Origin of the sequence: uncultured Thiodictyon sp. (genome assembly GCF_903946935.1) — a bacterium.
GTDB lineage: Bacteria > Pseudomonadota > Gammaproteobacteria > Chromatiales > Chromatiaceae > Thiodictyon.
This window is the reverse complement of record NZ_CAJAXH010000255.1, coordinates 1-44,463: the sequence shown is the minus strand read 5'-3', so window position 1 is coordinate 44,463 and position 44,463 is coordinate 1. Positions and strand designations below refer to the sequence as shown.

The following is a 44,463-nucleotide window of genomic DNA, read 5'->3' as shown; positions in this document are numbered from 1 at the left end:
GTTGTTTCTCGGTGATATCCACGGGGGCGGCGGTGCAAAGGGGCATGGCGAACAAACTCAAGCAGCGGGAAGTTGACGTGTTCAGCATGATAACGAACACAGCCCGCAAGCGGTGCCAGAATTTTCACTCTGCAGCACTAGGGGCCGGGATCGAGCTTTAGCAGCTCGGTCTGCCAGCGCGACTTGTCGGCCGCCCCGCTGGTGCGGTAATCCGCCAGGTGGCGGGCGAACAGTGCCGCATAAGGGATCAGGTAGGCGTTGTCCTTGGCCTGCAATTCGGCCTCGACCACCTTGAGTTGGCTCTCGATCTCGGCCGCGTTGTAGTCGCGCCCGACCATCACGACCATGTCGCCATAATACGAAAGGCTATTGGCCATCGCCTGTTCGATCTCGGCGAGCATGCCGTTCCATTTGTCCATCTTCTCGGTGAGTGCGGCGCGCGCCTCGGCGACCAGCTTGGCGCCATTGCGAGCCCCCTTCGCCTGCTGGCTGAAGGTGTCGAAGTTGCTCTGGGCCAGGCCCATCAGACCCCGCAGCACCTCGGCGCGTTTACCGTCGGTGACCACCCGTTTGCCCATGAAGGCGCCCATCCGCAGCAGGGCGCGGACGGTGCGCTCGCGCGCCTCATTGACTCCCGCGTTGGCCTGCTCGACGTTGCGCTGGATGAGTTCCAGGCGGGTGCGCAGGGCCTCGTCCTGGGTCTTCTGCGCGAGCGCCTGCAGCTCGGCCAGGGCCTTGTCCGAGTCCGCCCGCACGTCACCCGTCCCATTGAGGCTCGGTAGCTCTGACCAGGATTCCTTGATCGCCTCCAAGCGCCCCGACGAGACGATGACCGGGGCCGTGACCACCAGGCGGAACCCCAGACTGTCCAGTGACTTGGCTCGTCCGGTGGTGGCATTGAAATAGTTGTACTCCTGCCGCACGGCGCTGCCCAGTTGGCCCGGCGGGGTCAGATAGTCCCCGCCGCGACTGACGAAGCCCCCGGGCTGACCATGGGAGCGGCCACGCCGGTCCAGATGGAAGGGGGCGAGTGTCATCTCGGCCGCATTGCCAAGCATGTCATAGAGCCCCAATGGGTTGGGCTTGAGCAGTCCGGTCGGGTGCAGTTCGCCGGACGCCGAACCGCTGCTCTCGTGCCAGGCATAACGGGCCAAGTCACCCTCCGGCATGGGAAACACGGGCGCGAGGAAGTCCGCCTCGTCCACTGCCAGGCCACCGCGGGCGGCGAACTCCCATTCCTCCTCCGTCGGCAGGCGCAGAAAGCCCGGCTCCTGATCCTCGTGCGGCAGGGCAGTGGGGGCTTGGGTGAGCAGCCACTCGGTATAGCGGCGGGAGAAGTCCACCGCGTCGAACCAGGTCACGCCGGTTACCGGCAGGCGCCCGCGCATCGATGGCGTCGGGCAGGCCTCTTTGGTGAGTGCGGTATATTGGTCGCGAGTGGTCTCGTATTTGGCGATGTAATAGCGGCGGGAGGCGCCACCCTGTTCACTGAAGGCCCCGGCCAGGTGACTCAGGCGCCGGCCCTCCTTATAGCCGCGCGCATCCTCGCTTTGCCCGAGTTCCACCGGGCGATCGTCCAGCAGGCCGGCACCCGGTATCTCCACCGGCCGAAAGGCCATGGCCCCCCCACAGGGGAGCGGCAGGATCAGGTCCCCGGTCGCCGGGGCCGGGTTGTAGAGCTTCTCGGGCCAGGTGATGGTCGGTGCCGGTGGGGCGGTGGGTGCCGGCGGCTCGGCGCGGGCCTGGAGCAGGGGCAGCCACGCAGTGGTGATGAGGCCAAGGACGACGATTGTCCGCAAATGAACGCAAATGAACGCAAATAAATGAATGGCGAACGGCGATCTTTTGATTTTCGCATGTTCATTCAGGCCATCCGTCGGCGGACGCCGTGCGGCGATGCCTGGCCAATCCAGACCAGGTGCCGCCGAATAGGTCGCATGACGGGTTGGTCGGTGCGACCGCCAAAGTCCTAATTTGCGTTTATTTGCGTTCATTTGCGGACAATCACTCCTTCAAATATCGCGTAAGCCTTCAGCGGGTGCAATGCGCGCGGCGCGCCACCCGGCCCAGGCGGCCGCCGCGGCGGCACCGAGCAGGGTCGCGGTGAGTGCGAGCAATAGATGGGATGGCAGCAGCCGACAGATCGACTCACCGGGACGCAGGCTGTCGGCAAACCAGGAATTGAGCGCCACGGCCACCGGCAGATAGGCCAGTAGCGCAGTCGCCGCACCCAGCAGGGCCACCAACACCGCCTGAGCGACTGGAAACAGGATCAGACTGCGGGTGGGGAAGCCGATCAAGCGGACCACCGCCAACTCCCGGCGCTTGCGCTCCACGTTGGCCAGCAGATTGGCCGCGAGCGAGGCGAGGAAGCCGAGGCTGCCGATCAAGGCGATCAGCCAGAACACGCGCGAGAGATTGCGGTCCAGTCCCTGCATGGCGGCGATCTCCACCGCCGCCGTGCGCACCTCCACGCCGTCCGCCGCCAGGTCTGCGGCCAGCCCGGCCACCGCGTAGATGCTCGCCGCATAGAGTCGGAAGCGGGCGAAGCGGCGTGGCCCGGTGCGCGGGGCGGCACCCTCCCAGCCCAGCGCCGGCACCGCCGAGCCATCCCGATAGTCCTCGGTGGCGACCAACAAGGCGAGCGGGACCAGTGCCGCCTCCTCCCCCAGCGCGCCCTCCGGCAGGACGCCGGTGACGACCACCTCCCACACCGCATTCTCGTCACGCCCCTCGCGCCGGCGGTCGATGCGCGCGACCAGGTGGTCGCCTGGCTGGGCCCCCAGCTTGCGGGCGGCGCTGGCGGACAGCACCAGTTCGGCGAGCCCGGTCGGCGCCTTCATGCCCTCGGCGAGCAGCGGGTCGCCCGCCCCGCTGGGGATCATGGAGAGCACCCGCAGGTCGTGCCCGGTGGCCGGGTTCAGCACCCGGCTCAGGCTCGCGGCGATGCGCCTGGTATTGGGGATGAGGAAGGCCACGTCCGCCCGGGCGCCGATCCGGTCGAACCAGGCCTGTTCATATTCCCGGCTGCCCACCGGCTGGACCTCCCGGTTGGTGGGGGACTGGACCAGCCGCTGGGCCAGGGTATCGACCAGCCCGAACTTGAGCCCGAACAGGATCAGCAACGGCGCCAACACCGCCATCAGTGCCAGCACGAAGCACAGCGAGATGCGTCGCTCATGGGCGAAGTCGCGATAGGCCAGGCGTAAGATTTCAGGGGTTGGGCGCATACGCATCTCGTACTGTGTCGTTACCGTGAAAGTCGCGCCGGGGGCGCGCTCCACTTCCCCCTCTCCCTCTGGGCGGCGGCGCTGCGGCCTGGTCCAATCGTACTCGCTCAAGCTCCTCAGGTCATGGTGGACCGCGTCTTAGTCAAGCGTCCGACGCGCCGGAGGTCCCTGCGGCGCGCAGGCGCCGGAATTCTGCAACGAACATCTCGAGCGTCCCGGCCGCGATGGCGGCGCGCAGACCCCGCATCAGGGTCTGGTAATAGTGCAGATTGTGGATGGTGTTGAGCCGGGCGCCCAGGATCTCGTGGCACTTGTCCAGATGATAGAGATAGGCCCGGCTGTAGTTGCGGCAGGTGGTGCAGTCGCACAGTGGGTCCAGGGGGCCCGGGTCGGTGCGATGTACGGCGTTGCGGATCTTGACCGTGCCCTGGTGGGTGAAGAGCCAGCCGTTGCGGGCATGCCGCGTGGGCATGACACAGTCGAACATGTCGATACCGCGGCACACCGCGGCGACGATGTCCTCCGGGGTGCCGACACCCATCAGATAGCGTGGCCGGTCGGTCGGGAGTTTATCGGAGAGGAAATCCAGCACCCGCAAGCGGTCCTCCTCCGGCTCGCCCACCGAGAGCCCGCCGATGGCATAGCCGTCGAAGCCGATCTGCGTGAGGCCGGCGAGCGAGCGCTCGCGCAACGATTCGTGCATGCCCCCCTGGACGATGCCGAAGAGCGCCGATGGGTTGTCGCCGTGGGCCGCGCGGGAGCGGATCGCCCAGCGTAGCGACAACTCCATGGAGGCGCGGGCGGTCTCCAGATCGGCGGGGTAGGGCGTACACTCGTCAAAGATCATGACGATGTCCGACCCCAATGCGCGCTGCACGGCCATCGACTCCTCCGGCCCCAGGAACACCGGGCTGCCGTCGATGGGCGATTTGAAGCGCACCCCGGCCTCGGCGATCTGGCGCAACTCCCCCAGACTGAAGACCTGGAAGCCGCCGGAGTCGGTGAGGATGGGGCCTTCCCAGTGCATGAAGCGGTGCAGGTCCCCATGGCGGCGGATCACCTCCACCCCGGGGCGCAGCATCAGATGGAAGGTGTTGCCGAGCACGATCTGTGCGCCCAGTGCAATAAGCTCCTCCGGCGTCATCGCCTTGACCGTGCCGTAGGTGCCGACCGGCATAAAGGCGGGGGTCTCCACCGTGCCGCGCGGGAAACGCAGACGGGCGCGCCGGGCCAGGCCCTGGGTGGCGATCAGATCAAATTCCATGGTGTACTCCGGGGCGGTGCGGGGCCACATTGTGCCAGTCGGCGGCGGCCCGCGGCCAGCCGTCGATTGAATTGCGTGTGCCGCACCGGCACCTGACAGAAAACAACACGGTGAGAGGACAGGAGCGATGGCGAGCGAGACGGCAACCCTGGGCGGCGGGTGTTTCTGGTGTGTGGAGGCGGCCTTTCTGGGCCTGAGAGGGGTCCAGGCGGTGGTCTCCGGCTACGCCGGCGGCCCCCAGCCGAACCCCAGTTACCGGCAGGTCTGTACCGGCAGCACCGGCCATGCCGAGGTGATCCAGGTCACCTTCGACAATACACTGATCGACTATCGGACGCTCTTAGAGGTCTTTTTCACCGTCCATGACCCCACCACACTCGACGCCCAAGGCGCCGACGTGGGGAGCCAATACCGCTCGGTCATCTTCTGGCACAGCGAGGCACAGCGCGCGATTGCCGAGGACCTGATCGCCCACCTGACGCGCGAGGGCGTCTGGCACAACCCCATCGTCACCGAGGTCGCCCCGGCCCCGACCTTCTACCCAGCCGAGGACTGTCACCAGGACTATTACCGCCGCAACCCCAACCAGGGCTATTGCCAGGCCGTGATCTCGCCCAAGCTGGCGAAGCTGCGCCAGAAGCATCGGGCATTACTGGTGACGTGATCGGCGCGCGCGGCCCGCGCTGATGACACCGCTGCGCGCCCCGCCCTCGTGACACCGCTGCGCGCCCCACTCTCGTGACACCGCTCCAGAGATTGTGAAAGTATTCGGAACGTGGTCGGCGTCTGGGGTACACTGTCCGTTTGGAACTGCTCGGGTTCAGCAACGCGGGCGGGACGCTGCGCTGCGGCCAGCCGGCGTTCGCCCCGAGGGCCCTGCTCAAGCTCTACATCGCCGGCGACGTGGATCGGGTGCATAGTTCGCGGCGTCTGGCGCGCGAGTGCCGCCGCAATCTGGAGCTCATCTGGCTGCTGGAGAGCCTGACCCCCAGCTACCGCACCATCGCGGAGTTCCGCAAGATCAACGGTGTGGCGTTGCAGGCGGCCTGCAAGGACTTCATCTGTCCAGCCGCGGCATGGCGGCCCCCAGGCCGCGACGGGCTGAGGCGACGACCCTTGCCCGCAGCGACGATCAGGCCCGCTCAGGCAGGCGAGCACCGGTATCCGGGTGAAAGAGGTGGAGCGCTGAGAGCTCAAACGTGAGTGAGAGCCGCTGACCCGCGGTCACTGCCGCCGCTGGATCGAGCCGGGCGATGGGTCGCGGCCGGTCGGCGGTCAACTGCGCCAGGGCGGGCGGCAGCGCCAGGGTCGACGGCCCCAGGTCGAGATGCACGAAGACCTCGGCGCCCAGCCATTCGACCAGGTCGACGGTGCAGTCGAACACCGCCGCGCGGTCGGAGCTGGGCAGTTCCAACTGCTCCGGTCTTAGACCGACGATCACCGGACCGTTCGCACCCCCAATCCGCGCCCGCTGCGCGCTATCCAGCGGCAGTTCGGCCATCGGCAGGACGAGCCGATCGGCGGTGAGGCGCCCCGGCAGGAAGTTCATCGCCGGCGCGCCAATGAATCCGGCCACAAACAGGTTGGCGGGTCGGTGATAGAGCTCACGCGGGGTGCCGATCTGCTCGATCGCCCCGCCGCGCATGATGGCCACCCGATCGCCCAGGGTCATCGCCTCGGTCTGGTCGTGGGTCACATAGAGGGTGGTGGTGCCGAGCCGCTGCTGTAGCCGGATCAGTTCGGCGCGCATCAGGGTCCGCAGTTGGGCGTCCAGATTGGACAGTGGCTCATCGAGCAGAAAGACCTTGGGGCGGCGCACGATCGCCCGCCCCATGGCGACCCGCTGACGCTGGCCGCCGGAGAGGTTCGCCGGTTTGCGCCCCAGCAGATCCGTGATGACCAGCAAGCGGGCGGTCTCCGCCACCCGCGCCGCGATCTCGGGCGCGGGCAGACCGGCCAGCTTCAAGGGGAAGGCCAGGTTCTCGCCCACGCTCAGGTGCGGATAGAGCGCATAGCTCTGGAACACCATCGCCATGTCGCGGTCCTTGGGGTCGACACCCCGCAGGGAGCGGCCATCCAGGCGAATCTCTCCGCCGGTGGGCTCCTCCAGGCCCACGATCAGGTTGAGCAGGGTCGATTTGCCGCAACCGGAGGGGCCGACGAGGATGAAGCGCTCGCCGTCGTGGACGGTGAAGGTCGCCTCCCGCACGGCGGTCGCGCCGTCGGCAAACTGTTTGCTTACCCGCTCGAGGGTTATCTCAGCCATCTTGGTCGCTCACCCCTTGACTGCACCGCCGGTCAGGCCGGCGACGATACGGCGCTGGAACAGCAGGATCAGCAGCACCACCGGAATGGTCACCACCACCGAGGCGGCGGCGATGGCGCCGATGGGTTGCTCGAAGCGGGAACTGCCGGTAAAGAAGGTGATCGCCACGGGGACGGTGCGCGAGGCGCCGGTGGAGGTCAGACAGGCGGCGAACAGAAAATCGTTCCAGGCAAAGATGAACACCAGGATGGCCGAGGCGAAGACCCCGGGCGCGGCCAGCGGCAGGAGCGCGAGGCGGAAGGCGCCCAGCCGCGTGGCCCCATCGACCCGGGCGGCCCGCTCCAACTCCCAGGGCAGTGCGCGGAAGAAGGCGGTGATGGTCCAGATGGCCAGCGGCAGGGTCAGGGTCATATAGGGGATGATGAGCCCGGCCCAGGTATCGAACAGCCCCAGCCCCCGCCACAGATCGAACAGCGGGCCGACGATGGCGATGGGCGGGAACATGGCGACCGCCAGGGCCGCGACCAGCACCAGCCGCCGCCCGGGGAAGCGCAGCCGCACGATGGCATAGGCCGCAAGGGTGGCGATCGCCACCGAGATCAGGGTCGCGATCAGCCCGATGCCGAGCGAATTGACCAGGGCCGCCGGGAACTGCGGGTCGTGGAAGACGGCCGCGTAATGCTCAAGGCTCAGGGTGCGGGGAAACAGGCGCCCGTCGGCCAGATCGCCGGCCGGCTTGAGCGACAGCGACAGCAGCCAGGCCACCGGCAGGAGCGCATAGCAGACCACCACCACCACGGTGAAGCGCCAAAAGAGCCACTCCGTGAGTGGCGGGCGTGCAATGCGCGGACGGCCACTCACGCCGGTCCGCCCCAGTCACGCCCCGTCAGGCCGGAGCGGAAGGCGCGCAGATACAGCAGCGCAATCCCCAGGGTCGCGAGGAAGATCAGCACCGCGACCGCCGCCCCCAGCCCCAGATTGAGCCGCACGATCAGTGCCTGATAGGCCAGGATGGAGACCGACTCGGTGTCCTGGGCGCCGCGCGTCAACACATAGACCGAGTCGAAGACCCGGAAGGCGTCGAGGGTGCGGAACAGCAGCGCCGCGAGGATGGCCGGGCGCATCAGCGGCAGCGTGATGTGCCACAGCCGCTGCCACGCCGAGGCGCCGTCCACCCGGGCGGCGCGCAGCAAGTCGGGGGGTACCAGGGTCAGGCCGGCCAGCAGCAGCAGCGCGACGAACGGCGTAGTCTTCCACACCTCGGCGGCGATGATGACGACGAAGGCCGACCAGCGCTCCGACAGCCAGGCGTGATCGAGCCCGAGCAGGCCACCGACGAAGCCGCTGGTCGGGTCGAAGGCGAAGCGCCAGGCCAGGGCCGCCACCACGGTGATGATGGCATAGGGCACCAGCGTGGCGGCGCGCACCGCGGCCCGGCCGAACAGGGTGCGGTGCATGACCAGCGCCAGGGCGAAGCCGAGCAGGAACTCGATGGTCACCGAGCCCACCGTGATCAGGACGGTATTGGCCAGCGCGCGCCACCAGACCTCAGAACTCAATACGCTCGCATAATTGGCCAGGCCGACGAAGGCGCGCTCCGCAGGAAAGCGCAGGTCATAGCGAAAGAGTGAGAGCCAGAGTGCATACAACACCGGATAGCCGGTGACCAGCAGCATGGCCAGGATGGCCGGGCTACACAGCAGCAGGCCGAGCCGGCGCTCGTCCAGGCGGGCGCCGCTCATAACAGCCCCTCCGAGCGCAGCGCGCGGCCGACGGCACGGCGCAGCCGCTCGACATCGCGTTCCGGGTCGATGTCGCGCAGCGGATGCAGGGTCCGGCCGATGGCGAGCGAGATGTCGCTATAGACCGGGCTTTGGGGCCGCTGGACCGCGTCTTCGAGGGTCGCCCGCAGGACCTCGGCAAAGGGGAAGGTGCGGCGCAGCTCGGGGTCGTCATAGAGCGCGGCCGTGGTCGGCGGCAACCCGCCCAGGCGCGCGGCGAGGCGTTGATTCTCCACGGAGACCAGGCAGGTGGCGGCGGCGAAGGCCAGTTGCGGGTGACGCGAATGGGCGGCCACCCCCAGGTTGAGGCCGCCGATGGCCACGCGACTCGGGCGTTGCGGGTCGACCCGCGGCCAGCGCGCCCAGCCCATGTGCTCGGCCACCGCGGGTGCGTTGGCCCGCGCGCTCGGCCAGACATAGCTGTAATTGACCATGAAGGCGGAATGGCCGCGCTCGAAGGCGAGCCGGGTGTGATCCTCCCGGCTGGTGTCGAGCGCGGGGTCGGCGGCCGGTGAGTTGGCGAGCCGTTTCATCAGTGCCAGGGCCTGGCGGGTGGGTTCCGGCGCCAACGAGGGCGCCCGCCCGCCGGCGTCGAGTACGCTCCCGCCGGCCGAGGCGAGCAGCGAGACGAAGAACACCGTCAGCCCCTCGTAGCGCTCGCCCTGGATCTCGATGCGGCCGCCGTCGCCAATGCCCTCGGCCCGTTGGATCAGTGTGTCCCAGGTCGCCGGCGGGTCCCCGACCCGGTCGGTGCGATACCAGAGCAACTGGATGTTGGTGGTGAAGGGGGCGGCCCAGAGCTGGCCGCGGTAGGTGGCGCTGGCCACCGGGCCTTTGATGCGCCCGTCAACCACCTGCCCGGCGAGCGCCGGCGGCCAGGCCAGGATCCAGCCGGCCTCGGCGAACTCGGCGGTCCAGATGACGTCCATCCCGATCAGGTCGAGGTCGGTATCGCCGGCGGCCAGGCGCCGGACCAGTTGCTCGCGCTGCTGGTCCGCGTCGGCCGGCAGGTCGGAAAGCGCAATGGTATAGCGGCCCTGGGAGGCGGCCGAGCAGCGCTGCGCGGCCTGCGCAAAGGCGCCCGAGGGTTCCTTGAAGACATACCAGCGCAGCGTCGGCGGGCCGGCGGTCTCGCTCGGCCCGCAGGCGGCGAGCAGCAACGACAGGCACAGGACGCAGCGCTTAGGCATGGCGAGGATCAGGTTTCCCAGAACTTCCACCAGGGTTTGTTGTTGGCCTCGAGGATCTGGGCCTCGGAGTCTTGCAGCCGGACACCTCCGGCTTGGTCTTGAAATGCTCTTCAATGATTTCGATGTCAGTGAAAGGCGCGATATTTTTCAGGATCTTGGCGGCGATGATCAGGAAATTGATGCCGAGCGTGATATTGGGCGAGTGCATGACCGTGGTGCGCTCGGCCAACTCGCGCAAGCGCGCCAACTGTTCGTCGGGATACTGCGAGACCGCGCTGATAACGATGATGCCCCGCGCGGCCGCCTCCTCGGCATAATAGCCCAGTCCGCTGACGGATGAAAAGTCAATGATGGCATCGACCGGGTGCTGGTCGAGCAGCTCGCTGGCGGTGAATTCGTCCTTGGTATAAATCAGGCCCGGCTCATCGGAATAAATGCCCAAGAACTCAGGCACCGAACGATGTTCGAGCAAATGCGAGCGTCTGATCACCCATTGTAAATTCGTTCTTTTTGAGTCGAGCAGGACGGTGGCGACCGCGCGCCCCGTTTTTCCAAACCCCATGATACCAACTTTCATTGTGTGTTCCCCATTGCTGTTTGCCGGCACGGCCAGTCTCTAACCCTAAGTTCGGCATTTCCTCACGCGAAGCCGCGAAGAGCGCGAAGAAGAACAAGAGCATAAAGGTTCCTTGTCGTTCACCTGGCGGGCGCCCAGGCCAATGACGGTCACGCATAGAAATACCTTCGCATTCTTCGCGGCTTCGCGTGAGATCTGCCCTTTCCAGGATCGAGGGCGCGTCAGGTCCGCGGCAGCCCCAGTACGCGCCTGGCGGTGGCGCTGGTACGCTCGGCCAGCCAGGCCGGGTCTTCGCCCCGCACCTGGGCCAGGGCGGCAAGTACATCCGGCAGATATTCCGGACTGTTGCGGCTGCCCTGGTGGGCGGCGACGGTGAGATCCGGCGCGTCGGTCTCCAGGACGATGGCGTCGCACGGCAGCGCCGCGGCCCGTGCGCGCAGTTTGGTCGATCGCGCAAAGGTCAGCATGCCGCCGACACCGAGCGCAAAGCCGAGGTCCAGATAGCGGCGCGCCTCCGCCTCCCCACCGCTGAAGGCGTGGGCGATGCCCCCGCGCACACCGCTGCGTTTGAGTGTCGCCAACACCTCTGCATGGGCCTTGCGCACATGCAGCAGCACCGGCAGATTGGCCGCGCGGGCGATCGCCAGTTGCGCCTCGAACAGCACCTGCTGGCGCGCCCGGTCCAGGTCACGGACAAAATAGTCGAGCCCGATTTCGCCGATCGCCAGCACCCGGTGGTCCGCAATGGCCCGTTCCAGGGCCGGCAGGTCCGCATCCCGGTGCTGGTCCAGATAGACCGGGTGCAACCCCAGGGCCGGATACAGATCGGCGGCCGTCTCACACAGTGCGAGCAACCCGGGCCAGCCCGTGCGCTGGATGGCCGGGATCACCAGCCCCACCACCCCGGCGGCGCGGGTGCGCCCCAGCACTGCCGCCCGGTCCGGGTCGAACTCGGGGCAGTCCAGGTGACAGTGGGTGTCGATCAGTTCCATGACCCGCCGAACACGCGGTCAGGGCGGCCGACGCTCACCACATCAGGTCGTCCGGCACCTGGAACTCGGCGTAAGGGTCGTCCGCGGCCGGCGGCGGTGTGGGCTTGTTGTGTACAAGCACCAGGCTCGCGTCCCACTCACGCAGGCGCACGGCGATCTCCACCGGGACCAGCTCGTAGAAGGCGTCCTGCCGCACCAGCGCCAGGCGTCCGTCGACCAGCCGGGCGTGCTGGTCGCGGTTCACATAGAGCCGCTTGAGCGCCGTACCATCGGTAAAGTTATAGGCCAGGTCGCCACCCTCGCGGACCACGCGGTGGGCGTGGATCAACTGGCGGATATCGTTCTCGCGGGCGCGCTGTTGCGCCTCCTCCTGCTGGCGGCGATTGAGTTCCCGGTCCTTGCGGGCCTTCTCGGCGTGCGCCTCCTCAGCCGCCCGGCGTGCCGGGTCGTTGGCCGCGGCGGCCCGCCCGCCGGGTTGTTTGACGCTCTTGCGCTTGTCGGTGCGCGTCTCCTTGATCCGGTGCTCGCTGACCAGACCGGCCTTCAATAATTGCTCTTGGAGCGAGTTACCCACGATGCCATCCACCTGTCATAGCGGGCCGGCGCGGCCCCGAGGGTGCAGAGCATCCGATAGCGGCGCCCGCGACGCAAGCCGTCGGGCGCGTCCGCCCGCAGCGCGTCCGCATGGGGGTCATGCGCCGGTCCTGGTAGAATCCCCGGCAGTCGGCGCGCTGCGCAGGCTCGGCCGGGTCCGCCCAGCGCCGCCGCCAAGGCCCCTGATCGCCTTGATCGCCGCGCCCCGCTTAATCCTTACTTGTTGAATCCAGGAGCTTTAACCATGTCAAATCGTCGCCTTCGTTGCGCGCTACTGGTGACCTTGGCCATGCCCTTCGCCGCCGCCCAGGCCACCGACATCGGGTCGGTGGACATGAATATGGTCATCGAAAAGAGCAAGATTGGGATCAAGGTTCAGGAGCAGCTGCGCAAAGACTTCGAGCCCAAGGCCAAGCCGCTGGGCGAGCAGGAGCAGTCCATCCGCCAGGCCCAGGCGGCGCTGGCGCGCGATGCCGCGCTGATGAGCAAGGATCAGTTGGACAAAAAGCAGGCCGAGCTCAAGAAACGCATCGACGCCTTCGAGAAGGCGGCCGCCCCCGTGCAGCAGGAGCTGATGAAGGCGCGGCAGGAGCGCAGCGAAGAGGTGCTGGCGCCGGCCCAGAAGGCGGTGGATGCCGTGGCCAAACAGAAGAAGCTCGGCATGATCGTCGAGCGCAACCAGAGCGGCCTACTGTTCGTGGACAAGACGCTGGACATCACCGATGACGTGATCAAACAGATGGATGCGAACACCAAATAGTCGCCGCTCGCGGACGGCCCCCGCCGCGATCGGTGTCAATGAAGGTATTTCCGCCTATTCGGTCGAGGGTTAAACTAGCGGGGCACGTTGGCGGCCGGCGGATATCAAGGCGCGCCGTGCGCCGGCCGGCCGGCTCGCTCGACCAGACCATCCACTCACCGCCGCGCTGCGCGGCCGTCACACACACGAAGAGGAACAGACCCCATGCTTGGCGAACCCCATAACCTCCTGCACGAATTTCCGGAGCTGGAAGGCAAGATCGAGGGCCTGCGCGCGTCCAACCCGGACTTTGCGCAGCTGATGAACGACTACGACGATCTGGACTCCCGCGTGCGTCAGCTCGAAGAGCTGGGCATCCCGGTCGCCGACGAGACCATTGAAGAACTGAAGAAAGAGCGCCTAGTCCTCAAAGATCGCCTCTACCGGATCCTACACGGCTGACCCGCCGCCGCAGCGGCCATCCCGGGGCCCGCGCGGACCCTAAACACGCGAACCGCCCCGGCGGCGTCTGGACATCCCGGCCCCGGGGTGGAACCATGGCCGCCAACCCGCCCGCGCGCCGCAGCGAGACCGCCATGGACTTCCGCATTCTTCCAGTCACCTCCTTCCAACAGAACTGCACCCTGTGGTGGTGTACCGCGACCCGCCGTGCCGTGGTCATCGACCCCGGCGGCGAGGCGCCGCGCATCCTGCGCCTGCTGGCGGAGCTCAAGCTCGAGCCCGAGCGCATCCTGCTCACCCACGGGCACCTGGACCATGTCGGCGCCACCGCCGACCTGGTCGAGCAACTGGGCATTCCGGTTTGGGGTCCGCACCGGGACGACGCCTTCCTGATCCAGGCCCTGGACCAGCAGTGCGCAATGTTCGGCGTGCCGCCGCTGCCTGCCTTCGAGCCCGATCGGTGGTTGGAGCATGGCGATACCATCGCGGTGGGCGAGGCGACCTTGCAAGTCCTGCACTGTCCCGGGCACACCCCGGGCCATGTCGTCTTTTTCCATGCCGCAGGACGGCTCGCACAGGTCGGTGACGTGCTCTTCCAGGGCTCCATCGGGCGCACCGACTTTCCGCGGGGCAACTACCGAGCGCTCATCGCATCCATTACCGAACGACTCTTTCCCCTGGGGGATGACGTGCGGTTCATTCCCGGCCACGGGCCCATGTCGAGTTTTGGGGCGGAGCGCCGGACCAATCCGTTCGTCGGGCAGGCCGCCCGCTCGCCCCTGTGAGAATCGCAGATGCTATTCGATCGTTTGCTGAACAAGACGCGCCAGGCCCTGGGGAAGAAAAAGGTCCCGGAAGACCTTCCGGAGCTGGCGCGCGAACACAACGCGCTCGCGGTCAGGCGCGATGCGGTGCGGCGCCTGGCGAGCCTCCCCCAACTGCGCGACCTCCTCGCGAGCGACAGTGACGCGGGGGTGTGCGAGCTCGCCGCCACCCGTTACCGCCACCTGCTGGCGGGGACCGAACAGGCGGGTCTGACCCTGGAGGAGCGACTCGCCGAGTTCGCCGGGGTGGCGGACCCGCAACTGGTCGAGTCCCTGGCCCGCGACGGGCAGGACGCGCCGCTGCGCCGTGCCGCCATCGAGCGGATCGCCAACCCCGCGGTGCTGGTGGACTGCGCCCTGCGTGACCCCACGGCGGCCAATCGGGGCGCGGCCGTGGCCCGGCTCGAGGACCGGGCCGGCCTGGAGCAGGTGGTCCGGCAGATCGGCAAGAAGGACAAGGCGGTCTACCGCGCGGCGCGCGAGAAGCTGCGGCAACAGGCGCAAGCGCAGGCGGAACCCTTGCGGATCGGCGCGCTGTGCGCGGACCTGTGTGAGCGGGCGGAGCGCCTGGGTCACCTCCAGCAGTGGAGCCAGGACCGCGCGCTGTTGGAGCACCTGGACCGCCAATGGGCCGAGGTGGCGCCGCAGGCGCAACCCGACTGGCAGGTGCGCTATGCCGCCGCCCGCGAGGGCTTCATCGCGGCCCATGAGGCCTATCGGGCCGCCAACGCGGCCCAACTCGCGGCCCAGGAGGCCCGCACCGCCCTGGCGGCCCAGCGCGAGGCGCTGATCGCCGAGGCCGCGGGGCTCGCCGCACTCGACCCCACCGCACAGCAGGAGGCTGGGGCGCGTCTGACGGACGCGTGGGCGGCCCTGGGCGAACCGTCGGACGGCGAACAGCGCGAGCAGGAGCGGCGCTTCAACCAGCACCTGCAGGCGGTCGCCGCCGCGGTCCAGGCCCTGGCCGAGCGCCAGCGACAGGCCGAGCGGCTGCGCCACGCCACTGCCAAGGCCGAGCAAGTACTCGCCGAGTCCAAACCGCTGGACCTGGCCCAGACCCGCGTCCTGATCGAGCAGGGGGGCGCCCTGGCGGCGGGGCTCACCGGGGACGCGGCGGCCGTCGCCTTCACCGATCTGGCCGCGCGTCTGGAGGCCCGCCTCACGCACCAGCGCCGCCACGCCGAGCAGCGCCTGGCCGAGCTGCCGGCACGCATCGACGCCCTGCAGGCACTGATCGAGGCCGGCGAGCTCAAGAAGGCCGACCCCATTCACCAGAGTCTCCAGGCCGCCCTGGACCTGATCCAGACCAGCGGCCTGCCCAAGGGCGCGACCGCCGAGCTCCAGGCCCGCCTGCGGGAACTGGGGCCGCGCGTGCGCGACCTGCAACACTGGCGCCGCTGGGGCGCGGACCAGCACCGCGAGGCACTGTGTGTGGCCATCGAGACCCTGCGCGAACAGGACCTGCCGTTGGCGGCGGTCGCCGAGCGCCTGCACGTCCTGCGCACCGACTGGCAGGAGGTTGACCGCGCCGGTTCACCCGCCAACAAGGCACTGTGGGAGCGCTTTCACCAGGGGACCGCGGCCGTCGCCGAGCGGGTGCGGCCGCTGCTGCAGGCCCAGGCGGCGGAGGCGGAGGCCAACCGCACCGCCCGCGAGCGGGTGTGTCGGCAGCTCGAGGACTTTCTGTCGCAGGTCGACTGGGAGCGGGTGGACTGGAAGCGGGTGGTGCGCGCGGGCACCGAGGTCCGGCAGGCCTGGTCGCTGATCGGCCACTGCGAGCCGCGCGAGCGCCGCCGGCTGGAGCGCCGGTATCGGCAGGCGAGCGACGCGCTGGAGCAGCGGTTGACCGCCGAGCGGGCGCGCAATCAGGCCTTCAAGCGGGAGCTGATCGAGCGGGTGCGCGCGGCCGCGCAGCGGCCGGACCTGGACGCGGCCATCGAGGAGACCAAGGCCCTCCAGCGCCAGTGGCACACCACGGTGGCGGCCCGGCAGCGCGATGAAAACCGCCTCTGGCAGAGTTTCCGGGCCGCCTGCGATGCGGTCTTCGAGCGCCGCGCCGCCCAGCACCAGGCGCAGCGCGGCGAGGCCGACGCCAACGTGGCCGCCCGCGCCGCACTGTGCGACGAGGCCCTGGCCTGTGCCGTCGCCGCGGACGACCCGCGCCGGCTGGCCGCCGCACTACGCGACCTCGAACACCGCTGGCGCGAGGGTGAGTCGCTGCCGCTGCCACGTGCGGCCACCGCGGCCCTGAACCGCCGCTGGCAAGCGGCGTGCGAGCGGCTGCGCGCGCGCGGTCAGGAACTCGAGGACACCGCCGGGCGCCAGGTTTTCGACCTGCTGCTACGCCGCGCGGCCCTGTGCCAGGACCTGGAGCAGGGCCTGCTGGAGCCGCCGGCCATCCCGGTCGACCTGGCGGCCGCCGAACAGGCGTGGGCCGGTCTGCCGGAACTGCCGGATCGTCCCCAGCGGGAGGCCCTGGACGGGCGTTGGCGCGCCGCCCTGGCTGCCGCCGCCGATCCGGAGCGACTGGCTCAGTTGCGCGACCAATGCCAGGCCAACGCCGAGCGGCGCGAGCGACTGTGTCTGGAGTTGGAGATCGCCGCCGGGGTGGAGTCCCCCACCGCCCTGGCGCAGGAGCGGCTGCGGCTCCAGGTCGATCGGCTGGCCGAGCGTATGAGCGAGGGAGATGCCGACAGCCTGCGCGGTGCCGCCGACCTGTTGCGCACCTGGTATCTGCTGGGCCCCGCGCCCCGCGCGACGGACCTTGAGGCGCGGGTGGAGCTGGTGCGGCAGGCGCTGATGGGCGGTGCGCCCAAGGTTCCCGCGGCGCAGCCGGAGGCGGCCTGAGGCCCTGAGCGTCAGATTGCTCACGCCAAGGCGCCAATCTCGCAAAGAAATACAATCGGTTAGAACCACTATCCAGATCACCCTCCGGGTGACTGGCGCAACACTGATAACGCACTGAAAAGCCTTGGCGAGCTTGGCGCCTTGGGGTGGCAACTGCTCTTTCCAGGATGAACGTGGCGGGCGCCTTGGCCGTTCCCCCACCCCGCCCTCCCCCAAAGAGGGGAGGGAGCATCGGAGCCCGCTCCCGGGGCGACTTTCACGGTCACGCAACGCGCCGCAACGTCCGACCGGCCCCCGTGATAGCCTGTGCCCAATCCGCAGCCCCCACTAGAACTATCGCCCATGCAACAACTCACCCCCGAAGGCCAGAGCCTCGTCGCTGAACTGGCTAACCGCCACGGTTTCAGCGTGGATGCCGTCACCCACCTGCTGTTCGCCGTGCGCAACGGCAACGGCACCATGGCCCAGTTCGGCCACCCGGAGTTCGGCGGCGGCGGCCAGTGGATGCGCGGCGGCATGATCATGTTGGGTGACATGTTCAACCACGCACTCAAGGGCCGCGTCGACGCGCTGTGCAGCGAGATCGCCGACGTCCTCGCCCGGCAGCCCGGCCTGCTTCACTCCGGCAGCTTCCAGTCGCAGAGTCAGGGCGGGGCCGGCTACCAGACCCAGACCGCCGGGGGCTCCCCGGGCCAGTCCAGCCTGTTCGTCCCCGACCCGGCCGCCAACTGGTGGCCGGCCGAGCTGGGTTCGCCCAGTGCCACCGGCTCCCAGAATCAGGTGAAATATGCCTATTTTGCCAATATCCGGAGGTTGGCGGTGGACACCGGCGGCGAGTGCTGGGTCTATGATACCCAAGACCACCAGATCGGCGGCTTCTCCCAGCAACAGGGCTATGGGTCCTCGATCACCTTCAGCAGCCAGTATGGCACCGTCAACCTGGGGAGCCTGTCGGTGGTCTCGCGGGGGCCCTCGCTGGGCTAACGGCCATGGCGCCCTCACCACCCCGAACGATGAAAGTGGCGGGCGCCTTGGCCGTTCCCCCACCCCGCCCTCCCCCACGAGGGGGGAGGGAGAGTTGGACCGCGCTCCCGGCGCGCCTCTTACGGTAATCAATCGGCGCGAGCCGCCACTCAGTGGAAGGGACTTACGATGATCTCGGTCGCTGCCTATCTGGAGAACGAGAAGGTCGCGGATCTGAGGAGCGAGTATGTCAATGGCCGGCGCGTCCCCTTGGTGGGTGCCAGCCGGCTGCATGACCAACTCTGTATGCGTCTCGCCCGCCTGCTCCAGCAGCAACTGACGGGGTCGCCCTACCGCCTGTTCCGCCCGACGGTCAAGGTTCATATCCAGGGCGCGGGCGACGAACGCTTCTACTATCCCGACCTCCAGGTCGGGCGCGATGAGGATCTGGAGTACCCGGACTTTCTGGATGCACCCCGGTTGATCCTGGAAGTCCTGTCGGCGACCAGCGCGCCGCGCGACCGGGAGGAGAAGGCCCCGGCCTACTGCCGCATCCCGGGGCTCGAGGAGTTGGTCCTGATCGCCCACGACGCGCCGCGCATCGAGGTGTGGCGGCGGGCCCAGGGTTGGGTGCCGCAGATCGTGAGCGGCACTGAGTGTTTGCGGCTGCCGAGCATCGCGGGCGAGATCCCGTTGGCAGCAATTTATGGCGGACTGGCCCTGCCCGGGCCATGAGCCAAATCGGCCCCGGCGGCGATTGCCGCGCCGAATTTCCGTGTATAGGCTAGCCGTTACCATGGACCAAGCACCCAATCTGTTTTCCTATCGCCGGCACTGGGCGCACAAGCTCGGGGTCGCCCCGGAATTGCCCATGTCCCGGGCGGAGATGGACCTGCTGGGCTGGGACGCCTGCGACGTGATCATTGTCACCGGCGACGCCTATGTGGACCACCCCTCCTTCGGTATGGCGATCATCGGCCGACTGTTGGAGGCGCAGGGGTTTCGGGTCGGCATCATCAGCCAGCCGGACTGGACCTGCGCGGCCGACTTTCAGCGCCTAGGCCGTCCGACGCTCTTTTTCGGCATCACCGCCGGCAACATGGATAGCATGGTCAACCGCTATACCGCGGATCGGCGGGCGCGCTCGGACGACGCCTATACCCCGGGCGGCGTCCCCGATCGGCGCCCGGATCGCTCGGTGACCGTCTATGCCCAGCGCGCGCGCGAGGCGTACAAGGATGTCCCCATCGTCATCGGTGGGATCGAGGCCAGCCTGCGGCGCATTGCACACTACGATCACTGGTCGGAGAAGGTGCGACGCGCCGCCTTGGTGGACGCCAAGGCGGACCTGGTGATCTTCGGCAATGCCGAGCGGGCGGTGGTGGAGGTGGCGCACCGGCTGGCCCGGGGTGAGCCGATCGTCGCCATCCGCGACGTGCGCGGCACCGGCTTCATGGTGCGCGAGGTGCCGGCGGGATGGACCGAGATCGATTCCAGCCACCTGGACCAGCCGGGGCGGGTGGAGTCCCATCGGGACCCCTATGCGGCGCCGCCGCCGGGGTGCGAATCGAGCAAGGCGGGTACGCACGTACAAGCGACCGCTCCCAACCCCCGTATTGGCTCACGCCAAGACGCCAAGGCGCCAAGCACAACAACGCTGGTCCCGCGCGCTCCCGATCACCCGCAGGATGCCTCGCCCGATGCCGATACTGCACTGAATGACCTTGGCGTCTTGGCGTCTTGGCGTGAGAATGTTTCTGTTCAGGCCGATCCAGTCGCGGCCGTCCCCATCACCTTCCACCGTCGCCCCCGCCATCTGGATCGGGGCCACACCGTGGTGCGCCTGCCCTCCTTCGAGCAGGTGCGCGCGGAGCCGATCCTCTACGCCCATGCCTCGCGGGTCTTTCACCAGGAGACCAACCCCGGCAACGCCCGCGCCCTGATCCAGGCTCACGGCGACCGGGCGGTCTGGCTCAATCCACCGCCCATCCCGTTGACCACCGCGGAGCTGGACCGGGTCTATGAGCTGCCCTACAGCCGCCGTCCGCACCCGGGCTATGGTGCTGCGCCCATCCCGGCCTGGGAGATGATCCGCTTCTCGGTCAATATACTGCGCGGCTGCTTCGGCGGCTGTACCTTCTGCTCCATCACCGAACATGAGGGGCGGATCATCCAGAACCGCTCCGCGGCATCCATCCTGCGCGAGATCGCGGAGGTCCGAGACCACACGGCGGGTTTCACCGGCACCATCTCGGATTTAGGCGGTCCCACTGCCAATATGTGGCGGCTCGCCTGTAAAGACCGGGCGATCGAGTCGTCCTGTCGCAAACTGTCCTGTGTCTATCCGACCATCTGCCCGAATCTCAATACGGACCATGGCCCGCTGATCCAACTGTATCGGGCGGCACGCCAGGTGCCTGGCGTTAAGCGCGTACTGATCGCTTCGGGTCTGCGCTATGACCTGGCGGTGCGCTCGCCCGAATACGTGCGGGAACTGGTTACCCACCATGTCGGCGGCTATCTCAAGATCGCCCCGGAACACACCGAGTCCGGACCGCTCGCCATGATGCAGAAGCCAGGCATCGGGGCCTATGACCGCTTCAAGGCCCTCTTCGATAAATACTCCAAGGAGGCGGGCAAGGAGCAATACCTGATCCCCTATTTCATCGCCGCCCACCCGGGGACGACCGATCTCGACATGCTCAACCTGGCACTGTGGCTAAAGAAACATGGCTTCCGGCCGGACGCGGTCCAGGGCTTCCTGCCCACCCCGCTGGCCATTGCATCGGCCATGTATCACACTGGCGTCAACCCGTTGAAACGCGTGACCCGGGATGCCGAGCGGGTGAGTGTGGTGCGCGGCGCGCGGCAGCGGCGCCTGCACAAGGCCTTCCTGCGCTATCACGACCCGGAGAACTGGCCGCTGTTGCGCGAGGCGCTCAAGGCCATGGGGCGCGCCGACCTGATCGGCAACGGCAAGCGCCACCTGATCCCCGCCTTTCAGCCGGCCGGCACTGGGCAGACGCCGGAGGGTCGGCGCCGCCCCGGGTTTGGCTTGGCCCCGGGTGGGACCACCGCCATGCGCCCGATCCGCCCAGCCGGGCGCCGGCGCTAGAACCTGGAAAGATTGATTGTCCGCAAATGAACGCAAAAAACGCAAATAAAATTAGATTGTTGGGTTCAATCCCGTGCTTAATCGCGAGGTGAGCTGGTCGCCTGGGCCAAATGACCGATTATTCGCGTTCATTTGCGTTCATTTGCGTTCATTTGCGTTCATTTGCGTTCATTTGCGTTCATTTGCGGACAAATAGCTCTTTGTCGGTTAGAAGAGTTCCGCGGGCGTGCCCTCACCTCGGCCAAGTCCCACGATCATGGCACGCAACTGTTCCATGGCCCGCTCCTGGTAGGCGTTGGGGTCCCACTTCGGTCCCATCCATGGCTGCGATTCCCGGAGGGTGACGCCGAGGCGCTCGGGGATCAGGATGTCATAGATGGCGCGCCATTCGCCTTCGACTCGCAGCGCCAGGCTGGGGTTGATCAGGTATTGGCCGCGACGTATCCGCAGAAAGAGCTTGCGATTATAGGGGCCGTCGCGGTTGAGTTCATTCTTGGAGAGGATGGATGAGACATAGTTGCGCTTCTTACGGCGTGCCGGAACCACCGATTCCGGGAAGTGCTCCAGCACCGTGGCGAAATCGACCGCGGTGAGCAGTTGCCCGTGTGAGACCCAGTTCTCGCCGAGCCGTTGATAGAAGAGCACCAGGGCAACGCTCAACATCAGGTATTCCATCCAGCGCCGGTCGAGCTTCACCAGGCGGCCATCGACCTGGATGTCGATGCTGGCCGGGGCGAGGCGCTCGAAGACCGCCGGCAGGCGGGTACGGGCAAAACGCTCGTCCGCGCAGGCGCGGTCCAGAGCGATCTGGAAGGCGTTGAGTCCGTTACCATCCACCAGACTCAGGTCGGCGTCGCGCTCCAGCAAATGATGGATGAGATCGGCATGACCCATGCGGCTGGCGATCATCAGCGGCGTCTGGCCGAAGCAGTTGCGGAAGTCCGCCCCGTATTTGTCGACCTCGCGCAACACCCCGCCCGGGTTTTTCAGCCCATAGAGCAGATAGTGCTTCTTCTCCAGCAGTGGCCAGGCCTTGTCCGGGTGGCGGGCGGCCTGGAGCCCGGCGCGATTGAGCGCATTGAGCAGCGGCTGGTCGCGATAGACCAGGGCGTATTCCATGAGTCCGATGCGTGCCTTCTTGTCCCCCTTCACCAGGGCCGCCTCGCGCAGTGCGGTGAGTGCGTCGGCGCGCAGCACGGTCCAGGGGACCTGCTGCTGCTTCAGGATCTGCTCGCGGATCTCGGCCGCCTGCTCGTCCTTGCCCTGGAGCTCCAGCCGATGGGCCTCGCGCCGCCATTCCTCCAGGCTGGAGCGCTGTTCCTCCACGTCGGCGACGCCCTGATGGACCTCAGTCAGTCCGAGTAGCGTGAGCAGGGGTTGGGTCGGGCGTGGTTCGATCAAATAGAGGTTACGCACCGCCCGGGTCACCGCCACGTAGAGTGCGTTGATGTAGAACTTGTAGACCTCGAGCGACTTGTCGCCCTTGTCCCGGCCGCGGGCGTAGCGCAGCTCACCCTGCAGGTCCGCCTCGGTGAGGTCTGCTGCGATGTCCCGGAAGCGCTTTTCCTCGCCACTGACGAAGCCATAGAGCAGGACGTTCTCGTACTCCAGCCCCTTGGCCTCGTGGATGGAGAAGACCAGCGGGGTGCGGAAGAAGCGGCGCACCTCGGCCTTCTGCTCGTCGTGCAGGACCAGGATGGCGAAGCGGGCGGAGGCGGCGGTGCGCCGGTCGAGATCCCGCTTGACCGCCTCGGTATCGGCCAGCAGCCCGACCCGGCCGGCGCTGGGGCCGCGGCTCACCACCAGATAGTTGCTCTCCCGGTCCACCGAGCCGAAACGGGCGTGCTTGATATGCAGCAGCCGGTTGGCGACCTCGGTGACCTGCGGCGAGTTGCGGAAATTGGTGTTCAGTATCCGGATCAGCTCGGTGGGGCTGGCGTCCCCCTGCTGGTTCCAGAAGAGTGTTTTGACCTTGGACCAGGAGAAAAAATTGGGGTGGACGATCTGGTTGGAGTCGCCGCACAGCAGGAACCCGCGCGGGTCGCGTAGTGCCTTGAGGATCAAGAGCAATTGGACGTTGGTCAGGTCCTGCACCTCGTCCACCACCACAAAATCGTAGCGGGGGGCGACGCGCGCCAGCCAGGCATGGCTCAGGATGTTGGCGTCAAACCAGCCCTCATCGGTGAGGAATTGCAAATAGCGCTCGAACAGGTCATAGACCGCCCCGCGCAGTTCGGGTGGGTAGATGGACTGGCGGACCCCCAGCGCGAGATAGGTCTCCCGATCGAGATAGGGCCGGTCCTCGGCGGTGCCGGTGATGGCCCCCTGGACCTCCTCGAAGAGCCGGTGGCTGTCTTTCAGTTCCTTCGGGAGCCGCTGGCGGGCCGCCCAGCCAGCGAAGACCCGTGGGGTCATCTCGCGGCCCGGGGGGACCTGGATACTCTCCAGGTACTCCCGGAAGGAGAGGAACTCCACCTCTTGGTCCTCGTTCTCGTAGCCCTGGGCGTAGTAGAGGTCGCGGGCGTTCTGGGCGAGAAAAGGCGAGCGGGTCACGTAGAGACAGTCGCCCCGGGCGTCCTTCATCTTCTCCAGGGTCAGGGCGGTCTTGCCGCTGCCGGCCGAGCCGATGATCACGAGCGGCGGGGGCAGGCGATAGATCGCCTCCTGGTCGTCATCGAAGGACAACACCTTGTCCAACAGGTGGAAGCGGTGCAGAGCCGGGTTGAGATAGGGCAGCTCGGGTGCGGTCTCTGCCGCCTCGGCGCCGATCGCCGGGATGCGGTCCTCGTCGATCGTGACGCCGCGGGCGAGAAAGCGGGACTGCTCGTAGGCGTGTTGGTGGATGAGCTCCAGGGCCAGGACACAGCGCTCCCCGGCGTGTCGGTATAGGGCGAACAGCAGTCGGTTACTGCGGTCCAGGCGTGCCCGGTAGAGGTTGTCGCCGATCTTCTTGACCTCCGCCGAACGGAAATCGCCGGCGCGCAGATATCCCGCGAGCTTGTCGAAACCGGGAATGGCCGCGATATCGAGACCGCGGTAGATGAGAATCTTCATGGCACCCCTGTTGATTGCCGCTTCCCGGGTCGACGCGAACCCCGGTCGTCAAAACGGCCATGATTATAAGGCTTGCGTAGAGGTTCCGGGTGGGTGGCCCGTCCCGCCAAGGGGCGCTGGGGTTCGGGTGCGATGTCTCGTTTTGGCAACAGTCGATGCCGCCGTCCGGCCCGGGACGCTACCGTATGCGGCGTGGTTGGCGGGCCGCCAAGCGCCGTTCAACCACTGATCGTTGCAAATATGTTGCTCAGAGGAAAAAAAGTTGCACTGGGGTTCGCGTTGTAGGCTAAAATCTCTGCGTCCGATTGTTCAGTCAGTATGCCTCGTCCGGTCTCTAGGCACCGTCGTCGTTCGCGGGGGCATGGCAAACCCGGCAGCGCGGCGCTGGCTCAGACCCTAGGTGTTGTTTTTTCCTGACATGGTGAGACTGCCTAGGCGCTTTCTCGACCAACCTCACTCAACCAATCGCAACAGGAAACACAAGATGCGCAAAGACCACAAGACATTCCGCGTCGCCGCCCTGACCGCCTCCCTGGCGATGGCCGCGGTGCTCGCAGCCCCCGTCAGCGCTGAGGACTCGATCGGCCTGTACTGGAAAGCCGCTCCGACCACGACCGCCTGGGTCAACCCCTACGGCGAGTGCTGGCAGGGGCAGGATGGTGAAAAACTGGCTCCGTGCGGCGAACCCACCTTCGTTCCCCATGCCCCGCTGGTCATGCGCCTGCTTTTTGAAATCAACAGGTATCAGCTCCAGGATATCCGCAACCCCGAAGAGCTGCGCAAGCTCGACGCCCTGATCGCGGAATTCCAGTCGACCCCGCGTGAGGAGGTGGTCAGCATCGTCGGCCACACCGACAAGCTCGGCAGCCTGCAGCTCAACCAGACGTTGAGCGAGAATCGTGCCGAGACCATCAAGAACTACATGATCGACCATGGTTATCCCGCCGCCGATATCCGCGAGGTGAAGGGCATGGCCTGGGAAGGCGGCAACGATGTCGCCGCCGACGGTTCGATCATCGACCTGGGTCCCTTGGAGAACAACCCCCTGCGTCGCCGCGTGGTCGTGACCGAACTGGGTCCGGATCAGCTCAAGCAATACCAGTAGTCCGGTGTGGGGTCGGCCCCAAGCGGGCGCCGATCCTTCGCCCCCAGGGAATCCGCCGCCGCGGGGCGTTGAACGACGCCCCAAGGCCCAAGGCCCAAGGCCCAAGGCCCAAGCCCCAAGCCCCAAGCCCCAAGCCCCAATCGGCATCGAACGCTGCCGCTGCACCTGCGGGTATGGGTATGGGCGAGTGCGGACGGAAGCAATGGATGACACCCATCCAATAAGCCTCATCCCCCCCGACGGAGGCTTAAAGGACGACCGGCCCGCGGGTTTCCCGCGGGCCGGTTTTTTTATGGGTCGCTTGACCGGGGCGTCGTCGACTCAGACCGCGAGCTCATTCGGCAGCAGGCGGAGAAACTCCTTCCTGACCACCTCGTAGCATTCACACACCCGCGCCTCCATGCCCGGGCGGTCAAGCACGGTGATATGGCCCCGGCTGTATTTGATCAATCCGGCCTCCTGCAACTTGCCGGCGGCCTCAGTCACACCCTCACGCCGCACGCCCAGCATGTTGGCGATCAGTTCCTGGGTCATGCTGACCTCATTCTTGGGCAACCGATCGAGACTGAGCAGCAGCCAGCGGCAGAGTTGCTGATCCACCGAATGGTGTCGATTACACACGGCGGTCTGTGCCATTTGGGTCAACAGGGCCGAGGTATAGCGCAGCAACAGGTGCTGCAAGGCCGCGGAATGGTTGACCTCCTGCTTGAAGGTACGCCCTTTCAGTCGATAGGCATGCCCCGCGCTCTGCACCACGGCCCGGTTTGGCATCGTCTCGCCGCCCAGAAAGAGGGCGATACCCACGATGCCCTCCTTGCCGACGACGGCGATCTCCGCGGAGGCGCCGTTTTCCATGACATACAGCAGGGAGACGATCGCGTCGGCGGGGAAGTAGACGTGCTTCAGTTGTCCTCCAGACTCGTACAAGGCCTGGCCAAGTGGGAGCGGCACCAGTTCCAGGTGGGGCGTCAGTCGCTCGAAAACGGCATCAGGCAGAACGGCGAGTAGGCGGTTCTCGCGCGGGTTAGGTACGCTGGTGGCCATGGCTGCGGGGCAATCTCTGCGCGTTGGAGTGTAGGGACAACTTAACAGTGGATTTCAACCCTAAGCCAGAAAATTGTCAAGTCTCCCCGGGGTATAACGACGCTAGCCTGGGATTGTTACGCCCATAGGGTCCTCAATCAGATTGCTTTCTTTTTACCGAGCCATCGCTTAAGCCATGCGAGCGACCTGCGGCTTGGTCGTGGGTCCGGACTTTACTCACCCATTGCTTGGCGGGCCATGCTATGTGCGATAGCGCACAGACCAATCTCCGTACGCTGTGAATTTCTCGCGCCCGGCAGTGACCGGGTGGCCGCTGGCCATTCTCTGTGGGATGGCGTACAGACCGAACAATGGCGGAGCGCGCATCTTGCCGATCATTGCTAAGACCTCCTTGCCCAGCAAGCCCGTCGGCGCACTCTCCCCCGGGGCATCCCAGGGTGTCACTGTCCACAAGGCAACCGCTCGGAGTTATACAAATGCCATTAGTTTCATTGATTATCACCCTCGTCATCGTGGGCGTCGGGCTCTGGCTGATCAATAACTACATCCCCATGGATGGGAAGATCAAAGCGATCCTGAATGTGGTCGTGGTTATCCTCGTGATCCTGTGGCTCCTGTCCGTCTTCGGGCTCTTAGGTTCATTAGCGCCACTGCGGATAAACTAACGGATTTTATCAGTAATACCTGAGCCCTGGGAAGTCACCGAATGAACACGATGAAATTGTTGGCGGTCGCGCTAATCATTGCCGGCGGTCTGGCCCTGGCGTATGGCAGCTTCAGCTATACCAAAGAGACCCAGCAGGCCCAGTTCGGTCCGCTGGAATTAACCGTCAAAGATCAACAGACGGTCAACATCCCGGTGTGGGCCGGTGTGGTGGTATTAGCAGCGGGCGTGCTCCTGCTGCTGCTGCCAAAGAATCGCTAGTCCCCGCGGTGGCGGGGACCCAATCGCTCTCCTGCCGCCTGGCGGGAGAGTGGAGAACGCCATGAACGATCTTAGTCTTCCCAAACTCACGGCGCCGAGACGGCCGGGCCTGACCGGGCGTGTCACTCGGGTCGCCAGTTATTACCATCCCCGTACCTGGAGAGAAAAGGGGCTGTGGTGGACCACTGGCTTGTTCCTGATCACCTATCTGGTGATCGTTGTGATCCTGGGCATTTACTGGTCACGCTCACCAGGCACCTTCAGCGTCCATGACATCGCCATGGGGCTAGCCAAGTACGATCAGACCAAGCTGGTCCCGGGTACGGCCACTGCGGCCGCTGCGATCGGTATCGGCGAGGTCATACTCGATAAGCCGGGCGGCTATATGAGCAACGACATCGCCCCGCCCGGTGTCTATCTGGACAATATCCCCAACTGGGAGTTCGGCGCCCTGACGGCTTGGCGCGACCTGAACAACGCCCTGCGCAATGATTTCAGCCGCGCCCAGTCGCAATCGGTGGAGGACCCGGACCTCGAGATCGCACAACCCCTAACCAACTACCAATCGGACTCCTGGATCTTCCCATCCACCGAGTCGGAGTATCGCTTGGCCGTGACGGCGCTGCGCCGCTATTTCAACCGGCTGACCGACGAGAAGGCTCAGGACGGCCAATTCTTCGCGCGGGCGGATAATCTGACGGCCTATATGGAGGTCGTGGAAAAGCGGCTCGGCAGCTTGGCGCAACGGTTGTCGTTTGCGGTGGGTCAGGCGCGCCTCAATACGGACCTGGCTGGCGATCCCAATGCCCGTCAATCGACCCCGGTCGACAGCCTGTCGGAGACCAAGACGCCCTGGTCTAAGATCGACGATGTGTTTTTTGAGGCCCGCGGCTATACCTGGGCTTTACTGCATGCCCTGCAGGCGATGGAGATCGATTTCCAGCCGGTACTCAAGGACAAGAATGCCGTGGTGTCCCTGCAGCAGATCGTGCGCGAGTTGCAGAATACCCAGAACACCATCTGGAGTCCGCTGATCCTTAATGGGACCGGGTTTGGCCCCATGGCCAATCACTCGCTCGTGATGGCTTCCTATATCTCGCGGGTGAATGCGGCAGTGACTGACTTGCGCAGCCTCCTGAAGAACGGGTAATTCCAAACCTGCCCGCGGTGCGGGCGGCGTCCGAACCTCAGTGTGAGGCAGGGTTAAACGAAGCCGGGTCCCGCGCGACTCGTCGGCTGGCCCATAGCACAACGGCAATAGCGGGAGCCGGCTAGATGAATGCATTCAGGGCCAGCGCGATGGCCACGATCCTTGCTGGCGGTTTGGGCGTGCCTGCCGGCAGTCTTCCTTTTTCCAACGACACCAGGGGCGCCGCCTCAGCGTTGGTCGATAAGTGTCCTGGTCTCTGTCGTGCCAGCCGTCTGCCGCTCAAGATCAGTAAGACCCCGAGAACCGCACCACCGCAGTGCGCCAGCGAACAGACCGACCGCAGATTACATTGTAGAGTACGTTCTATCTGATGCCAGGTTCGCTCGAGAACTGAGCCAGACCCCGAACTCCGGCACTGTGCCGGGCTTACCCAGCCACCACGAGGATCACCCAAAATGTCGACCAAAGACGAATACGTTGCCAGCATGAAGCACCAGCTCGATGTCTGGAGCGCGGAGATCGACTCCTTGGAGGCGAAGGCGGATGACATCCGTGAGGATGCCAAGGAGAAGTATGCGCAGCAGCTTGCCGCGTTGCGGGTCAAGCGCGATGAAGGCGAGAAAAAGCTGGAGGAAATGAAGGAGGCCAGCGAATCGACTTGGGAACAAGTCAAGGTAGAGGCCGAAAAGGCCTGGGCGGCATTGAAGGATTCGGTGCAGACTTTCCACTCGCATTACAAAGCTTAGGGGTCGCCCCGCTGTCGGCGAGGTCGTTGGTCCGCACCGCGGACCCTGGTGGGCTCCGGCGTCGATCATGGCTCTCGGCCAGCGGCGACCTGGAAAATTCCCTCACGGAGACACGAAGCCACGAAGATTTTTCTTTAGTCTTCGGGTCTTCTTGAGAGAACAAATCTTTGCTTACGCGCTGGGTGTTGTGCCCGGACCGATGATCGAGGCCTTGGCTCACCCCCATTGCCCTCAAGGGCTGCGGAGCGGATTGATCGCTTGGTGAGTGATTCTTGATTCTATGGCTATTCGTGAAACATTACTTCAGATAAGGATGCGGTTGCTTGGCAACGGCCTGACCAAGACCTATGTCGGGGACGAGCCACCATTGCGCGCCGAGCTGTTCAGCGCCGTACAAATGGAGCAGCATGGCCGGGCGCTCGCCGCCGTGCATGTATTGACCCCGCGCCGCGCGTCGGATCAATTGCTTGGGCGACTTAACGCCAATGAGCTGACGCTGGTCGATGTCTGCGCGCTGCTCATTGAGGCGGTGGCCAAGAACCGTCGGATCGCCCCTGCGGGTGAGTGGCTACTCGACAATTTCTATCTCATCGAGGAACAGATTCGCACCGCCAAGCGTCATCTGCCAAAGGGCTACAGTCGGGAACTGCCGCGCCTGCGCAGTGGCCCCTCCGCCGGCTTGCCGCGGGTCTATGACATCGCATTGGAGATCATCGCGCATGGCGACGGGCGCGTCGATCCGGAAAACCTTAGCCGCTTTGTCGCGGCCTATCAGGACGTAACGCCCTTGCGGCTGGGCGAGCTGTGGGCCATCCCCATCATGCTACGCATCGCCCTCATCGAGAATCTCCGGCGGGTGGCGGCCCGGATCGCCGGCAGTCGCACCGGTCATAATCTGGCCGACGCTTGGGCCGATCAGATGGTGGCGATGGCCGAGCGCGATCCGAAGAATGTGATCCTGGTGATTGCGGACATGGCGCGCGCACAACCCCCGCTGTCGAGCGCCTTTGTGGCCGAGTTCGCCCGCCGCTTGCAAGGTCGCAGCCCGGCCCTGGCCTTGCCGCTGACCTGGATCGAGCAGAACCTCGCCGACACCGGTCTCACGACCGAGGAACTGGTGCAGGCGGAGAACCATCAACAGGCCGCCGACCAGGTCTCCATCAGCAATAGCATTGGCAGCCTCCGCTTTCTGGGGACCATGGATTGGCGCGAGTTCGTGGAGACCATGAGTGTGGTGGAGCGCATCTTGCGCCTGGACCCCGGCGGCGTTTACGGCCGGATGGATTTCGCCACCCGGGATCGTTACCGTCACGTGGTGGAGCGTATCGCCAAGGGTTGCCAAGGTGCGGAGACGCAGGTGGCGCAGCACGCGATCGACTTGGCCGTAGCCGGTGCGGCCGGCGTGCAAGACGCCGAGCGCACCGGGCATGTGGGTTATTACCTGATCGATCGGGGACTGGTGCTGCTGGAGCGCCGGGTCAAAGCGCGCGTGGGGATCTTGGATGCCCTGCAACGGCGGGGGCGTCGGTCGCTGCTGTTTTTGTATCTGGGTGCCATCGGCCTGCTGTCGGCGCTCTTTGCCGCGAGCCTGCTGGCCCAGGTATCGATCGCCAGCGCGTGGTTGTTTATCCCCCTGGGTATAGCTGCGTTGTTGGGTACGAGTCAGTTGGCCGTGGCCCTGGTGAACTGGTTGGGGACCCTGCTCGCCTCGCCCCAACTGCTGCCGCGGATGGATCTCAGCACCGGCATTCCGGGGCAGTCGCGCACCCTGGTGGTGACCCCGACCATGCTCAGCAGCGCCGCGGGCATCGAGTCCTTGGTCGAGGCACTGGAAGTGCGGTTCCTGGCCAATCGGGACGACCAACTGCACTTCGGCCTGTTGACCGATCTGCGTGATGCCCAGACCGAGACCTTGCCGGGTGATGCGGCCCTGGTGCAGTTGGCCGGGGAGCGGATCGCCGCCTTGAATGCGCGATATCCGCGCGTGCGGGGCGATACCTTCTTCCTGTTTCACCGCCCGCGGGTATGGAACCCGCAGGAGCGGGTCTGGATGGGTTATGAACGCAAACGCGGCAAACTGGCCGACCTGAACGCCCTGCTGCGCGGCGCGGCACCGGCGGCGGATACGCCCGGGAATGGCTTCGCGTTGGTCGTCGGCGATCCGACGCCCCTTTTGGAGGTGCGCTATGTCATCACCCTGGACACCGATACCCAACTCCCGCGCGACACCGCGCGGGCGCTGGTCGGCGCCATGGCTCATCCACTCAACGGCCCGCGCCGTGACCTGGATCGCGGGTTGGTCGTCGATGGCTACGCCATTCTGCAACCGCGGGTTGCCGTCAGTCTGCCCGGCGCCAACCGCTCGCGCTATGCGCGGCTGTGCGGGAGCGATGCCGGCCTCGACCCCTATACGCACGCCGTCTCCGATCTCTATCAGGATTGGTTTCAGGAGGGCTCGTTCATCGGCAAGGGGATCTACGACGTCAGGGCCTTCGAAACGGCGCTCGCCGGGCGCTTCCCGGAAAACCGCATCCTGAGCCACGACCTGCTGGAAGGGTGCTACGCGCGCTCCGGTCTGCTCTCCGATGTGCAGTTGTATGAGGATTCACCCGCCTGCTACCGTGCGGACGTGAGTCGTCGCTACCGCTGGATCCGCGGGGATTGGCAGATCGCCGGGTGGCTGCTGCCGCGTGTCCCCGCCGCCGACGGCGGGTGGCGCCGCAACGCGCTCTCGGCACTCTCCCGTTGGAAACTGGCCGATAACCTGCGGCGCAGTCTGGTGCCCGTGGCCCTCACCCTGTTGTACCTGCTGGGCTGGGTGCTGCTGGCCGCGCCCGGCTATTGGACCTTGGCGGTGCTCGGCATCTCGTTGGTTCCATCGCTGCTGACCGCGCTACTGAACGGGCTCCGCAAACCGGGCGACGTGGGCTGGGGACTGCACCTGGGTGCGGCGGTACGCGCCGCGGGCCGTCAGTTGGCCCAGGCGGTATTTGCCATCGCCTGCCTGCCGTATGAAGCCTGGTTCAGTCTGGAGGCCGTGCTGCGCACCCTCTGGCGGATGTGGGTGAGTCACCGCGGTCTGCTCGAATGGACGGCCTCGGGCGACCTCGACCAGCGCTCGGCGGGGCTGATGGGTTTCGCTCGGCAGATGGGGTTCGCCCCTGCGGCAGCGCTGCTCACTGCGCTCGCCCTGGCCGGGCTCAACCCGCCCGCACTGTGGGTGGCGGCGCCGATCCTGCTCCTGTGGTTCGCCTCGCCGGCGATTGCCTGGTGGCTGAGTCGTCCCCTGACGCGGCGTGCGGCGCGACTGAGCGCCGACCAAACGCGTTTTCTGCGCACGCTCGCCCGCCAGACCTGGGATTTTTTCGAGACCTTTGTCGGACCCGCGGACCACTGGCTGCCGCCGGACAACTACCAGGAGCATCCCGTGGCCGTGGTCGCGCATCGCACCTCGCCGACCAACATGGGGCTGTCTTTACTCGCTAACCTGGCCGCCTACGACTTCGGTTACCTGCCACTCGGCGCCGTGATCGAGCGCACGACCGACGCACTACGCACGATGGCCGGTCTGGAGCGCTACCGCGGTCATTTCTTCAACTGGTATGACACCGAGTCGCTGCAGCCACTGCCACCGGTCTATATCTCATCGGTGGACAGCGGCAACCTCGCGGGCCACTTGCTGACTTTACAGCCGGGTCTGCTCGCCCTGGTCGATGACCCCATCGTGCGGGCGCGTACCCTTGCCGGGATCAGCGACAGCTTTCGCTGTCTGCTGGAGGCGACCAACGGCGTCGTGCCCGCGGCGTTCATGCGGTTTGCCGAGACGCTGCACGCCCAGTCCCTGGCGCTTCCCACCTCGTTGCCGGCCGCTCGGGACTGCCTGGAGCGGTTGGCGGCCGAGGCCGAGAGCGGGGTCACCGGACTGGCCGTCGGCCTCGGTGACGCGGCTCATCGCTGGGCGCGCGCCTTGGCACGGGATTGCCGCGCCGCCCTTGATGAGTTGCTGTTCCTCGTCCCTTGGCTCGGGGACCCGACGGCGCCTGATAGCCTGCCCCAGTTCAACGCGATCCCGACCTTGCGTCACTTGGCTGCCAGCGACGGGCAGTGGGTGGCGAGCGCCGGTCAAACGGCCGTTCCGGCGGCCTTGCAGCCGTTGCTTGCGACCGGTGCCGGCCGCGCCCGTGAGCGGATCAGGGCGCTGGAGCTCTTGGCGTTACAGGCCAGCGAACTGGCCAACATGGACTGTGACTTTCTGTATGACGAGGCACAGCACCTGCTCGCGCTCGGCTACCACGTCGCCGAGCGGCGGCGCGATACGAGCTGTTACGACCTGCTGGCCTCGGAGGCGCGCCTGGGTCAATTCGTGGCGATTGCCCAGGGCCAACTGCCCCAGGAATCCTGGTTTGCCCTGGGCCGCCTGCTGACCAGGGCCGCTGGCGAGCCCACGCTCCTGTCATGGAGCGGCTCGATGTTCGAGTACCTCATGCCGCTGCTGGTGATGCCGAACTATGACAACACCCTACTCGACCAAACCTATCGGGCGGCGGTGGCCGGGCAAATCGCCTATGGGCGGGCGCGCGGGGTGCCCTGGGGAGTCTCCGAATCCGGCTACAACACGGTCGACACGCAGTCCAACTATCAGTACCGCGCCTTCGGTGTGCCCGGACTGGGCCTCAAGCGCGGGCTGGCCGACGATCTGGTCATTGCGCCCTATGCCAGCGCGCTCGCCCTCATGGTCTCACCCGAGGCCGCGTGCGCCAATCTACAGCGGCTGGCCGCCGCCGGCTTCGCCGGGCGCTTTGGCCTTTACGAGGCCATCGACTATACGCCGGCCCGACTCCCGCGCGGGCAGGCGAGCGCCGTGGTACGTTCCTTCATGGCCCATCACCAGGGCATGAGCCTGCTCGCGCTCGACTATCTGCTGTTGGACCGCCCGATGCAGCGGCGCTTCGAGTCGGTGCCCCAGTTCCAGGCCACCGCGCTCTTGCTCCAGGAGCGCATCCCCAAGACCCAGGCATTCTATTCACATGCCAGCAACGCGGTCAGCGACTTCCGACCGACCGACAGCAACCAGGAGGCCGCGCTGCGGGTCATCGGCAGTGCCAACACCCGTGCGCCGCAGGTGCAGTTGCTCTCCAACGGGCGCTACCATGTGATGGTCACCAACGCGGGCGGTGGCTACAGCCGTTGGAAGGACCTGGCAGTCACGCGCTGGCGAGAGGACAGCACCTGTGACGGTTGGGGCTCCTTCTGTTATCTGCGCGACCAGACGAGCGGTGAGTTCTGGTCGACCACCTATCAGCCGACCCTCAAACCGCCGGAGCACTATGAGGCGATCTTCTCGGAGGGCCGTGCCGAGTTTCGCCGCCGCGACCACGAAATTGAGTCCTATACCGAGATCGTGGTCTCACCCGAGGACGACATCGAACTACGTCGCGTCCACATAACTAACCGCGCCCGCTACCGGCGGGTGATCGAGATCACCAGCTATACCGAGGTCGTGCTCGCTCCATCCGCGGCGGATGCCCTGCATCCGGCCTTCAGCAACCTGTTTGTACAGACGCAGAGCCTGAGCCCGCAACCCGCGCTTTTGTGTACCCGCCGACCACGCTCAGAGGCCGAGTCCTCGCCCTGGATGTTCCACCTGATGGTGGCACGCGGGGCCGTTTGCGGGGCCGTGACCTACGAAACCGACCGACTGCGGTTCATCGGCCGTGGCCGCACGGTCGCCGCGCCCGCGGCCATGAGCGCCGACGGCGTACTTACGGACAGTGCGGGTTCAGTGCTGGACCCGATCGTCGCCATCCGCTACACCCTCACCCTCGATCCCGATCAGACCGCCGCCCTCGATCTGGTCACCGGCGTCGCCGATACGCGTGAGTCCGCGCTGGGGCTGGTCGCAAAATACCAGGACCAACGGCTGGCCGATCGCTGCTTCGATCTGGCCTGGACCCACAGCCAGGTCGTGCTGCGCCAGCTCAATGCCAGCGCCGCCGATGCGCAGCTCTACGGCCAATTGGCCGGCGCCATTCTCTATAGCAATGCCGCGCTGCGTGCCGACGCGAGCGTCCTGATCCAAAACCGCCGCGGCCAATCCGGGCTTTGGAGCCATGCGGTTTCCGGCGATGTCCCGTTGGTGTTGGTGCAGATTGCCGACCCGGCCAATATCGACCTCGTCCGTCAACTGGTCCAGGCGCATGCCTATTGGCGCCTGAAGGGGGTGACCGTCGATCTGGTGATATGGAATGAGGATCATGCCGGCTATCGGCAACAACTCCAGGATCAGATCATGGGCCTGATTGCCGCCGGGGTGGAGGCCCACGTACTGGATCGTCCCGGCGGCATCTTCATTCGACCCGCCGATCAGATATCCGCCGAGGACCGCATGCTGTTTCAAACGGTGGCGCGGGCGATCTTCAACGACAGCCGCGGCACCCTGGCGGAGCAACTCGGCCGCCGCGACCCCCTCGAACGCCAGCCCCCGCGTCTGCGGCCGATCCCGGCGCGTCGTATTCCGTTCGGGTCGGCGGACGGCGCGCCCGAAGTGCCTCGCAAACTCCTATTCGACAACGGCCTCGGCGGCTTCGCCCCGGACGGTAGCGAATATTTCATTACGATCGGGCCGGGTGAGACGACCCCGGCCCCGTGGGTGAATGTGTTGGCAAATCCGGGTTTCGGGAGCGTCATCTCCGAGAGCGGTGCGGCCTATACTTGGGGCGAAAACGCACACGAATTCCGCCTTACCCCCTGGCATAACGACCCCGTGAGCGATAAGAGCGGCGAGGCCCTTTATCTGCGCGACGAGGAGAGTGGTCGCTATTGGTCACCCACCCCGCTGCCGTGTCGCGGTACCACCCCCTATGTCATTCGCCATGGTTTCGGCTATAGCGTCTTTGAGCATACCCAGGAGGGTATCCACTCGGAGCTTTGGGTCTATGTCGCACTCGAACGACCGATCAAGTTCTCGGTCCTGAAGGTGCGCAACCTGTCCGGTCGGCCGCGCCGGCTGTCCGCGACCGGCTATGTGGAGTGGGTGTTGGGCGACCTGCGCCCGAAGACCGCTCCCTATGTCATCACCGAGATCGATCCGAGCAGCGGTGCAGTGTTTGCGCGCAATGCGTATAACACCGAGTTCGGTCGCCGCGTGGCCTTTTTCGATGTGGACGACGCGACCAGTACCCTGAGCGGTGACCGCACTGAATTCATCGGGCGTAACGGGTCATTGAGTCTGCCGGCCGCGCTGCTGCGCAGCGGGCTGTCCGGACGGGTGGGGGCCGCCATGGACCCCTGTACCGCACTGCAGGTGGGATTTGAACTGGCCGTCGGGGAAGGGCGCGAACTGGTTTTCCGGCTCGGTCTAGCCGGGCAGCATAGCGCCAATGATCCGGGCAATACTGAGCATTGTTGTCGAGGGGCCGCGGGTGCCCGCGACGCGCTCGCTGCGGTGCGCCAGTATTGGGCCCACACCTTGGGGGCGGTCCAGGTCGAGACCCCTGACCAGTCGCTCGACCTTATGGCCAACGGCTGGCTCGTCTATCAGACTTTGGCTTGCCGATTGTGGGCACGCAGTGGTTTCTATCAGTCGGGGGGTGCCTTCGGCTTTCGCGATCAGTTGCAGGATGTGATGGCGCTCATCTATGCCGAGCCCCGGCTGGCGCGCGAACAATTACTGAGATGTGCCGGCCGTCAGTTTCATGAGGGCGACGTGCAGCATTGGTGGCACCCGCCGACCGGGCGCGGCGTGCGCACCCATTGCTCCGACGACTATCTGTGGCTGCCGCTGGCGATCAGCCGCTATGTGGAAGGCTGCGCAGACATTGCTGTGCTCGATGAGCCAGTGCATTTCTTGGAAGGCCGTCTGGTCAGCGGGGAGGACGACTCCTATTACGATCTTCCCGGCCAGTCCGAGGATGTCGTAACGCTCTACCAGCACGGCGTGCGGGCCATCATGCACGGTCTGCGGTTTGGTGCCCATGGTCTGCCTTTGATGGGCTCCGGCGACTGGAACGACGGCATGAACCTGGTGGGTCTGAAGGGTCAGGGCGAGAGTGTCTGGTTGGGCTTCTTCCTCTATGAGGTATTGATGCGCTTTAGCGGGGTGGCGAGCCTTAAGGGTGATCTTGCCTTGGTTGAGCGGTGTCGGCAGGAGGCCGAGCAGTTGCGCCGCAATCTCGATCAACACGGTTGGGATGGCGGTTGGTATCGGCGCGCCTATTTCGACAACGGCGTCCCTTTGGGGTCGGCGGTCAATCCCGAATGCCAGATCGATTCCATCGCCCAGAGTTGGTCTGTCCTTTCCGGGGCCGGGGACGATGCGCGTGTAGGCCTGGGGATGGCCGCATTGGACACGCGCCTGGTGCGTCGCGATCTGGGGTTGATTCAGCTCCTGACTCCGCCATTCGACCACTCGGCGCTGGACCCTGGTTATATCAAGGGCTATGTCCCCGGTGTGCGCGAGAATGGGGGGCAATACACCCATGCCGCGATCTGGGCGGCGATGGCCTTCGCGCGATTGGGCGATCAGGCCCGCACCTGGGAGCTGTTCTCAATGATCAACCCGATCAATCATGGACGTACCCCGGCGGAGATCGCCACTTACAAGGTCGAGCCCTATGTCGTAGCGGCCGACGTCTATGCAGTGGCGCCGCATAGCGGGCGCGGCGGCTGGACTTGGTATACGGGTTCGGCGGGCTGGCTGTATCGGCTGATCCTCGAGTCTATCTTAGGGCTGCGTCTGACTGGTGACACCCTGAGGTTCGCGCCTTGCCTGCCTGCCGACTGGGATGGGTTCAAGCTCCACTACCGTTATCGCGAGACCACCTATGACATCGCTGTGACGCAAGGTCATGAGGATCAGGATGAAACCGAGGTTACCCTGGATGGTGTCGTGCGCGACGACGGCATGATCCCGTTGAGCGACGATCGCCGGGAGCACGTAGTGGTGGTACGGCTGGCCGGCGGCCGCATCGCTGATGACGGGCGCCCGCCGAGCGCGGCGAAACGCGGCATGGCCGTGTAAGATTCTAACCGAGACGATTGGAGCCTCGCTATGGGCAGTATCAGCACAGACTGGATGACTCAGCAGGGGTGTCGCTCGTCGTATAGCCCGCTGGCCGCGGCCTTGGAATGCCGGGTTCGGCAGGTCGGAGACTTGATTCGTGAGCGCCGCAAGGTCGCGTGTCAGTTCAAGCGTATTCCGGATGAAAGGCACCGTTTGGCGCTCCAGCGCTGCGATGAGGAACTGGCCAAGTACCGGATCGATATCCCGGCGGTCCAGCGGCTCTCCGCCATAGCCAAGACCGGATTAGGGCGCCAGCTATCACAAGCGACCTGAACAATACTGAGGCTACCTGGCGCCTTATCTTTGGGTGGATCTCCCATGTCCCCGGACATACCATTAGCCAACGAACTGGCGGCCCCTGGTGGGCCGCCGCGCTATGTGTCACAACGTACCGACGGTGCCGTTCCACCTCATTACTCTATTAATCAGGCTGGGCATTCGGCGTAATCGCCCGGTTCGCCCTGCGCCGGCCTGTCGTCACGAGCTTGCCGGGCCGCGCCTGTTCGTGCGTCATTGGGCGTCACGCGCAGGAAACGAAGGCGAAATACGGCGAGGGGCAAGCCGTTGGGGCAGATGCGCCCCTTATCAGTCGCGTGGTGTCCCGGTCATACCGGCGCCACCGAGATTATACCTTTTCAAATCTGGAGAATGACCCATGAATCAATCGATACTGATTGCCGCCCTGATCTTCGGCTTCGGTTTGGTCGGGTGCGATAAGCCACCCACGGTGGTGACTGTTCCTTCGGCGGTGCCTGGGCCCGCGGGTCCGCAGGGTGCTGCCGGCGACCAAGGTGCAACAGGCGCATCTGGAGCTCAGGGCCACAAGGGCGCGACCGGCGAATCCGGTGAAAGCGTCCCAGCCGAACCCGCACCGCCGGCCAAGTAAAGCCCTTTGCTGGCAAGCCTGGAGGAGAAGACCAATAGTCTGGAATCCATTCTGTTGGTCCTTCTGGTCCGCTGCCATTTTTGGAGAAGAACATGTCGACCGATACCTTTGAGGCAAGAAAGGACGCAGAGATTGCTGAGAATCACGCCCGGGAAGCTGAGGCTCAAGCCCGGGAAGCTGAGGCTAACGCCCTGGAAGCGGAGGCTCGGCTCAGGGAAGACGTCGCCAAACGTGCAGACCAGGTCGATGAAGTCGTGGTCGTGGTGGCGAACAACTGAGATGCCGTTGGGAAACCCAGCGTACCGTTGATACCCATTCATCGCCGACCAGCCGCCCCCCGGCCCTCGCCGAGGAGACGGACACGGCGCTGGGAGAATGCGTAACACCGCCGAGCGGTGTTGCGAGAGGCTCGGGTTGATACGATAATGCGGGCGCTATTGGATGTCTCTTCTAATGGATTGCGCAGGCCTGCTGAATGGGGATGCCATGGATCACTTGAATGCCTTCAGCAAGGCCCTGAAGCGTGTCGCTAGCGACGCCGCATGGGGCGACACCGGCGGGACCTCGCGATCGATGCCAAGTAGTTCATAGACCGCCATCTGGGCGGCTCGCACCGAGTATTCGACGGTGAAAACGCAATCGTCTGGAATTTCGACGAATTGGCTGATGAACGCGAGATTTTTCGATCCCTGAGGGACGGGCAGCGGGCGATCGCCACTCTGGCGGGGCATGAACATGCTGGTGAGATAAGGCATTCTGCAAGGGATGCAATTGGCCGTTGCGAGGATCTCCGGGTCGAACCGGAGGTGCCCGCAAAGCTCGCTGAGGATTTCCGCCCCATTGCACTCGGCCATGGCCTTCGGAACAAAATTGCCGACCCGATCCGGGAACAGCGCATAGCCCCAGAACACCTGCACGTCGGCCGGCTGATTCAAGAAATGCGGTTGATGGGCCAAGACAATCGACATCAGCCAGTTGGAGTCCTTGAATGTCACCAGCCCACCGGTGCCAGGCTCATTGCCGCTGAAGTCGAACATTTTGTCGAAGAAGCCCGGGTCCTTCAAGGTGACGGTGAATGATTCCCACCAGGATTGAGCGATACAATCGTTGAAGGCTGCCGGGTTGCCGAAGTTTGGCCGGCCTTCGGCCAAGGTCTCCCAAAGCCGCCACCCGTAGCTCTCAGCCTTGGTTAGCTTGGCGGGGGCGCTGGTCATAGAGCCCAGGCTGGAGGCGTCGGTCATGGAGGCGTTTTGGATGAAGACGAGGTCACCGCCGTTGACGCAAATGGATTCCGGTGCGCCATCCCGCAGGCACGTGAGGCCGGTTATGATGAGGTCGCCGTTGTCGGTGCGATGAGTGACGTCGGTCACGATGCAACTCGGGACCAAATGCACGCCCTGGGCGTTGAGCCAGGCCTGTAGGGGCAGCACGAGTGAGTCATGTTGGTTATAAATGGTGCGCTTGACCCCGGCGAGTGTCTCGATCCGTGAGAACTCGAGGATAAAGCGCAGCAGGTAGCGCTTGAACTCAATGGCGCTATGCCAGGGCTGGAAGGCAAAGGTGGTGGACCACAGATACCAGAATGCGGTCTTGAAAAAGTCGGGTGAGAGCCAGTCGGTGATACAACTGGAATCTAGGGTCGCCTCCTCCGCCCGGCTGAGCTTCAGCAACTCAAGGCGGTCCTGCATCGAGAATCCCATGGACGTCACTGGCACCTTGGCCCGCTGCCGGTCGATGAGTCGCGCCAACGCGTTCGAGCGGTGCTTTTCATTGAAGGCGATCATCTCCTCAAAGACTGATTGACCATCATGTTGCAGTGAGGGAATCGACTTATAGAGGTCCCAGGTACATTCGTAATTGTCGGTAGTCACCATGCGGCCGCCGCGCATTGAATACCCCGATTGCGGATCTCCTGAGCCGTCCAGGCTGCCGCCCAGGATGGGCGTTGCTTCCAGAATGAAAATGTTGGCCCCAGGCAGATGACCGTCGCGGATCATGAAGGCGGCGGCGGCCAGCGAGCCGATACCCCCACCGACGAGATAGACTTTTGGTGTTGTACTCATGTCATGCGAACCTTGGCGCCGATGAGAGGGCTATGGGTGGAACCCCGCTGGCTGACAGTTGAGCGGCGCGCGCGGGGTCTGAATCAAGCCAGTCATCGATGATCGGTAACGCCGCCTAAGGGCAACGACCGGGCCTGATGGCCCGATCCTTTAACGCCCCTGCGGGCTATTTGACCTCAGCCGGGTCCTTGTCCGTGCTGAAATCCATGGCCGCATAGGCCGGGCAGAAGCGCAAGTAGGCGGTACCGAGCAGGATCGCCGCGATCAGCCCGGCCACCCAGCTATTTCCGCGCAAGGCGCCGATGAGCAGCAGGACCGCAACACCCGCACGAACCATGCGATCAGTATTGCCGATGTTGCTCTTGGTGATGTCGAATTTCATAACAGATGCTCCAATGGAAAATGAGTGACCTTGGCGTCAGTTCCGGCGCGCCCCTACAGGGGGAGATATCGCGATTGCAGCGGCCTTACTGGTCATGACGTGTGGCAAGGATTGTGCGTCGCCGATTCATCGCGCGAGCTCACAGCTTGCGCTGGACGTGTGTTGCCGCATGGCTGACCGCTTGACCGCTACTTTGAATATCCCTGCCAGCGCCGGCCATGGTGTTGCAGCCGGCTAGGCCGCCAATGGCGATGAACAGTATCAGGGCGAGGATGTTGTTCATGCGGTGCGCTGTAGCTCTCCGCGCGCGGTCGGGTCAGCGGTCTTTTTCAATATCCGATTTGAGGTCGCCGAGGCCAGCTACGACCTTGCCGGCGTTCTTTTGAACATTGCCTTCGATTTCCATGCGCTTATTGCCGACGACGTGACCGGCGACTTCCTTGACTTTGCCCTTGGCTTCTTCGACCCGACCTTTGACTTGTTCTTTGTTCATGGGGTTATCCTGGTGTGAGATTGAAACCTGGCTAATGTAGCCATAGTCGCCGCGGGGAGCGGATTATCCCATGGCTTCCAGCGATATTACATAGCAATCCGGGCGGGCTCGGTGCGGCACCGCACCTAGCCTTCGATTCTGCTGCGGGGCTACTGGCTAAATTGCGTGAGCTGGTCCGGGCCCAGTTCGGTCACCACCACGCGTCGCCGCAGGGGATTGTTCTCCAATGGCCCCAAGTCGATGAGCGTGCCGTTGGGAGAGACATCGTTGCCGCCTTCCCAGGCCATGCCCTTCACCTCGCGGATATCGGCAGCGGGATACCCACGGGAGATTATGTAGTCCGTGATGGCCTCGGCACGGTTTTCGCTCAATGTTTGGTTGAGCTGCAGGCTGCCCAGCTTATCGGTGTGTCCAACGATGCTGACCACCTCTTCACGCGGGGTCGCCTTGAACTCAGCCATCAGGTCATCGAGCTTGCGCAGTTCTTCGGGATTTCGTATGTCTTGGAGTTTGTACCTGTTCAGTTCAAACAGCAGTCGCATGACCAACGGGGCATGGGGTACGAAGGCGGGTTGGCCACAGGGTGCGAGCTTTTCACCGTCCGCCCCCTGCCAGCATTCGCCATAGGGGTTGACCCAGGCCGTAGTGGTCGGCGCCGACTTCCAATAGCGGCCGATCATATCCTCGGCGTTCACCACGACCGGGCTTGCGAGCATGGCACCCAGCGCGATTGAGATTGCCAAGGCGAGAACGGGATGGTGTTGGTTTGCCAATAACATTTGTGTTTCCGCTGGCGAGGAATCGATGGGTTCGGGCACTGCGATGGGTGGGGCCCGCCAGCCGATGGCTGATCGGGATCAGCGCCGCAACTGATCGGTTTTGTCTGTTGCCTGCACCGCCTCGAATGCTTCAGAGGCGTCTTGTTCGGCCTTGCTGCGGGCCTGCAAGTTGGCTGCGGTTGGGTTGGCATGCGCCTTGGCCTCGGCGGCCGTGGCTTCGTCGACCTTCATGTGCATGTACTGTTCGGCGGGGGTGGGCGGCGGCGCAACCGTCTCACCGGTGGCCTTGGCCTCGCGCCCTTCGATCACGCCCTGATCTATCACGTTCTGTGCATAGAGCACACCGGGCAGAGCGATGATCATGGCCGCAGTTGACGCAATAATTGAGCTTTTCAAGGGCATTTTTCATTCTCCGGGGTTTGGATCGGTGGGATGGTCGCCTACCGATCGGGATTCAATTGGCAACGGGGTTCGCTGGTTCGGCGCTCGGCCTTCGCCGGGTTCCTGGAATTTATAGACGCTTCGCTGCACTGTGGCGAATAATAGGAGAAATGACCTGCCCGGTCGGTGCGCCAGCGAACATAGGGCGTGACGTGCGGCCCATTGCGGTGGGCGTTGCGATACCAGTGAATTCTGTGGCGCTTGTTCGGATCTTGTCCGAGAAGGCGAACGCGGACGCGGTAGATGACGGCCTGGATTCTGTGTGTGGCAGCGTACCGACTGTAGCTCAATGTCTCGGTAACCTATGCTTTCGGTTTCTCTAATCAGGCTCGGTACCGCCGCTCCCCAGGGATAGGCGTCGCCTTGGGGTACCCATCCAGCGGTCTTTTACGCCGGAGGCAAGTGTTAACCTTCTTAGCACCCCTGTCATCTTCAACACCAGGGCATTTTCAATGAGCGCAATGAATACAGAACATGGCTTCAGTTACGGCGTTGCGGCCCTTGTCGCATTCATCGGTTTGGGCGGCTGTGCCGGTATGTCACCGCAAGATCGGAGCACCTTGGCCGGGGCCGGCCTCGGTGGTGCAGCGGGCGCCGCCATGACGAATGGGAGTGCCGTCGGCACGCTGGGCGGCGCTGCGGCTGGCGGTCTGATCGGGCGAATGATCGCTCCGGACGGCGGCAACTATAACGACAGTAACGGCTATAGCAACGGTAACAATTATAGCAATGGCAGCAGTGGCTACAGCAATAGCCATCGGCAGAACAGTCGCGCGAATTACCAAAACGCCGATCGTCGGAACAATACCGGCAATCATGGTTACGGCAATAACAGTCGCTACAACAATGTTGGTACTGACGGGTTTGGCGGCTGATTAGGGATGATTTGGCATTACGCCGCGTCCGGGAACCCGCCAATGCGCGGTGTGGCTCGTCGGTAGCGTCGTGACGGCGGTGCTGGGTGCGGCGCTGCTGATCTGGGGCGCCGACCTGGTCACGCGCAAGCCCAATGGATCTAACTGAGGCGTTGCGGCCCGAGCGAATAGGTTAGCGTTCAACGAGTGCGCATCGATACTGTAACTCTCGCTCCAGCCCGGGGGCATACAGATAATTCCGGCCGGTGAGCGCGTCGGCGGCGGGGTCGCGCGGGATCGTGGGTGCCCGATACTTGGCCTCGTGCAACAAGCGCCAGCGCCGGTCACTTTGTCAGTAGGTATAAAGACTGATGTATTGGATCCGTTGCGCATCCCCGATCACCACGGCCTTGAAGCGGAAACGTCGGTTGATCGGGATCGCCGGGACGGCGTAGGGATCGGCTGTCGATGGCTACCTAAACCCGCCTATAGTTGGTGAATGACGCGGGTAATCGCCAACGAGGGTGGTGAAGAGCGGTCGGGACGCTGGGGGACATAGGGGGGCTGGGAGCAAGGGGGAAGGGGGGGTGTATGGCCCCGCGGCGGCGTGGCTGCGGCTTTGCGCCGGGTCCGTCC

General features: G+C 65.2%; 36 protein-coding genes. 18 read left to right on the top strand and 18 right to left on the bottom strand.

Annotated features, from left to right (window positions below; all coding sequences use genetic code 11):
- Positions 1–137: 137 nt before the first annotated feature.
- From QZX93_RS22610 to tgt, 3 genes are all read right to left on the bottom strand, one after another.
- Positions 138–1,799: an SUMF1/EgtB/PvdO family nonheme iron enzyme gene (locus QZX93_RS22610; protein ID WP_295385983.1), complete on the bottom strand. Its 1,662-nt coding sequence runs from the start codon at positions 1,797–1,799 to the stop codon at positions 138–140.
- A 213-nt stretch (positions 1,800–2,012) separates the two neighbouring features.
- A complete protein-coding gene (locus tag QZX93_RS22605; RefSeq protein ID WP_295385982.1) occupies positions 2,013–3,230 on the bottom strand; it encodes an FtsX-like permease family protein in 1,218 nt (405 codons plus the stop codon).
- 142 nt (positions 3,231–3,372) lie between these two features.
- The gene (gene tgt / locus QZX93_RS22600) at positions 3,373–4,494 is read right to left on the bottom strand and encodes a tRNA guanosine(34) transglycosylase Tgt (protein WP_295385981.1); all 1,122 of its coding nucleotides are present in this window, start codon (positions 4,492–4,494) and stop codon (positions 3,373–3,375) included.
- Between the two features lie 127 nt (positions 4,495–4,621).
- Here tgt and msrA point away from each other — a divergent pair, with 127 nt between their 5' ends.
- Positions 4,622–5,158 carry a peptide-methionine (S)-S-oxide reductase MsrA gene (gene msrA, locus QZX93_RS22595; RefSeq protein WP_295385980.1) on the top strand — a complete coding sequence of 179 codons (537 nt, stop codon included), beginning with the start codon at positions 4,622–4,624 and terminating at the stop codon, positions 5,156–5,158.
- Positions 5,159–5,298: 140 nt separating this feature from the next.
- Complete coding sequence (locus tag QZX93_RS22590) at positions 5,299–5,697, top strand: transposase (RefSeq protein WP_295385978.1); 399 nt, start codon at positions 5,299–5,301, stop codon at positions 5,695–5,697.
- On the opposite strand, the gene ugpC is transcribed toward QZX93_RS22590, so the two are convergent.
- From ugpC to QZX93_RS22555, 7 genes are all read right to left on the bottom strand, one after another.
- Positions 5,627–6,760, bottom strand: coding sequence for a sn-glycerol-3-phosphate ABC transporter ATP-binding protein UgpC (gene ugpC / locus QZX93_RS22585; RefSeq protein WP_295385976.1), 1,134 nt, complete (start codon positions 6,758–6,760; stop codon positions 5,627–5,629). The two genes, QZX93_RS22590 and ugpC, sit on opposite strands and share 71 nt — an antisense overlap.
- A 9-nt stretch (positions 6,761–6,769) precedes the next feature.
- On the bottom strand, positions 6,770–7,603 hold the full coding sequence (locus QZX93_RS22580) for a carbohydrate ABC transporter permease (RefSeq protein WP_366761021.1): 834 nt from the start codon (positions 7,601–7,603) through the stop codon (positions 6,770–6,772).
- A gap of 14 nt (positions 7,604–7,617) precedes the next feature.
- On the bottom strand, positions 7,618–8,502 hold the full coding sequence (locus QZX93_RS22575) for a sugar ABC transporter permease (RefSeq protein ID WP_295385972.1): 885 nt from the start codon (positions 8,500–8,502) through the stop codon (positions 7,618–7,620).
- Entirely contained in the window at positions 8,499–9,731 is a 1,233-nt protein-coding gene (locus QZX93_RS22570; protein WP_295385970.1) for an ABC transporter substrate-binding protein, read from the bottom strand. Before QZX93_RS22570 ends, QZX93_RS22575 begins: the two co-directional genes overlap by 4 nt.
- Positions 9,724–10,308: a hypothetical protein gene (locus QZX93_RS22565; RefSeq protein WP_295385968.1), complete on the bottom strand. Its 585-nt coding sequence runs from the start codon at positions 10,306–10,308 to the stop codon at positions 9,724–9,726. Before QZX93_RS22565 ends, QZX93_RS22570 begins: the two co-directional genes overlap by 8 nt.
- A 221-nt stretch (positions 10,309–10,529) precedes the next feature.
- The gene (locus QZX93_RS22560) at positions 10,530–11,300 is read right to left on the bottom strand and encodes a TatD family hydrolase (RefSeq protein ID WP_295385966.1); all 771 of its coding nucleotides are present in this window, start codon (positions 11,298–11,300) and stop codon (positions 10,530–10,532) included.
- Between the two features lie 34 nt (positions 11,301–11,334).
- A complete protein-coding gene (locus tag QZX93_RS22555) occupies positions 11,335–11,874 on the bottom strand; it encodes a DUF2058 domain-containing protein (RefSeq protein WP_295385964.1) in 540 nt (179 codons plus the stop codon).
- 264 nt (positions 11,875–12,138) lie between these two features.
- Between QZX93_RS22555 and QZX93_RS22550 the strand changes: the two genes are divergently transcribed.
- The 7 genes from QZX93_RS22550 to QZX93_RS22520 all read left to right on the top strand — a co-directional run bounded on the left by QZX93_RS22550 (position 12,139) and on the right by QZX93_RS22520 (position 20,844).
- The gene (locus QZX93_RS22550; RefSeq protein ID WP_295385962.1) at positions 12,139–12,654 is read left to right on the top strand and encodes an OmpH family outer membrane protein; all 516 of its coding nucleotides are present in this window, start codon (positions 12,139–12,141) and stop codon (positions 12,652–12,654) included.
- Positions 12,655–12,858: 204 nt separating this feature from the next.
- Positions 12,859–13,095 carry a YdcH family protein gene (locus tag QZX93_RS22545; RefSeq protein ID WP_295385959.1) on the top strand — a complete coding sequence of 79 codons (237 nt, stop codon included), beginning with the start codon at positions 12,859–12,861 and terminating at the stop codon, positions 13,093–13,095.
- Positions 13,096–13,229: 134 nt separating this feature from the next.
- On the top strand, positions 13,230–13,880 hold the full coding sequence (locus QZX93_RS22540) for an MBL fold metallo-hydrolase (protein ID WP_295385984.1): 651 nt from the start codon (positions 13,230–13,232) through the stop codon (positions 13,878–13,880).
- Positions 13,881–13,889: 9 nt separating this feature from the next.
- Positions 13,890–16,766: a DUF349 domain-containing protein gene (locus QZX93_RS22535; RefSeq protein WP_295385956.1), complete on the top strand. Its 2,877-nt coding sequence runs from the start codon at positions 13,890–13,892 to the stop codon at positions 16,764–16,766.
- 342 nt (positions 16,767–17,108) lie between these two features.
- Positions 17,109–17,750 carry an SHOCT domain-containing protein gene (locus tag QZX93_RS22530; protein ID WP_295385953.1) on the top strand — a complete coding sequence of 214 codons (642 nt, stop codon included), beginning with the start codon at positions 17,109–17,111 and terminating at the stop codon, positions 17,748–17,750.
- A 168-nt stretch (positions 17,751–17,918) separates the two neighbouring features.
- Positions 17,919–18,464, top strand: a complete 546-nt coding sequence (locus QZX93_RS22525; protein ID WP_295385950.1) for a Uma2 family endonuclease — start codon at positions 17,919–17,921, stop codon at positions 18,462–18,464.
- Between the two features lie 61 nt (positions 18,465–18,525).
- A complete protein-coding gene (locus QZX93_RS22520; protein WP_295385947.1) occupies positions 18,526–20,844 on the top strand; it encodes a YgiQ family radical SAM protein in 2,319 nt (772 codons plus the stop codon).
- 207 nt (positions 20,845–21,051) lie between these two features.
- Here the strand turns inward: QZX93_RS22520 and QZX93_RS22515 are convergent, their stop codons facing one another.
- Positions 21,052–23,898, bottom strand: coding sequence for a hypothetical protein (locus tag QZX93_RS22515; RefSeq protein WP_295385945.1), 2,847 nt, complete (start codon positions 23,896–23,898; stop codon positions 21,052–21,054).
- 484 nt (positions 23,899–24,382) lie between these two features.
- Here QZX93_RS22515 and QZX93_RS22510 point away from each other — a divergent pair, with 484 nt between their 5' ends.
- A complete protein-coding gene (locus QZX93_RS22510; protein ID WP_295385942.1) occupies positions 24,383–25,003 on the top strand; it encodes an OmpA family protein in 621 nt (206 codons plus the stop codon).
- Positions 25,004–25,324: 321 nt separating this feature from the next.
- On the opposite strand, the gene QZX93_RS22505 is transcribed toward QZX93_RS22510, so the two are convergent.
- A complete protein-coding gene (locus QZX93_RS22505; protein ID WP_295385939.1) occupies positions 25,325–26,047 on the bottom strand; it encodes a Crp/Fnr family transcriptional regulator in 723 nt (240 codons plus the stop codon).
- Between the two features lie 476 nt (positions 26,048–26,523).
- Between QZX93_RS22505 and QZX93_RS22500 the strand changes: the two genes are divergently transcribed.
- The 7 genes from QZX93_RS22500 to QZX93_RS22470 all read left to right on the top strand — a co-directional run bounded on the left by QZX93_RS22500 (position 26,524) and on the right by QZX93_RS22470 (position 39,093).
- Positions 26,524–26,712 carry a Thivi_2564 family membrane protein gene (locus QZX93_RS22500; protein WP_295385936.1) on the top strand — a complete coding sequence of 63 codons (189 nt, stop codon included), beginning with the start codon at positions 26,524–26,526 and terminating at the stop codon, positions 26,710–26,712.
- A gap of 41 nt (positions 26,713–26,753) precedes the next feature.
- A complete protein-coding gene (locus QZX93_RS22495) occupies positions 26,754–26,972 on the top strand; it encodes a hypothetical protein (protein ID WP_295385933.1) in 219 nt (72 codons plus the stop codon).
- Positions 26,973–27,033: 61 nt separating this feature from the next.
- A complete protein-coding gene (locus tag QZX93_RS22490; protein WP_295385930.1) occupies positions 27,034–28,122 on the top strand; it encodes a DUF2333 family protein in 1,089 nt (362 codons plus the stop codon).
- Between the two features lie 455 nt (positions 28,123–28,577).
- Positions 28,578–28,868: a hypothetical protein gene (locus tag QZX93_RS22485; RefSeq protein ID WP_295385927.1), complete on the top strand. Its 291-nt coding sequence runs from the start codon at positions 28,578–28,580 to the stop codon at positions 28,866–28,868.
- Between the two features lie 280 nt (positions 28,869–29,148).
- Positions 29,149–37,887, top strand: coding sequence for a glycoside hydrolase family 94 protein (locus QZX93_RS22480; protein ID WP_295385925.1), 8,739 nt, complete (start codon positions 29,149–29,151; stop codon positions 37,885–37,887).
- A gap of 30 nt (positions 37,888–37,917) precedes the next feature.
- Positions 37,918–38,202, top strand: coding sequence for a hypothetical protein (locus QZX93_RS22475; protein ID WP_295385923.1), 285 nt, complete (start codon positions 37,918–37,920; stop codon positions 38,200–38,202).
- 705 nt (positions 38,203–38,907) lie between these two features.
- Positions 38,908–39,093, top strand: a complete 186-nt coding sequence (locus tag QZX93_RS22470; RefSeq protein ID WP_295385921.1) for a hypothetical protein — start codon at positions 38,908–38,910, stop codon at positions 39,091–39,093.
- A gap of 213 nt (positions 39,094–39,306) precedes the next feature.
- Here the strand turns inward: QZX93_RS22470 and QZX93_RS22465 are convergent, their stop codons facing one another.
- From QZX93_RS22465 to QZX93_RS22440, 6 genes are all read right to left on the bottom strand, one after another.
- Entirely contained in the window at positions 39,307–40,878 is a 1,572-nt protein-coding gene (locus QZX93_RS22465; RefSeq protein WP_295385919.1) for an oleate hydratase, read from the bottom strand.
- 166 nt (positions 40,879–41,044) lie between these two features.
- Positions 41,045–41,260, bottom strand: a complete 216-nt coding sequence (locus QZX93_RS22460) for a DUF2892 domain-containing protein (RefSeq protein ID WP_295385917.1) — start codon at positions 41,258–41,260, stop codon at positions 41,045–41,047.
- 139 nt (positions 41,261–41,399) lie between these two features.
- Positions 41,400–41,543 carry an entericidin A/B family lipoprotein gene (locus tag QZX93_RS22455; RefSeq protein ID WP_295385915.1) on the bottom strand — a complete coding sequence of 48 codons (144 nt, stop codon included), beginning with the start codon at positions 41,541–41,543 and terminating at the stop codon, positions 41,400–41,402.
- 33 nt (positions 41,544–41,576) lie between these two features.
- Positions 41,577–41,753: a CsbD family protein gene (locus QZX93_RS22450; protein WP_295385912.1), complete on the bottom strand. Its 177-nt coding sequence runs from the start codon at positions 41,751–41,753 to the stop codon at positions 41,577–41,579.
- 149 nt (positions 41,754–41,902) lie between these two features.
- Positions 41,903–42,571: an OmpA family protein gene (locus QZX93_RS22445; protein WP_295385910.1), complete on the bottom strand. Its 669-nt coding sequence runs from the start codon at positions 42,569–42,571 to the stop codon at positions 41,903–41,905.
- Positions 42,572–42,610: 39 nt separating this feature from the next.
- Complete coding sequence (locus tag QZX93_RS22440; protein WP_295385908.1) at positions 42,611–42,934, bottom strand: hypothetical protein; 324 nt, start codon at positions 42,932–42,934, stop codon at positions 42,611–42,613.
- Between the two features lie 500 nt (positions 42,935–43,434).
- Here QZX93_RS22440 and QZX93_RS22435 point away from each other — a divergent pair, with 500 nt between their 5' ends.
- Positions 43,435–43,848 (top strand): glycine zipper 2TM domain-containing protein, encoded by a 414-nt coding sequence (locus QZX93_RS22435; protein ID WP_295385906.1) that lies wholly within the window; start codon positions 43,435–43,437, stop codon positions 43,846–43,848.
- The last annotated feature ends 615 nt before the right edge of the window (positions 43,849–44,463 follow it).

What these genes read in the sequence shown, in the direction of transcription:
- QZX93_RS22605 (WP_295385982.1), bottom strand. Translation starts at nt 3,230, where the DNA reads ATGCGCCCAACCCCTGAAATCTTACGCCTGGCCTATCGCGACTTCGCC.
- tgt (WP_295385981.1), bottom strand. Translation starts at nt 4,494, where the DNA reads ATGGAATTTGATCTGATCGCCACCCAGGGCCTGGCCCGGCGCGCCCGT.
- msrA (WP_295385980.1), top strand. Translation starts at nt 4,622, where the DNA reads ATGGCGAGCGAGACGGCAACCCTGGGCGGCGGGTGTTTCTGGTGTGTG.
- ugpC (WP_295385976.1), bottom strand. Translation starts at nt 6,760, where the DNA reads ATGGCTGAGATAACCCTCGAGCGGGTAAGCAAACAGTTTGCCGACGGC.
- QZX93_RS22575 (WP_295385972.1), bottom strand. Translation starts at nt 8,502, where the DNA reads ATGAGCGGCGCCCGCCTGGACGAGCGCCGGCTCGGCCTGCTGCTGTGT.
- QZX93_RS22570 (WP_295385970.1), bottom strand. Translation starts at nt 9,731, where the DNA reads ATGCCTAAGCGCTGCGTCCTGTGCCTGTCGTTGCTGCTCGCCGCCTGC.
- QZX93_RS22565 (WP_295385968.1), bottom strand. Translation starts at nt 10,308, where the DNA reads ATGAAAGTTGGTATCATGGGGTTTGGAAAAACGGGGCGCGCGGTCGCC.
- QZX93_RS22560 (WP_295385966.1), bottom strand. Translation starts at nt 11,300, where the DNA reads ATGGAACTGATCGACACCCACTGTCACCTGGACTGCCCCGAGTTCGAC.
- QZX93_RS22550 (WP_295385962.1), top strand. Translation starts at nt 12,139, where the DNA reads ATGTCAAATCGTCGCCTTCGTTGCGCGCTACTGGTGACCTTGGCCATG.
- QZX93_RS22545 (WP_295385959.1), top strand. Translation starts at nt 12,859, where the DNA reads ATGCTTGGCGAACCCCATAACCTCCTGCACGAATTTCCGGAGCTGGAA.
- QZX93_RS22540 (WP_295385984.1), top strand. Translation starts at nt 13,230, where the DNA reads ATGGACTTCCGCATTCTTCCAGTCACCTCCTTCCAACAGAACTGCACC.
- QZX93_RS22535 (WP_295385956.1), top strand. Translation starts at nt 13,890, where the DNA reads ATGCTATTCGATCGTTTGCTGAACAAGACGCGCCAGGCCCTGGGGAAG.
- QZX93_RS22530 (WP_295385953.1), top strand. Translation starts at nt 17,109, where the DNA reads ATGCAACAACTCACCCCCGAAGGCCAGAGCCTCGTCGCTGAACTGGCT.
- QZX93_RS22525 (WP_295385950.1), top strand. Translation starts at nt 17,919, where the DNA reads ATGATCTCGGTCGCTGCCTATCTGGAGAACGAGAAGGTCGCGGATCTG.
- QZX93_RS22520 (WP_295385947.1), top strand. Translation starts at nt 18,526, where the DNA reads ATGGACCAAGCACCCAATCTGTTTTCCTATCGCCGGCACTGGGCGCAC.
- QZX93_RS22515 (WP_295385945.1), bottom strand. Translation starts at nt 23,898, where the DNA reads ATGAAGATTCTCATCTACCGCGGTCTCGATATCGCGGCCATTCCCGGT.
- QZX93_RS22510 (WP_295385942.1), top strand. Translation starts at nt 24,383, where the DNA reads ATGCGCAAAGACCACAAGACATTCCGCGTCGCCGCCCTGACCGCCTCC.
- QZX93_RS22505 (WP_295385939.1), bottom strand. Translation starts at nt 26,047, where the DNA reads ATGGCCACCAGCGTACCTAACCCGCGCGAGAACCGCCTACTCGCCGTT.
- QZX93_RS22500 (WP_295385936.1), top strand. Translation starts at nt 26,524, where the DNA reads ATGCCATTAGTTTCATTGATTATCACCCTCGTCATCGTGGGCGTCGGG.
- QZX93_RS22495 (WP_295385933.1), top strand. Translation starts at nt 26,754, where the DNA reads ATGAACACGATGAAATTGTTGGCGGTCGCGCTAATCATTGCCGGCGGT.
- QZX93_RS22490 (WP_295385930.1), top strand. Translation starts at nt 27,034, where the DNA reads ATGAACGATCTTAGTCTTCCCAAACTCACGGCGCCGAGACGGCCGGGC.
- QZX93_RS22485 (WP_295385927.1), top strand. Translation starts at nt 28,578, where the DNA reads ATGTCGACCAAAGACGAATACGTTGCCAGCATGAAGCACCAGCTCGAT.
- QZX93_RS22480 (WP_295385925.1), top strand. Translation starts at nt 29,149, where the DNA reads ATGGCTATTCGTGAAACATTACTTCAGATAAGGATGCGGTTGCTTGGC.
- QZX93_RS22475 (WP_295385923.1), top strand. Translation starts at nt 37,918, where the DNA reads ATGGGCAGTATCAGCACAGACTGGATGACTCAGCAGGGGTGTCGCTCG.
- QZX93_RS22470 (WP_295385921.1), top strand. Translation starts at nt 38,908, where the DNA reads ATGTCGACCGATACCTTTGAGGCAAGAAAGGACGCAGAGATTGCTGAG.
- QZX93_RS22465 (WP_295385919.1), bottom strand. Translation starts at nt 40,878, where the DNA reads ATGAGTACAACACCAAAAGTCTATCTCGTCGGTGGGGGTATCGGCTCG.
- QZX93_RS22460 (WP_295385917.1), bottom strand. Translation starts at nt 41,260, where the DNA reads ATGAAATTCGACATCACCAAGAGCAACATCGGCAATACTGATCGCATG.
- QZX93_RS22455 (WP_295385915.1), bottom strand. Translation starts at nt 41,543, where the DNA reads ATGAACAACATCCTCGCCCTGATACTGTTCATCGCCATTGGCGGCCTA.
- QZX93_RS22450 (WP_295385912.1), bottom strand. Translation starts at nt 41,753, where the DNA reads ATGAACAAAGAACAAGTCAAAGGTCGGGTCGAAGAAGCCAAGGGCAAA.
- QZX93_RS22440 (WP_295385908.1), bottom strand. Translation starts at nt 42,934, where the DNA reads ATGCCCTTGAAAAGCTCAATTATTGCGTCAACTGCGGCCATGATCATC.
- QZX93_RS22435 (WP_295385906.1), top strand. Translation starts at nt 43,435, where the DNA reads ATGAATACAGAACATGGCTTCAGTTACGGCGTTGCGGCCCTTGTCGCA.